Source organism: Pseudomonadota bacterium, assembly GCA_036339585.1.
GTDB lineage: Bacteria > Pseudomonadota > Alphaproteobacteria > UBA8366 > UBA8366 > UBA8366.
Genome location: JAYZAS010000007.1, coordinates 1 through 56,614 on the forward strand (window position 1 = coordinate 1; position 56,614 = coordinate 56,614).

The 56,614-nt window shown below is 45.1% G+C and carries 71 protein-coding genes and 1 tRNA gene (1 of these 72 cut by a window edge); 59 read left to right on the top strand and 13 right to left on the bottom strand.

What is annotated here, in order from left to right:
- From tuf to VX941_06935, 38 genes are all read left to right on the top strand, one after another.
- A partial coding sequence (gene tuf / locus VX941_06750) for an elongation factor Tu (GenBank protein MEE2933107.1) occupies positions 1–229 on the top strand: 229 nt, incomplete at its 5' end.
- Between the two features lie 29 nt (positions 230–258).
- Positions 259–567, top strand: a complete 309-nt coding sequence (gene rpsJ, locus VX941_06755; protein MEE2933108.1) for a 30S ribosomal protein S10 — start codon at positions 259–261, stop codon at positions 565–567.
- A gap of 28 nt (positions 568–595) precedes the next feature.
- Entirely contained in the window at positions 596–1,393 is a 798-nt protein-coding gene (gene rplC / locus VX941_06760; GenBank protein MEE2933109.1) for a 50S ribosomal protein L3, read from the top strand.
- 6 nt (positions 1,394–1,399) lie between these two features.
- On the top strand, positions 1,400–2,020 hold the full coding sequence (gene rplD / locus VX941_06765) for a 50S ribosomal protein L4 (GenBank protein ID MEE2933110.1): 621 nt from the start codon (positions 1,400–1,402) through the stop codon (positions 2,018–2,020).
- Positions 2,021–2,034: 14 nt separating this feature from the next.
- Complete coding sequence (locus VX941_06770; protein MEE2933111.1) at positions 2,035–2,343, top strand: 50S ribosomal protein L23; 309 nt, start codon at positions 2,035–2,037, stop codon at positions 2,341–2,343.
- A gap of 4 nt (positions 2,344–2,347) precedes the next feature.
- Positions 2,348–3,181 carry a 50S ribosomal protein L2 gene (gene rplB / locus VX941_06775; GenBank protein MEE2933112.1) on the top strand — a complete coding sequence of 278 codons (834 nt, stop codon included), beginning with the start codon at positions 2,348–2,350 and terminating at the stop codon, positions 3,179–3,181.
- Positions 3,182–3,198: 17 nt separating this feature from the next.
- The gene (gene rpsS, locus VX941_06780) at positions 3,199–3,477 is read left to right on the top strand and encodes a 30S ribosomal protein S19 (protein ID MEE2933113.1); all 279 of its coding nucleotides are present in this window, start codon (positions 3,199–3,201) and stop codon (positions 3,475–3,477) included.
- A gap of 18 nt (positions 3,478–3,495) precedes the next feature.
- Complete coding sequence (rplV, locus tag VX941_06785) at positions 3,496–3,876, top strand: 50S ribosomal protein L22 (GenBank protein ID MEE2933114.1); 381 nt, start codon at positions 3,496–3,498, stop codon at positions 3,874–3,876.
- Positions 3,876–4,550: a 30S ribosomal protein S3 gene (gene rpsC / locus VX941_06790; GenBank protein ID MEE2933115.1), complete on the top strand. Its 675-nt coding sequence runs from the start codon at positions 3,876–3,878 to the stop codon at positions 4,548–4,550. The genes rplV and rpsC overlap by 1 nt, the downstream gene beginning before the upstream one ends.
- A gap of 24 nt (positions 4,551–4,574) precedes the next feature.
- Positions 4,575–4,988 carry a 50S ribosomal protein L16 gene (rplP, locus tag VX941_06795; GenBank protein ID MEE2933116.1) on the top strand — a complete coding sequence of 138 codons (414 nt, stop codon included), beginning with the start codon at positions 4,575–4,577 and terminating at the stop codon, positions 4,986–4,988.
- Between the two features lie 11 nt (positions 4,989–4,999).
- A complete protein-coding gene (gene rpmC, locus VX941_06800; GenBank protein ID MEE2933117.1) occupies positions 5,000–5,203 on the top strand; it encodes a 50S ribosomal protein L29 in 204 nt (67 codons plus the stop codon).
- A 3-nt stretch (positions 5,204–5,206) separates the two neighbouring features.
- Positions 5,207–5,443, top strand: a complete 237-nt coding sequence (gene rpsQ / locus VX941_06805) for a 30S ribosomal protein S17 (protein MEE2933118.1) — start codon at positions 5,207–5,209, stop codon at positions 5,441–5,443.
- Between the two features lie 26 nt (positions 5,444–5,469).
- Positions 5,470–5,838: a 50S ribosomal protein L14 gene (gene rplN / locus VX941_06810; GenBank protein MEE2933119.1), complete on the top strand. Its 369-nt coding sequence runs from the start codon at positions 5,470–5,472 to the stop codon at positions 5,836–5,838.
- Positions 5,838–6,155 (top strand): 50S ribosomal protein L24, encoded by a 318-nt coding sequence (gene rplX / locus VX941_06815; GenBank protein ID MEE2933120.1) that lies wholly within the window; start codon positions 5,838–5,840, stop codon positions 6,153–6,155. Before rplN ends, rplX begins: the two co-directional genes overlap by 1 nt.
- A gap of 9 nt (positions 6,156–6,164) precedes the next feature.
- Positions 6,165–6,767 (top strand): 50S ribosomal protein L5, encoded by a 603-nt coding sequence (gene rplE, locus VX941_06820; protein ID MEE2933121.1) that lies wholly within the window; start codon positions 6,165–6,167, stop codon positions 6,765–6,767.
- A 7-nt stretch (positions 6,768–6,774) separates the two neighbouring features.
- Complete coding sequence (gene rpsN, locus VX941_06825) at positions 6,775–7,080, top strand: 30S ribosomal protein S14 (protein MEE2933122.1); 306 nt, start codon at positions 6,775–6,777, stop codon at positions 7,078–7,080.
- 13 nt (positions 7,081–7,093) lie between these two features.
- A complete protein-coding gene (gene rpsH, locus VX941_06830) occupies positions 7,094–7,492 on the top strand; it encodes a 30S ribosomal protein S8 (GenBank protein ID MEE2933123.1) in 399 nt (132 codons plus the stop codon).
- 24 nt (positions 7,493–7,516) lie between these two features.
- Positions 7,517–8,056, top strand: coding sequence for a 50S ribosomal protein L6 (rplF, locus tag VX941_06835; GenBank protein ID MEE2933124.1), 540 nt, complete (start codon positions 7,517–7,519; stop codon positions 8,054–8,056).
- Positions 8,057–8,068: 12 nt separating this feature from the next.
- Positions 8,069–8,431 carry a 50S ribosomal protein L18 gene (rplR, locus tag VX941_06840; GenBank protein MEE2933125.1) on the top strand — a complete coding sequence of 121 codons (363 nt, stop codon included), beginning with the start codon at positions 8,069–8,071 and terminating at the stop codon, positions 8,429–8,431.
- A 13-nt stretch (positions 8,432–8,444) separates the two neighbouring features.
- The gene (gene rpsE, locus VX941_06845; GenBank protein MEE2933126.1) at positions 8,445–9,038 is read left to right on the top strand and encodes a 30S ribosomal protein S5; all 594 of its coding nucleotides are present in this window, start codon (positions 8,445–8,447) and stop codon (positions 9,036–9,038) included.
- Positions 9,031–9,219, top strand: a complete 189-nt coding sequence (gene rpmD, locus VX941_06850; GenBank protein MEE2933127.1) for a 50S ribosomal protein L30 — start codon at positions 9,031–9,033, stop codon at positions 9,217–9,219. Before rpsE ends, rpmD begins: the two co-directional genes overlap by 8 nt.
- A gap of 34 nt (positions 9,220–9,253) precedes the next feature.
- Positions 9,254–9,826, top strand: coding sequence for a 50S ribosomal protein L15 (gene rplO, locus VX941_06855; GenBank protein ID MEE2933128.1), 573 nt, complete (start codon positions 9,254–9,256; stop codon positions 9,824–9,826).
- 50 nt (positions 9,827–9,876) lie between these two features.
- Entirely contained in the window at positions 9,877–11,220 is a 1,344-nt protein-coding gene (secY, locus tag VX941_06860; GenBank protein MEE2933129.1) for a preprotein translocase subunit SecY, read from the top strand.
- On the top strand, positions 11,217–11,804 hold the full coding sequence (locus VX941_06865) for an adenylate kinase (protein ID MEE2933130.1): 588 nt from the start codon (positions 11,217–11,219) through the stop codon (positions 11,802–11,804). Before secY ends, VX941_06865 begins: the two co-directional genes overlap by 4 nt.
- Positions 11,805–12,014: 210 nt before the next feature.
- Positions 12,015–12,386 (top strand): 30S ribosomal protein S13, encoded by a 372-nt coding sequence (rpsM, locus tag VX941_06870; protein MEE2933131.1) that lies wholly within the window; start codon positions 12,015–12,017, stop codon positions 12,384–12,386.
- Positions 12,387–12,392: 6 nt separating this feature from the next.
- Positions 12,393–12,788 (top strand): 30S ribosomal protein S11, encoded by a 396-nt coding sequence (gene rpsK, locus VX941_06875; protein MEE2933132.1) that lies wholly within the window; start codon positions 12,393–12,395, stop codon positions 12,786–12,788.
- Positions 12,789–12,887: 99 nt separating this feature from the next.
- Entirely contained in the window at positions 12,888–13,904 is a 1,017-nt protein-coding gene (locus VX941_06880; GenBank protein MEE2933133.1) for a DNA-directed RNA polymerase subunit alpha, read from the top strand.
- Between the two features lie 37 nt (positions 13,905–13,941).
- Positions 13,942–14,367, top strand: coding sequence for a 50S ribosomal protein L17 (gene rplQ, locus VX941_06885; protein ID MEE2933134.1), 426 nt, complete (start codon positions 13,942–13,944; stop codon positions 14,365–14,367).
- A gap of 99 nt (positions 14,368–14,466) precedes the next feature.
- Positions 14,467–15,885, top strand: a complete 1,419-nt coding sequence (locus VX941_06890; GenBank protein MEE2933135.1) for a Do family serine endopeptidase — start codon at positions 14,467–14,469, stop codon at positions 15,883–15,885.
- 324 nt (positions 15,886–16,209) lie between these two features.
- Entirely contained in the window at positions 16,210–16,371 is a 162-nt protein-coding gene (locus VX941_06895; GenBank protein ID MEE2933136.1) for a hypothetical protein, read from the top strand.
- Between the two features lie 16 nt (positions 16,372–16,387).
- Positions 16,388–16,726 (top strand): P-II family nitrogen regulator, encoded by a 339-nt coding sequence (locus VX941_06900; GenBank protein MEE2933137.1) that lies wholly within the window; start codon positions 16,388–16,390, stop codon positions 16,724–16,726.
- Entirely contained in the window at positions 16,727–17,146 is a 420-nt protein-coding gene (crcB, locus tag VX941_06905; GenBank protein MEE2933138.1) for a fluoride efflux transporter CrcB, read from the top strand.
- Between the two features lie 7 nt (positions 17,147–17,153).
- On the top strand, positions 17,154–18,116 hold the full coding sequence (locus VX941_06910; protein ID MEE2933139.1) for an RluA family pseudouridine synthase: 963 nt from the start codon (positions 17,154–17,156) through the stop codon (positions 18,114–18,116).
- A 5-nt stretch (positions 18,117–18,121) separates the two neighbouring features.
- Positions 18,122–18,817 (top strand): HAD-IA family hydrolase, encoded by a 696-nt coding sequence (locus VX941_06915; GenBank protein MEE2933140.1) that lies wholly within the window; start codon positions 18,122–18,124, stop codon positions 18,815–18,817.
- A gap of 79 nt (positions 18,818–18,896) precedes the next feature.
- The gene (locus VX941_06920; protein MEE2933141.1) at positions 18,897–19,601 is read left to right on the top strand and encodes an ATP12 family protein; all 705 of its coding nucleotides are present in this window, start codon (positions 18,897–18,899) and stop codon (positions 19,599–19,601) included.
- Complete coding sequence (locus tag VX941_06925; GenBank protein ID MEE2933142.1) at positions 19,598–21,130, top strand: acyl-CoA carboxylase subunit beta; 1,533 nt, start codon at positions 19,598–19,600, stop codon at positions 21,128–21,130. The genes VX941_06920 and VX941_06925 overlap by 4 nt, the downstream gene beginning before the upstream one ends.
- Positions 21,131–21,241: 111 nt before the next feature.
- Complete coding sequence (locus tag VX941_06930) at positions 21,242–22,279, top strand: threonine aldolase family protein (GenBank protein MEE2933143.1); 1,038 nt, start codon at positions 21,242–21,244, stop codon at positions 22,277–22,279.
- Positions 22,280–22,283: 4 nt separating this feature from the next.
- A complete protein-coding gene (locus tag VX941_06935) occupies positions 22,284–24,257 on the top strand; it encodes an acetyl/propionyl/methylcrotonyl-CoA carboxylase subunit alpha (protein MEE2933144.1) in 1,974 nt (657 codons plus the stop codon).
- Positions 24,258–24,371: 114 nt separating this feature from the next.
- On the opposite strand, the gene VX941_06940 is transcribed toward VX941_06935, so the two are convergent.
- Positions 24,372–25,271: an alpha/beta hydrolase gene (locus VX941_06940; protein MEE2933145.1), complete on the bottom strand. Its 900-nt coding sequence runs from the start codon at positions 25,269–25,271 to the stop codon at positions 24,372–24,374.
- Entirely contained in the window at positions 25,258–25,896 is a 639-nt protein-coding gene (gene lipB / locus VX941_06945) for a lipoyl(octanoyl) transferase LipB (GenBank protein ID MEE2933146.1), read from the bottom strand. Before lipB ends, VX941_06940 begins: the two co-directional genes overlap by 14 nt.
- A 67-nt stretch (positions 25,897–25,963) precedes the next feature.
- Between lipB and VX941_06950 the strand changes: the two genes are divergently transcribed.
- From VX941_06950 to VX941_06990, 9 genes are all read left to right on the top strand, one after another.
- Positions 25,964–26,050 (top strand) — tRNA-Leu (locus VX941_06950).
- Between the two features lie 353 nt (positions 26,051–26,403).
- Positions 26,404–26,775: a magnesium transporter gene (locus tag VX941_06955; protein ID MEE2933147.1), complete on the top strand. Its 372-nt coding sequence runs from the start codon at positions 26,404–26,406 to the stop codon at positions 26,773–26,775.
- A 191-nt stretch (positions 26,776–26,966) separates the two neighbouring features.
- Positions 26,967–27,632, top strand: a complete 666-nt coding sequence (locus VX941_06960) for an SDR family oxidoreductase (GenBank protein MEE2933148.1) — start codon at positions 26,967–26,969, stop codon at positions 27,630–27,632.
- Positions 27,633–27,673: 41 nt separating this feature from the next.
- Positions 27,674–28,282, top strand: coding sequence for a 2-hydroxychromene-2-carboxylate isomerase (locus VX941_06965; protein ID MEE2933149.1), 609 nt, complete (start codon positions 27,674–27,676; stop codon positions 28,280–28,282).
- Between the two features lie 6 nt (positions 28,283–28,288).
- On the top strand, positions 28,289–29,245 hold the full coding sequence (locus VX941_06970; protein ID MEE2933150.1) for a glycosyltransferase: 957 nt from the start codon (positions 28,289–28,291) through the stop codon (positions 29,243–29,245).
- Positions 29,220–31,193 (top strand): asparagine synthase (glutamine-hydrolyzing), encoded by a 1,974-nt coding sequence (gene asnB / locus VX941_06975; protein MEE2933151.1) that lies wholly within the window; start codon positions 29,220–29,222, stop codon positions 31,191–31,193. The genes VX941_06970 and asnB overlap by 26 nt, the downstream gene beginning before the upstream one ends.
- Before the next feature lie 218 nt (positions 31,194–31,411).
- The gene (locus tag VX941_06980) at positions 31,412–31,612 is read left to right on the top strand and encodes a hypothetical protein (GenBank protein ID MEE2933152.1); all 201 of its coding nucleotides are present in this window, start codon (positions 31,412–31,414) and stop codon (positions 31,610–31,612) included.
- Positions 31,612–32,526, top strand: a complete 915-nt coding sequence (locus tag VX941_06985; protein MEE2933153.1) for a hydroxymethylglutaryl-CoA lyase — start codon at positions 31,612–31,614, stop codon at positions 32,524–32,526. Before VX941_06980 ends, VX941_06985 begins: the two co-directional genes overlap by 1 nt.
- Positions 32,523–32,954, top strand: coding sequence for a DUF1489 domain-containing protein (locus VX941_06990; GenBank protein ID MEE2933154.1), 432 nt, complete (start codon positions 32,523–32,525; stop codon positions 32,952–32,954). Before VX941_06985 ends, VX941_06990 begins: the two co-directional genes overlap by 4 nt.
- 134 nt (positions 32,955–33,088) lie before the next feature.
- Here the strand turns inward: VX941_06990 and hisI are convergent, their stop codons facing one another.
- Positions 33,089–33,580 (bottom strand): phosphoribosyl-AMP cyclohydrolase, encoded by a 492-nt coding sequence (gene hisI / locus VX941_06995; GenBank protein ID MEE2933155.1) that lies wholly within the window; start codon positions 33,578–33,580, stop codon positions 33,089–33,091.
- 102 nt (positions 33,581–33,682) lie between these two features.
- Between hisI and cysS the strand changes: the two genes are divergently transcribed.
- Positions 33,683–35,065: a cysteine--tRNA ligase gene (gene cysS / locus VX941_07000; GenBank protein ID MEE2933156.1), complete on the top strand. Its 1,383-nt coding sequence runs from the start codon at positions 33,683–33,685 to the stop codon at positions 35,063–35,065.
- Positions 35,066–35,069: 4 nt separating this feature from the next.
- On the opposite strand, the gene VX941_07005 is transcribed toward cysS, so the two are convergent.
- Positions 35,070–35,789 carry an SDR family oxidoreductase gene (locus tag VX941_07005; protein ID MEE2933157.1) on the bottom strand — a complete coding sequence of 240 codons (720 nt, stop codon included), beginning with the start codon at positions 35,787–35,789 and terminating at the stop codon, positions 35,070–35,072.
- Between the two features lie 92 nt (positions 35,790–35,881).
- Here VX941_07005 and VX941_07010 point away from each other — a divergent pair, with 92 nt between their 5' ends.
- Together VX941_07010 and VX941_07015 are read left to right on the top strand one after the other, a co-directional pair.
- The gene (locus tag VX941_07010; GenBank protein MEE2933158.1) at positions 35,882–36,640 is read left to right on the top strand and encodes an aldolase/citrate lyase family protein; all 759 of its coding nucleotides are present in this window, start codon (positions 35,882–35,884) and stop codon (positions 36,638–36,640) included.
- A gap of 16 nt (positions 36,641–36,656) precedes the next feature.
- Positions 36,657–37,631 (top strand): hydroxyacid dehydrogenase, encoded by a 975-nt coding sequence (locus VX941_07015; GenBank protein ID MEE2933159.1) that lies wholly within the window; start codon positions 36,657–36,659, stop codon positions 37,629–37,631.
- Between the two features lie 63 nt (positions 37,632–37,694).
- Here the strand turns inward: VX941_07015 and VX941_07020 are convergent, their stop codons facing one another.
- A complete protein-coding gene (locus VX941_07020; GenBank protein MEE2933160.1) occupies positions 37,695–38,666 on the bottom strand; it encodes a Gfo/Idh/MocA family oxidoreductase in 972 nt (323 codons plus the stop codon).
- 159 nt (positions 38,667–38,825) lie between these two features.
- On the opposite strand from VX941_07020, the gene VX941_07025 reads away from it, so the two are divergent.
- From VX941_07025 to VX941_07055, 7 genes are all read left to right on the top strand, one after another.
- Positions 38,826–39,263 carry a cupin domain-containing protein gene (locus tag VX941_07025; protein ID MEE2933161.1) on the top strand — a complete coding sequence of 146 codons (438 nt, stop codon included), beginning with the start codon at positions 38,826–38,828 and terminating at the stop codon, positions 39,261–39,263.
- A gap of 356 nt (positions 39,264–39,619) precedes the next feature.
- Complete coding sequence (locus VX941_07030; protein ID MEE2933162.1) at positions 39,620–40,606, top strand: tripartite tricarboxylate transporter substrate-binding protein; 987 nt, start codon at positions 39,620–39,622, stop codon at positions 40,604–40,606.
- A 303-nt stretch (positions 40,607–40,909) separates the two neighbouring features.
- Entirely contained in the window at positions 40,910–42,229 is a 1,320-nt protein-coding gene (locus tag VX941_07035) for an amidohydrolase family protein (protein ID MEE2933163.1), read from the top strand.
- Between the two features lie 174 nt (positions 42,230–42,403).
- The gene (locus VX941_07040) at positions 42,404–43,261 is read left to right on the top strand and encodes a phytanoyl-CoA dioxygenase family protein (protein MEE2933164.1); all 858 of its coding nucleotides are present in this window, start codon (positions 42,404–42,406) and stop codon (positions 43,259–43,261) included.
- 389 nt (positions 43,262–43,650) lie between these two features.
- On the top strand, positions 43,651–44,526 hold the full coding sequence (locus VX941_07045) for a TauD/TfdA family dioxygenase (GenBank protein MEE2933165.1): 876 nt from the start codon (positions 43,651–43,653) through the stop codon (positions 44,524–44,526).
- Between the two features lie 15 nt (positions 44,527–44,541).
- On the top strand, positions 44,542–45,450 hold the full coding sequence (locus tag VX941_07050; GenBank protein ID MEE2933166.1) for an NAD(P)-dependent oxidoreductase: 909 nt from the start codon (positions 44,542–44,544) through the stop codon (positions 45,448–45,450).
- Positions 45,451–45,468: 18 nt separating this feature from the next.
- Entirely contained in the window at positions 45,469–46,857 is a 1,389-nt protein-coding gene (locus tag VX941_07055) for an SLC13 family permease (protein MEE2933167.1), read from the top strand.
- Between the two features lie 503 nt (positions 46,858–47,360).
- Here VX941_07055 and cobA read toward each other — a convergent pair.
- Positions 47,361–48,134, bottom strand: a complete 774-nt coding sequence (cobA, locus tag VX941_07060; protein ID MEE2933168.1) for a uroporphyrinogen-III C-methyltransferase — start codon at positions 48,132–48,134, stop codon at positions 47,361–47,363.
- 45 nt (positions 48,135–48,179) lie between these two features.
- Here cobA and VX941_07065 point away from each other — a divergent pair, with 45 nt between their 5' ends.
- Complete coding sequence (locus VX941_07065) at positions 48,180–49,274, top strand: cobalt-precorrin-5B (C(1))-methyltransferase (GenBank protein MEE2933169.1); 1,095 nt, start codon at positions 48,180–48,182, stop codon at positions 49,272–49,274.
- Entirely contained in the window at positions 49,274–50,017 is a 744-nt protein-coding gene (locus VX941_07070; GenBank protein ID MEE2933170.1) for a cobalt-precorrin-6A reductase, read from the top strand. Before VX941_07065 ends, VX941_07070 begins: the two co-directional genes overlap by 1 nt.
- Here VX941_07070 and cobM read toward each other — a convergent pair.
- The 7 genes in view from cobM to VX941_07105 are tightly spaced (at most 34 nt apart) and all read right to left on the bottom strand, a layout consistent with a single transcriptional unit that may run on beyond the window.
- Positions 50,014–50,775: a precorrin-4 C(11)-methyltransferase gene (gene cobM, locus VX941_07075; GenBank protein MEE2933171.1), complete on the bottom strand. Its 762-nt coding sequence runs from the start codon at positions 50,773–50,775 to the stop codon at positions 50,014–50,016. The genes VX941_07070 and cobM overlap by 4 nt on opposite strands.
- Positions 50,772–52,598 carry a precorrin-3B C(17)-methyltransferase gene (gene cobJ / locus VX941_07080; protein ID MEE2933172.1) on the bottom strand — a complete coding sequence of 609 codons (1,827 nt, stop codon included), beginning with the start codon at positions 52,596–52,598 and terminating at the stop codon, positions 50,772–50,774. The genes cobM and cobJ overlap by 4 nt, the downstream gene beginning before the upstream one ends.
- Positions 52,595–53,293, bottom strand: a complete 699-nt coding sequence (gene cobI, locus VX941_07085) for a precorrin-2 C(20)-methyltransferase (GenBank protein MEE2933173.1) — start codon at positions 53,291–53,293, stop codon at positions 52,595–52,597. The genes cobJ and cobI overlap by 4 nt, the downstream gene beginning before the upstream one ends.
- Positions 53,290–54,516, bottom strand: coding sequence for a precorrin-6y C5,15-methyltransferase (decarboxylating) subunit CbiE (gene cbiE, locus VX941_07090; protein ID MEE2933174.1), 1,227 nt, complete (start codon positions 54,514–54,516; stop codon positions 53,290–53,292). Before cbiE ends, cobI begins: the two co-directional genes overlap by 4 nt.
- On the bottom strand, positions 54,513–55,121 hold the full coding sequence (locus VX941_07095; GenBank protein ID MEE2933175.1) for a precorrin-8X methylmutase: 609 nt from the start codon (positions 55,119–55,121) through the stop codon (positions 54,513–54,515). Before VX941_07095 ends, cbiE begins: the two co-directional genes overlap by 4 nt.
- Positions 55,122–55,155: 34 nt before the next feature.
- Positions 55,156–55,845, bottom strand: a complete 690-nt coding sequence (gene pdeM / locus VX941_07100) for a ligase-associated DNA damage response endonuclease PdeM (protein MEE2933176.1) — start codon at positions 55,843–55,845, stop codon at positions 55,156–55,158.
- Positions 55,842–56,614 carry the final stretch of a ligase-associated DNA damage response DEXH box helicase gene (locus VX941_07105; protein ID MEE2933177.1) on the bottom strand. It continues 1,702 nt past the right edge of the window, so only the last 773 of its 2,475 coding nucleotides appear in the window; its start codon lies off the right edge, out of view; the stop codon is at positions 55,842–55,844. Before VX941_07105 ends, pdeM begins: the two co-directional genes overlap by 4 nt.

The window sequence follows — 56,614 nt, forward strand, 5'->3', positions numbered from 1 at the left end:
GCATACGCCATTTTTCTCAAATTATAGGCCGCAATTTTATTTCCGAACTACAGATGTCACGGGTACGGTGGAGCTTCCAGAAGGAACAGAAATGGTAATGCCTGGGGACAATATTTCTATGGGTGTAAACTTAATTGCGCCAATTGCTATGGATGAGGGTTTGCGTTTTGCAATTCGCGAAGGCGGCAAAACTGTTGGCGCTGGTGTTGTAACCAGTATTACTGAATAACTGTTTTACAACGCAGTGAGGGCGAATTTATGGACAGTCAAAATATCCGCATCCGATTGAAAGCTTTTGACCATCGAGTTCTCGATCAGTCGACTCAAGAGATTGTGAATACCGCCAAACGAACCGGGGCGGGTGTGCGAGGCCCCATACCGTTGCCTACGCGCATAGAAAAATTAACAGTGTTGCGTTCGCCTCACATTGATAAGAAAAGCAGGGAGCAGTTTGAGGTGCGGACCCACAAGCGGCTTCTTGATATCGTCGACCCGACACCGCAAACAGTCGATGCCTTGATGAAGCTCGATTTAGCATCAGGTGTTGATGTGCAGATCAAGCTTTAATTAAAGTTTGATCGCGAGGGAGAAAAAGATGCGTACTGGATTGTTAGCAAAGAAAATGGGTATGTCTAGGGTATTCATGGACAATGGCACCCATGTGCCCGTTACTGTTCTTAGGGTAGATGATTGTCGTGTCGTCGCTATTCGGAAGGCTGATGTAGAGGGCTATGATGCAGTTCAATTGGGTAGTGGTGCGGCCAAATCAAAGAACACAACGAACGCATTGCGGGGACATTTTGCCAAGGCAAAGGTAGAACCCAAACAAAAATTGACTGAGTTTCGTGTTAGTGGCGATGCAATGCTCGACGTGGGAGCTGAATTGACTGCGTCGCATTTTGTGAGCGGTCAATATGTAGATGTAGTCGGCGAAAGTATTGGTAAAGGTTTTGCTGGCGCCATGAAGCGACATGGGTTCGGTGGCCTGCGTGCTAGTCATGGAGTTTCGATCTCGCATCGCTCTCACGGGTCAACTGGGCAATGCCAAGATCCGGGGAAGGTTTTTAAAGGCAAGAAAATGGCTGGTCATATGGGGGCTTCACAGGTAACAAGCCAAAACCTGAAAGTTGTAGAGACTGATCCTGAGAATGGGTTGATAATGATTAAAGGGGCTGTGCCCGGGTCCAAAGGAGCCTGGGTTAAAGTACAGGATGCAGTCAAAAAAAGTTTGCCGGAAGAGGCTCCGTTTCCCGCTGGTTTGAGAGATACGGGACTATCTTCGGAAGATAATGAGGCAAACGATGTGCTGGATGCCGTTCAGTCTTCCGGTGCCGACAATATCCCATCTGAAAAGGCTACCAGCGCGGACAGCCAGAAACCGGGAAAGGGCTGACGGCAGATGAAAGCGAAGATCATCACCTTAGATAATAAAGCCGTAGGAGATATCGAACTCAAAGACGATATCTTTGGTGCGGATGTTCGGCAAGATATACTCTCGCGGATGGTGAATTATCAGCGCGCTAAAAAGCGGGCGGGGACGCATAAAGTAAAGACCCGGGGAGAAATACGAGGAACGACGGCGAAGCCTTTCAATCAGAAGGGCAGTGGTCGAGCCCGGCAAGGTTCGGTAAAAGTCACCCAAATGCGCAGCGGTGCAACAGTGTTTGGTCCTGTTATTCGTTCTCATAGCCATAAGCTGACCAAAAAAGTGCGTAGGTTAGCGCTGCGTTCTGCATTGTCAGCCAAGCAGGCTACAGGTGCACTCGTGATACTTGACAGCGCTGAACTTAAGCAAGGTAAAACGAAAGAACTTGTAGGTAGATTTGAAAAGCTTGGATGGGGGCGCGTACTGATCGTTGGTGGCTCGTCGGTGGATAAGAACTTTTACCTCGCTGCTCGTAATATACCAAATGTCGATGTTGTGCTAAGCGAAGGAGCTAATGTTTACGATATATTACGGCGGGATACTCTAGTTTTAACGAAGGATGCCGTGAAAATGCTGGAGGCACGCTTGTCATGACTTGGAAGCATTATATTGGCGAAAAAAGGGTTACCAAGGAGCGGCAGTATGAACTTATCCGCACCCCTGTAATCACGGAAAAGGCAACTTTAGGAGGTGAACATGGACAAGTCACTTTTAAAGTGCCAATGAGTGCCACGAAGCCTGAAATTAAGGCTGCGGTGGAAGCTCTATTCAATGTGAAGGTTAAGGCGGTTAATACATTGCGCCAAAAGGGTAAAATAAAGCTCTTTCGAGGTCGGGCGGGGCGACGCAATGACACCAAGAAAGCCATCATTTGCCTTGAAGATGGTCACTCAATAGACGTGACGACAGGGGTTTGAGAAAATGGCATTGAAAAGCTTTAATCCTATAACGCCAGGCATGCGGGAATTGGTTCTTGTAAATCGTTCTGATCTTTATAAAGGTGAGCCGGTGAAAGAGCTAACGCAAGGTCTGCCGAAAAAAGGTGGGCGTAACAATAAAGGCCGTGTAACGGCAAGGCGTCGCGGTGGTGGACACAAGAGAAGATATAGAGTTATAGATTTCAAGCGAAATAAGCTGGATGTTGCAGCTACGGTAGAGCGTATTGAATACGATCCGAACCGCACTGCATTTATAGCGTTGATTAAATATAATGATGGAGAGAAAGCTTACATTTTAGCCCCGCAACGCGTTAGCCCGGGAGACAGCGTGATGTCCGGTGCTGGGGCAGATATAAAGCCCGGCAATGCGTTGCCTTTAAATTCGATCCCTGTAGGGACCATAATCCACAATGTGGAAATGAAGCCCGGCAAAGGTGGGCAGATTGCCCGGTCTGCTGGTACATACGTGCAGCTAGTAGGCCGGGATCAAGGTTACGCCCAAATCAAGCTGAGTTCTGGTGAATTGAGAATGGTTCGTGGCGAGTGTAAGGCCACTGTCGGTGCGGTATCAAACCCTGATCAAGCGAATATTTCACTTGGAAAAGCAGGTCGCAAACGTTGGCTTGGGAAGCGCCCGCAAGTGCGCGGCGTTGCCATGAACCCGGTTGACCACCCCCATGGAGGTGGCGAAGGGCGAACCTCGGGTGGTCGCCACCCGGTCACACCTTGGGGTAAGCCAACCAAGGGTAAGAGAACAAGGAACAAGAAGAAGCCAAGTGGTAAGCTTATTATTCGACGTCGTGGCCAAAGGCGATAGCTAGGGGAGTTTAGAAAGTGGCACGTTCAGTTTGGAAAGGACCGTTTGTTGATGGCTATTTGCTGAAAAAAGCCGAGGTTGTGCGCGGGTCGGGTCGTAATGATGTAATTAAAACATGGTCAAGGCGCTCAACTATACTGCCCCAATTTGTTGGTCTTACTTTTGGTGTTCACAATGGCACGAAATTTATACCGGTCTTAGTTACGGAAAATATGATTGGGCATAAATTCGGTGAATTTTCTCCGACCCGGACGTATTTTGGGCACACGGCTGATAAAAAAGCAAAACGATCATAAGTGTAGCAGGCAGAAATTATGGGCAAATCAAAGTCAAAACGACGACAAGCGGATGATGAAGCTAGAGCTTATGGCAAGTTGCTGCGCGGTAGCCCGCAAAAGTTGAACTTGGTCGCTCAAACGATACGTGGCAAGGCGGCTAACAAGGCACTTGCTGAATTGACGTTTTCACGCAGACGAATTGCTGGTGAGGTTAGAAGTGTACTAGAATCTGCTATCGCTAATGCAGAAAATAATCATCAATTAGATGTCGATAGGCTCTATATAAAAGAGGCAACGGTAGGCAAATCCCTTGTTATGAAACGGTTCCGTCCTCGTGCCCGAGGGCGAGTTGGGCGTATACAGAAACCTTTCAGTAATCTTACAGTCATTGTTAAAGAGCGCGAGGAGTCGGAGTAATGGGTCAGAAAGTAAACCCAATTGGGCTAAGGCTCGGTATAAATAGGACGTGGGACTCTAGGTGGTACGCAGATGGTGAATATGGAGAATTGCTCCATCAGGATCTTGAGTTGCGTAAATACCTTTTCAAAAGGCTGAATCAAGCCGGTGTTTCTAAGGTAGTTATCGAGCGTCCGGCTAAGAAAGCGAGAATTACAATTCATACAGCAAGGCCTGGGGTGGTGATAGGTAAGAAGGGTGCTGATATTGAAGTGTTACGTCAAGATGTCGCAAAAATGACTCAAGGGGATGTGGCCTTAAATATTATAGAAATTAGAAAGCCGGAAATTGATGCCAAGCTTGTGGCTGATAACATAGCCCAGCAATTAGTTCGTCGGGTTGCCTTTCGTCGTGCCATGAAACGTGCGGTTCAGTCAGCTATGCGTCTTGGTGCTGAAGGCATCCGTATAAATTGCGCTGGCCGTTTAGGCGGAGCAGAGATTGCGCGGACCGAATGGTACCGTGAAGGCAGGGTTCCATTGCATACCCTTCGCGCCGATGTAGATTATGGAACGTCAACTGCGCAGACAACATATGGGGCCTGCGGCGTCAAAGTCTGGATTTTCAAGGGCGAGATTTTAGCCCACGACCCTATGGCACAAGATAAGCTTTTACAGGAACAGCAGGTTCGGTAGAGCCTTTGTTCAGGAGATTAAGTAATGCTCAGCCCAAAACGGACAAAATTCCGTAAACAACAAAAAGGTCGGCTCAAGGGATTGGCTAAAGGGGGTTTTAGCCTAAATTTCGGGAGTTATGGCTTAAAAGCTACTACCCCAGGTCGTGTGACAGCTCGCCAAATAGAGGCTGCAAGGCGTACGATTACTAGGCATATCAAAAGGGCGGGTCGCGTTTGGATACGGATATTCCCGGATGTTCCTGTTAGTCAGAAGCCTGCCGAAGTTCGTATGGGTAAAGGTAAGGGGACGCCGGAGTATTGGATGTGTCGAGTGAAGCCGGGTCGAGTGATGTTTGAGCTGGATGGTGTTGAAATGGATATAGCGCGAAGAGCATTTGAACTAGCGGCCGCAAAACTGCCGGTTAAAACTCGGTTTGTTTCGCGTCTTGGTAGCTAAGGAGCGTTGCAATGAAGGCAGCTGATGTGAAACAAAAATCTAATGACGAATTAGCAGAACAGTTGATAGATTTGCGCAAGGAATCCTTTAATCTGCGGTTTCAGCGGGCAAGTGGGCAATTAGAAAATACCGGCCGCGTACGGCAAGTTCGGCGAGATATTGCTCGTATAAAGACCGTGATAAAAGAGCGGTCAATGAGTGGCAAGGGAGAGTAGGCGATGTCAAAACGGATTTTGCAGGGACGAGTTCTGAAAGATGCTAAAGATAAGTCCGTGGTAGTTCGAGTCGAGCGGAAAGTGAAACACCCGCTCTATCAAAAATTTATCCGACGGTCGAAAAAATACATGGCGCATGATGCGGGCAATCTCTGTAAAGCCGGAGATTTCGTGCGCATTCAAGAGTGTCGACCAATTTCCAAGCGGAAGAATTGGGAAGTATTAACCGAATCTGCATGAATTCATGAGTAGGGGAGCGCTGGACCATGATCCAGATGCAAACAAATCTTGATGTGGCCGATAATTCAGGCGCGCGACGTGTTCAATGTATTAAAGTACTTGGGGGGTCGAAGCGCAAGACGGCGGGCGTCGGCGATGTGATAGTTGTATCCGTCAAGGAGGCTATTCCGCGTGGTCGTGTAAAAAAGGGAGAAGTTCTTAAGGCGGTTGTTGTGCGTACTGCTAAAGAGGTTCGAAGAGATGATGGGAGCGCTATAAGATTTGACCGCAATGCTGCAGTGTTAATCAATAATCAGAATGAACCAATCGGCACCCGTATATTTGGACCCGTAACTAGGGAACTGCGGGCGCGTCAGTTTATGAAGATCATATCATTGGCGCCGGAGGTTTTGTAATGGCAGCGAAGATTAGAAAAGGTGATAAAGTAGTAGTTCTTTCAGGCCGCGACAAAGGTAAATCTGGGGAAGTTGTTAAACTTGTCCTAAAAGAAAAACGAGCATTCGTGCAAGGAATAAATGTTGTAAAGCGCCACACAAAACCCAGTCAGACCAATCCTGGCGGCATCGTCGACAAAGAGCTTCCAATTCATTTGTCTAATTTGGCAATCATTGATCCAAAAGATGACAAACCAACCCGTGTGGGATTTAAAAGGCTAGAAGACGGTCGTAAAGTCCGGTTCGCTAAACGCTCCGGCGAAGTGATTGATAGTTAAGGTGTTGTGATGGCTGAAAAAAATTATATACCTCGTTTGAAACAGCTTTATCGGGAAAAATTGCGTCAACAGATGACGAGTGCCTTCGGCTATGCGAATCCCATGGAAATTCCAAGGCTAGAGAAGATAGTTGTAAATATGGGTGTTGGTAGTGCAGTCTCTGACTCAAAAAAAATCGGCGCTGCCTGTGATGATTTGGCAGCAATCACGGGTCAGAAACCACAAATCACAAAAGCGAAGCAGTCAATTGCAAATTTCAAGCTGCGCGAAGGGGTTTCGATAGGAGCTAAGGTTACACTGCGTCGCGACCGTATGTATGAGTTTCTGGACCGGTTAGTGAACGTGGCGTTGCCGAGAGTCCGGGATTTCCGTGGTTTGTCAGCAAAAAGTTTCGATGGCAACGGAAATTATTCGATGGGATTGAAAGAGCAAATTGTTTTTCCAGAGATCGACTATGATAGGGTAGATACGATCCGTGGAATGAATGTTGTTATTTGTACTACTGCAAATACAGATAATGAGGCGCGTGAATTGTTGCGCGGTTTTAATTTACCATTTCCGAAAAATGACAAACAGAAAAATGCCAGCGATGTTGGCACAAATGGGGAATAGTCTAGCTATGGCTAAAAAAAGTGCAATTGAGAAAAATAGGCGCCGGCGTAGAATTGTTGCCAAGTTTTCGGCAAAAAGAAATACGCTGCGCGCCATCGCTAATGATCAAAAATTACCTGCTGAAGAGCGGTTTGAAGCTCGGTTAAAACTCTCTCAGTTGCCCAGAAATTCGGCGCCAACCCGCATCCGGAATAGGTGCGAAATGACGGGTCGGCCGAGAGGGGTATACCGAAAATATAAAATGTCCCGTATTTCATTGCGGGATCTCGCGTCTACCGGGCGTATCCCCGGTATGGTCAAGTCAAGCTGGTAGGAGGCACGCATCAATGACGATGAGCGATCCCTTAGGTGATATGCTTACGCGTATCCGAAATGGACAGCGTAACAGTGCTGCAACCGTTATCTGTCCCGCATCGAAGCTGCGAGCTAATGTCCTGGATGCGCTCAAGCGCGAAGGATATATTCGCGGTTTTAGTTGGGCCGAGTTGAGAACTGGTATTCAGGAGCTTACAATTGAACTGAAATACTATGAAGGCGAGCCTGTTATCAAGGAAATCTCAAGAATTTCAACTCCAGGCCGACGTATTTATTCTCGGATTAAGGATTTACGTCGGGTTTATAATGGGCTCGGGATTTCTATTTTATCCACGCCTTATGGTGTTTTATCAGATGCGGAAGCGCGCGAAAAAAACGTAGGTGGTGAAGTATTGTGTCAGGTTTTTTAGGTGCAGCGGTGGTGGGAGTGAGTTATGTCTCGTGTAGGTAAAAATCCAGTTGCAGTGCCCGAGGGCGTTGACGTAACCATCAGTGGTGCCATGTTAGTGGCCAAAGGGAAGCTTGGTGAGGTGATGATTCCTTTGCATGAGGCTGTAGCGCTAAAGGTCGAGAAAGATTATGTTACGGTGGTACCGCAGGACAACTCAAAGTTAGCACGGTCACTATGGGGAACTATTCGTAGCCTAGTTAATAGTGCTGTGACTGGTGTATCGGTCGGTTTTACCAAAAAACTAGAAATCAATGGTGTTGGTTACCGAGCCCAATTGAAAGGCAAGTTGTTGAACTTGCAGCTAGGGCATAGTCACGACATTGATTTTCCTATTCCAGACGGTATCGACATTAAGATTGAGGGAGATCGTCAAAATATTATAGCCGTCAGTGGCGTGGACAAGCAAAAGGTAGGACAGGTAACCAGCAAAATACGAGGTTTTCGGAAACCCGAGCCCTACAAGGGTAAAGGAATAAAATACGTTGACGAATACATATTGCGTAAAGAAGGCAAGAAAAAATAGAAGGCAGTTTATATGTTGAGTTCTAGGAAACTATTTGAAAGACGAAGACGACGAAACCGTTATAACCTTAAGCGCAGCGCTAGAGGTAAAGCCCGGTTATCGGTCTTCAGGTCGAAAATGCATATTTATGCCCAAGTTATCGACGACAGCACGGGCCGCACAGTTGCAGCGGCATCCAGTGTGGAAAAAGAGCTTCGTTCTAAGGTAAAGAATGGCGGCAATAAGAAAGCTGCATGTGAAGTCGGGTCGCTGATTGCGCAAAGAGCGAAAGATGCGGGTATATTGAATGTGGTTTTTGATAGGGGTGGTTATGCCTATCACGGACGAGTTGAAGCATTAGCTAAGGCGGCCCGTGACGGCGGGCTGGCCTTTTAGGGGGAATAGGAGTATGGCGCGGGAACCGCAAGGTAGAGGTCGTGGGCGTGGACGAGGTCGTGGGCGGGACGAACAACGGGACCAGCCAGACCTGATTGAAAAATTGGTAGGGATCAATCGTGTTGCAAAGGTGGTAAAAGGCGGTCGCAGATTTGGTTTCTCTGCGGTGGTAGTGGTCGGTGACGGCAAAGGACGGGTTGGCCATGGCGTTGGAAAGGCTCGTGAAGTTCCCGAGGCCATCCGAAAAGCTACAGAAAGTGCTCGTAAGCGTCTTATCAGAGTTCTCCTACGTGAAGGCAGAACCTTACACCATGATGTACGTGGGCGTTTTGGGGCAGGTAGAGTGGTTGTGCGCAACGCTCCTCCTGGAACAGGTATCATCGCTGGAGGCCCAATGCGAGCAGTGTTTGAAGCTCTCGGCATGCAAGATGTAGTTGCAAAATCGGTTGGGACCTCTAACAATCAAAATATGATCAAGGCTACTTTTGATGCTTTGTCAAAATGTTCCTCTCCTCGTCTTGTTGCTAGTAAACGTGGAAAAAAGGTAGGAGAGATCGTGGGACGGCGCAACGATAGAGATATGGTGAAGGACATGAGCAATGGCTAGTAAGATTGTTCGTATTACTCAAGTCGGGAGCCCTATTAGGCGCAAGGCAGATCAGCGGCAAACCCTTAAGGGGCTCGGGCTTAACAAAATGCATAAGACTAGAGAGCTTGAAGATACGCCATCGGTGCGCGGCATGATCGCGAAAGTAAAACATTTGGTACGGGTTGATGACGCTGGCTAATGCCAGTTTTTTGATCTTTGGAGGGGTCGGTGCAATGCGGCTTAATGAAATTGCTGACAATCGCGGTGCTAAGCATAACCGCAAACGCGTGGGTAGAGGCGAAGGGTCTGGCACAGGCAAGACGTCAGGGAAGGGGCAAAAGGGACAAAAGTCCCGAAGTGGTGTAGCCATTAAAGGGTTTGAAGGAGGCCAAATGCCATTGTACCGGCGGCTTCCAAAGCGCGGGTTTACCAATATTTTTCGAAAACAGTTCGTTGAGTTGAACATCGGTCAACTTCAAGCTGCTGTAGACGCAGGAAAGTTATCTGCGGATAAAATTATTGATGGAGAGGCGTTGTTGTCGGCTGGGGTTATACGTCGATTAAAAGATGGTGTTCGATTGTTAGGAAACGGCAAACTCAGTGCTAAGCTAAAGTTAAATGTTGCAGGCGCAACACGTCCTGCGATCGCAGCTGTTGAGAAAAACGGAGGTGAAGTTACTTTTACGGTTGGTGCGATAGAGCAAGATCATTCGCCAAGTATCCGAAAAAAAAGTAGTGTTTCAAAGAAAAAAGCTGGCAAACTAGAAAAACCTAATGATCAGGACTCTGTGTCGGACAAAGGATAATGAGAAACTATTCGATTTGTGGGTCAGCTTTATAGACTGAAAGAACAGATATGGCATCAGCCGCGGAACAATTAGCCTCGAATTTTAACTTTGGCGCCTTTAATAAGGCAACAGAGCTTAAAAAGCGTATATGGTTTACGCTTGGTGCGTTGGTAATCTATCGGCTCGGTACTTATATTCCTTTGCCTGGAATTGATCCACAGGTTATCCGAGATATTTTTGATCAGGGCGCTGGGGGCATCACAGATATGATGGACCTCTTTACGGGGGGTGCGCTCGGTCGTATGAGTATTTTTGCACTTAACATCATGCCCTATATTTCGGCCGCTATTATTATGCAGCTTTTACAATCGACAGTGCCTAAGTTCGAAGCTATGAAAAAAGAAGGCGAGCCTGGGCGTAAAAAACTTAATCAATACACCCGTTATGGCACAGTTTTCTTGGCTACTTTTCAAGCTTATGGCCTTTCTGTGGGTGTGGAGGGGATCGCTTCCGCATCTGGTGCCGCAGTACTTGCACCCGGGTTCTTTTTTCGGGCCACGACTGTAATATCCTTAGTTGGTGGTACGATTTTTTTAATGTGGCTAGGGGAACAGGTTACTCAGCGCGGCGTGGGTAATGGTATTTCATTAATTATCTTTGCAGGCATTGTTGCTGAGCTGCCATCTGCTCTTGTTGCTACGATGGATCTTGGGCGAAGGGGAGTGCTATCGGCGCCAATTATCATTGGTATTCTGGTTCTCGCTGTGGTGGTCATCACGGTAATAGTCTTCATTGAGAGGGCACAGCGCCGCATAGTTGTTCAATATCCGAAGCGTCAAGTAGGTCAAAAAATGTTTGGGGGTGAATCGTCGCATATTCCCCTCAAAGTTAATACTCCAGGAGTTATACCTCCTATTTTCGCCAGCTCTATTTTACTGCTTCCCTTGTCAATATTTCAATTCGCAGGTAATTCAGGTCCGGACTGGCTTAATACCATGATTGCGTGGCTGGGGCGGGGGCAGCCTGGGTTCATTGGTTTGTATATATTGTTTATAGTTTTCTTTACTTTTTTCTATACTGCAATCGTTTTTAATCCGCAGGAGACTGCCGATAATTTACGTCAACACGGTGGGTTTGTGCCCGGAATACGGCCTGGTAAAAATACTGCTGAATACCTTGATCATGTGCTCACCCGATTGACTGTTCTGGGTGCGATATACCTTGTAATTGTTTGTATAATTCCTGAATGGTTGATCTCACAATTCAACGTTCCATTTTATTTTGGTGGAACAAGCCTTTTAATAGTTGTCAGCGTTACTATGGATACTGTTGGGCAGGTACATTCACATATGTTAGCTCACCAGTACGAAGGTTTAATCAAAAAGTCGCGGTTGCGAGGGCGGCGAGGATGAACATAATACTGCTTGGTCCGCCTGGTTCTGGTAAGGGTACCCAAGCAAAACGATTAGAAGAGTGTTTCGGATTCTTACAGATTTCTACTGGTGAAATCCTTAGGGAAGCAGTCATCTCTGGCAATGAGTTGGGAAAAAAAATTAAAGGCACCATGGACGCGGGGGAATTAATTCCTGACGAACTTGTTTTGGAGGTTATTAGAGACAGATTAGCCGAGCCGGATTGTAAGAGAGGTATCGTGTTCGATGGTTTTCCTCGCACGGTTGCGCAGGCAGAGGCTTTGGAAGACATTAAAAAATCTAAAGGTGAAACGATAGATATTGTGATAATGCTAGATGTTGATGATGAGGCTCTAATGACGCGCATTGAAGAAAGAGCAACTAGGGCCGGGATAGATGAGGCGCGTTCGGATGATACGGTTGAGATACTTAAACATCGATTGCAAGCATATCGTGTTTGGACTGCGCCGATTATACCGTTTTATGCTGACCGCGGTATTTTGGAACGTGTTGATGGAAGGAAGGACATAAAAGAGGTTGGTAGGACAGTAAATAAAATAGTGAATTCGCTCAAGAGTAATTGAGAGTGATTGACAGGAAAGGATCATTTCCTATAATCCCGCGGCCCCAAGTTTTGTAAATCGGTGCGGGTGTAATTTTACGGGAAACAGGATTTTTGCCGGGAACTGGTGGTATGACCATTAACTTTTGTATCTTGTGACTTTTAAATAGGTGTGTGTACTTAAATCAGTTTCGATGACAATGTTTAAGATGGGATTTATGAGGATCAGACAGTGGCGCGAATAGCAGGTGTAAATATACCGACTCAAAAACGGGTCGAAGTCGCTTTGACGTATATCTTTGGTATTGGTCGGCAGAAGGCCGGAGAGATTTGCGCAAAGTGTAACATTGCTTCTCAGACACGGGTAAATGAGTTAAGTGAACAAGAAGTCATAGGCATAAGAGAGGTCATTGACAAGGATTACGTGGTTGAAGGAGACCTCAGGCGAGAAACAGCAATGAACATTAAACGGTTAATGGACTTGGGAACTTTCCGTGGCTTACGTCATCGTAAAGGTCTGCCGGTTCGTGGCCAACGTACTCACACCAATGCAAGGACTCGAAAAGGTCCCGCCCGCGCAATAGCGGGTAAAAAGAAGGCGTAATATAATATGGCGAAAACAGCAGTAGCAAAACGGGTTCGAAAGCGCGAACGCAAAAATATAACGTCGGGCATTGCTCACGTTAACGCTACTTTCAATAATACCATGATCACCATTGCTGACGTGCAAGGCAATACCATAGCTTGGTCTTCGGCAGGGGGCATGGGTTTTCGTGGCTCGCGGAAATCAACTCCGTATGCTGCCCAAGTGGCCGCCGAAGATTGTGGTAAGAAGGCGATAGAACACGGCATGAAGACATTGGAAGTTCGCGTCAAAGGTCCTGGATCAGGAAGAGAGTCCGCCCTTCGCGCCCTGCAAACTGTTGGATTTAATATTACAGCTATAAAGGATGTAACCCCGGTGCCGCATAATGGTTGTCGGCCACCTAAGCGCAGACGAGTATAGCAAACTAATAGATTAAGCGACATCCAGATTTAGGCATGTCATGTCTGGGCTGGTGTTTATTTTATTTGAATAAATTACGAGACTTGAGAGGGTACCAACGTGATCCAGAAGAATTGGCAAGCACTGATTAAACCGAACAAGCTCAATATAGAGGCTGGTGTTGACACGTCCCGCGTAGCAACTGTGGAGGCAGAGCCTTTAGAACGGGGTTTTGGCTTAACACTTGGAAATGCGTTGCGGCGAGTGCTTCTGTCATCGCTACAGGGAGCAGCGGTTACATCGATCCAAATTGAGGGCGTTCTGCATGAATTTTCATCAATCCAAGGTGTTCAAGAAGACGTCACCGACATAGTGCTAAATGTAAAGGCATTGGCACTTCAGCTCCATAGCGAGGGGCCAAAAAGAATGACCCTTTCTGCCAAGGGTCCTGGTCCAGTGACAGCTGCTCAAATTGATACAGGACACGATATAGAGGTTATGAATTCTGACCTAGTAATTTGTACACTTGATCGTGACGCAAGTATTAATATGGAGCTTGTAGTTGAGACCGGCAAAGGCTACGTCGCAGCAGCAATGAATAGGCCTGCTGATGCGCCAATAGGCCTGATACCTGTTGACTCCATCTTTAGTCCTGTAAGAAAAGTGTCTTACAAAGTTGAAAATAGTCGTGTTGGGCAAGTTACGGACTATGATAAGCTACTGATGCAGTTAGAAACAAATGGTACTGTTACGCCAGACGATGCTGTGGCGCTTGCAGCCAGAATATTGCAAGACCAGTTGCAACTCTTCATTAATTTTGAAGAACCTGCTGCTAAAGTGGAAGAGGAGGTTCCGTCTGAGCTTCCATATAACAAACACCTTCTCCGAAAAGTGGATGAGCTTGAGTTGTCAGTGCGTTCGGCTAATTGCTTAAAAAATGATAATATCGTTTACATAGGCGATCTTGTTCAGAAGTCTGAAGCTGAAATGCTTCGCACTCCAAACTTTGGACGTAAATCACTCAATGAGATTAAAGAGGTGCTTACACAGATGGGCTTGCATCTTGGTATGGAGGTAGTTGATTGGCCACCAGACGATATAGAAGATATGGCAAAAAAACTCGAGGAGCCCTTTTAATCAGTTTAGTTCTGAGAGGGGTATAGGAGCACATTCAATGCGACACCGTATGAAAGGGCGTAAGCTGAACCGTAAATCACAGCATCGCCGTGCGCTTTTTGCTAACTTGGCCGTTGCTCTTTTAAAGCATGAACAAATCAAGACTACTCTGCCCAAAGCTAAAGAGCTTAGTCCCTTAGTGGATAAGTTGATCACGCTCGGGAAAAAGGGGCGATTGCATGATAGAAGACGTGCTTTTGCGATGCTTGGTGATGATATGACTACAGCTAAACTTTTTGAGACACTGGCCCCTCGGTATAAGGACCGGTTTGGGGGCTACACGCGCGTGCTTAAAGCTGGATTTCGGTATGGGGACTCGGCAGCAATGGCGGTAATAGAGTTAGTTGATCGCGACCCTGAGGTAAAGGGGATGAACTCTGGGCCGCGATCTGACGATGAATCGGAGACAAGTGAGGAGGGTTGAAATAACTCATGACACTTTTTCACAATGTAAAGCCGACTATTGTATAGTCGGCTTTTTTTAATATTTTATTCTAGATCAATAAGAGGTCTGCATAGTTTTATGAGTCGATCGCCAGCTAAATGTTACTTTTTTCTACTATCAGTGATGATTGGAGGCGTTATCTCTGACTCACTAGCCGAACCTATTCCTGTGCCTTCTTCTAGGAAACAAATCTCGCTCTCATTCGCTCCGGTAGTACGGGAGGTTGCCCCCGCAGTTGTAAACATCTACGCCAAGCTAATGCGCAAGCAGCGAACAAGATCACTGTTTGATGATCCCTTTTTTAGACGTTTCTTCGGTGAAGGTGTTCCTTTCGGGGAAAACCGGAAAAGGCTAGAGAAGTCACTTGGCTCTGGTGTAATTGTCAGAAATGATGGGATTGTCGTAACGAACTATCATGTAATAAAGAATGCTCAGGAAATTAAAATAATTCTCTCTGACCGACGCGAATTTGATGCAAAAGTAATACTCAAAGATAGCAAGACAGATCTTGCAGTTCTTAGTATTGAAATTGAAAGTGAAGATTTGCCAACTGTCTCATTTGGTAATGCCGATGCCCTGCAAGTCGGTGATTTAGTAATAGCAATCGGTAATCCCTTTGGTGTTGGGCAAACTGTTACAAGTGGTATTGTTTCGGCATTGGCAAGAACCAATGTTGGTATATCGGACTTTCGTTCTTTTATACAAACAGATGCTGCTATTAATCCGGGAAATTCAGGTGGCGCATTAGTAGATTTAAACGGGCAGTTAATTGGTATTAACACAGCAATTTTTTCTCGTGAAGGTGGCGGGTCAGTAGGAATAGGATTTGCTGTACCCAGTAATATGGTTCGTGCTGTTGTTGAAACCGCAATGTCTGGAAAGCCTCTAGTTAGGCCCTGGTTATCTTTTATTGGCACTGCTGTTACCGCTGATATGGCGGAGGCCTTAGGCCTTGCGAGGCCAACAGGTGTTCTGGTGGAAACCACTTATCCAAAAGGGCCCGCAGAACGCGCAGGAATTAAACGCGGAGACGTTATCACCCATATTGAGGATTTCGCTGTCGAGGATGAATTTGCATTACGATTTCGGCTTGCTGCACGGCCAATCGGGAAATCGGCAGAACTCCGTTTTTTGCGGAAGGGAAAAGCCAGAAAAGCTAAATTTATATTAATAGCTCCTCCGGAGATTCCTCCGCGGAATACAACTATAGTTCAGGGCTTAAATCCTTTCGCGGGCTTGAAAGTAGTAAATCTGTCACCTGCGGTAACTGAAAAACTCGGCATCAGGACATTTTCCCAAGGTGTAATGATAAGTGCAATCTTGCGTGCATCCCCGGCCATTCAGGTTGGATTTTTACCGGGTGATATTATTCTCAAAGTGAATGGGCAGGTTATCAAACGCGTCAAGGATTTAGGGAAGATACTTAATGTAGCGGACTCACCGTGGAATATTAGCATAAAGCGTGGGAAAAAGACCCATAGTTTTCGCCTAAGATAACGGTCTAAATAAGAGCTCTTCCATTTGCAAGATAACTACGTCTGTCGCAGGTATTAAAATTCTGATCCCCGCAAACGTGATCCGCAGGGCTTTTTCTGCGAAGTTCTTATTTGCCTGCTGGTCGGCATCATACCTAACAACCGATCCTTTTGCAGGCGCATTACTTAGCAAAGGCGGGACCATCTGTTGGGCAGCGTATCGTGGGCCATTATCTCTGATCCCACCGCATGATAAATCAGCGTGAGGCACTGAGTTCTAGTTTCTGGTCGAGCAGAGATTGTGGTAAAAAGTAATTATAAAATATCCATGTAACAGAGTGTATCCATGTCTCAAGGTAGAATAAAATATGCTCTTATTTTATTGAGTGCAATTATAACCTTTTTTATTATTAAATTTACAACTATTCTAGTCGGGCTTAGGGTTGGAAAAGAGGCTGAGACTGAAGGTCTTGACCTCGCCGAACATGGCGAGCGCGGCTATAATTAGGCGAGAGGGAAAACGTATGAAACATGTAATAGCGATCATCAAGCCTTTCAAACTTGATGCTGTGCGGGAGGCTCTATCAGCTTTGGGCATCGAGGGTATGACCGTATCTGAAGTAAAGGGTTTCGGGAGGCAAAAAGGACAGACGGAAATATATCGTGGTGCTGAGTATGCTGTTAACTTTGTTCCAAAGGTTAAGCTGGAGATTGCAGTCGACGACAGCCTTGCTAATCAACTTATCGATACAATCCGCGAAACCGCACAAACTGGCAATATAGGCGATGGAAAGATATTTGTTTCCGATGTAGCTAGCGCCGTTCGTATCCGAACTGGAGAAACCGGCGTAGACGCATTGTAAATGTCTAATATACGGCGAGTTCATCGGACCAAGATATCGCTCAATCTTGCAATCGCTGCAGCTGTTGGGGGCGCATTGGGAGCAGTGTTTAGGCATTTGGTTGTTCAACAAACTGAAAACGTTTTTGGCACAGAAAGTCCTTGGGGCACCTTTATGGTGAACACTATAGGTTCGTTTATTCTTGGTGTCGCAATTGAGATATTTGCATTGATATGGACGCCCGGGCAAGCATTCCAGGTAATGATAACAGTAGGCCTCTGTGGCTCCCTAACCACATTTTCCGCATTTTCTATGGATTTAGTGATACTCTTTGAACAGGGGCTTTTTACAAAAGCAGGGATATATTTGTTGGCGTCAATCATATCGGGGGTCATGGCCTTTTTGGCTGGTATGGCTTTGATCCGAGTTATCAATACGTGAGAAAACGATGTCTCGGGTAGATCATCGAACAGTATCAGAAAACGATAATGGGATAAGACTCGATCGCTGGTTTCTTCGTCACTATCCTGGCCTATCTCATGGAAAGTTGCAGCAGTTTCTCAGAACGGGCCAAGTACGCCTAGATAGGAAACGCGCAAAAAGCGGCCAGCGTCTGAAGACCGGACAGATCGTTCGCGTACCACCTATCCACGAATCAGCCGCGGACAATCGTAAAAAAGGAAGTAGTATTAGCACATCTGATCAAGCATTTATAAGAGGCTTGGTGTTAGCCGAGGATCCTTTATTTTTTGCACTTAATAAGCCCGCTGGTATCGCAGTTCAGGGCGGTAAAGGGAATAGGCGTAATCTCGATGTGTTACTGCCCGGCTTGGTTGGATCTAATGAGGAACGCCCACGCCTAGTGCATAGGCTGGATAAAGATACCAGTGGTGTATTGTTGATAGCTCGCTCTGCAATGGCGGCAGCAAGAATCAGCAAGTGTTTTCGTCACCGAGAAGCAAAAAAGCAATACTGGGCACTCGTCGCTGGTGTGCCGAACCCACCCCGAGGAGAGATTTGTTCATCAATTAAAAAGGTTTTCAGCGGAAAAATTGAGCGTGTTCAGCCTACTAAGAAACTTGGCCGAACGGCGCTGACACATTATCAAACTATCGAGACAATGGGTCGTCTTGCCTCGTGGGTGATACTTTACCCCATAACAGGGCGCACCCATCAATTACGTGTTCATATGGCAGAAATAGGAAACCCTATATTGGGAGATGGAAAATACGGAGGGAAAAAGGCATTTTTGAACACCATTACATCTCAGATGAATTTGCATGCTAGAGAAATCAAGATACCGCATCCCGACGGAGGAGGTATTATAAGAGTTCAAGCCCCACTGCCTCCTCACATGATTCGGTGCTGGAAATTTTTTGGACTAAATACCGATACCGTATTCGAGACGTAACCCTTTTGGAAATTAAAAATTTGTTCATTCCGCAGAAACATCTAATAGTTTTTGATTGTGATGGTACCCTTATCGATAGTGGCCATAATATCGTTACTGCTATGTGTAAGGCATGGCTTTCAAACGGATTAAAGCCGCCACCAACAAATGCCATTCGTCGGATTGTCGGTCTAAAATTAGTTGAGGCTATTTATCAACTGATGCCGCCAGAATGTGACATTGAGCCTGCTATTCTAGAAAAATCTTACATTAAATCTTTTACCGAATCTCTCAATCGATTAGACTACACGGAACCATTGTATCCTGGAATTCGTCAATGTTTGGAGTCACTTACGGCCCAAGGTTTTCAACTTGGAATAGCTACTGGCAAATCTCGACGTGGTTTGCTTCGAACGTTAAAACAGCATTCTTTAGGCGTTTTCTTCCAGGTGTTAAAAACTGCCGATGATGGACCAGGAAAACCCAGTCCAGATATACTTCTAGATGCTATGGCCGAGATTGGTGTAGAGCCCGAGAATACGGCAATGATTGGCGATACGACTTACGATATAAAAATGGCAACGAATGCTGCAGTGAAACCGATTGGTGTCGATTGGGGTTACCACGATCCTAGTGAACTTAAGAAAGCCGGTGCAAGAATTATTATTAAGGATTGCAGTAGCTTGCCCGACATTTTAAGGGAGATTTGGGATAGTGACTGATGTCGGTTGAGGGGCGTCACTCCGAGCATTAGATAACTGATCTAGCTGGTAGGTTACTCTGAAAAACTCTTTAAAAAACATCACGGTTGTATACCGCAATGGACGGTTCGCTGTAACCTTAGACGGTTCAGCACTAATCACACCCGAGAAAAATCAACTTATTTTGCCAACCAAAAGGCTAGCCTCAGTGATAGCAAAGGAATGGGATAAACAGGAAAAAAAAATTGATACTTTGCTAATGCCAAACACCTGTATGGCATGTACAGCCATTGATAGAGTTTCGCCCGATAAAGAGCCTATAGTAGCTAAGTTACTTGATTATGCTAACACCGATTTGCTTTGTTACCGCGCATCCGGCCCGAATACTCTCCGGGCAAGGCAGGAAGAACTCTGGCAGCCCCTCTTGCATTGGATTGAAAAAAATTTTGCAGCTCCACTGGTTGTCACAGAAGGCGTAATTCCAGTGGCCCAGCCACCGAATAGCTTGAGCCGACTCAAAAATGTGCTTTTGCAATACAATGCCTTTGAATTAGTAGGCCTTGTCAACTTAACCCAAGCGAGTGGTTCTTTGGTTCTCGCTTTGGGAATGGTAGAATGTGAGATAGGGCCTGAATTTTGTATAAAAGCATGCCAAATTGATGATCAATACCAAATCGATTGCTGGGGGGAAGAGAGTGAACTAATGGACCGACTTGATGACCAGGCAAGAGATATTAAGACCTCGGCAAAATTTCTTTCACTTTTAAAAACCGATGGTTGTGGTGATACAGAGGTTTCACGATGAATGACGTAGTTAAACGTATCAAGAAACGACGCGAGGCTTCAATGCTCGGTGGTGGCCAAAAGCGTGTTGACTCGCAGCATTCAAAAGGAAAGCTTACTGCACGTGAGCGCATTGATGCACTGCTTGACGAAGGAAGCCTTGAAGAATGGGATATGTTTGTTGAGCACAGTTGTCATGACTTTGGCATGGGCAGTAAGAGAGTGCCCGGCGATGGAGTGATCACCGGTCATGGAAAAATCAATGGTCGGCCTGTATTTTTTTACAGTCAGGACTTCACGGTTTTTGGCGGCTCATTATCTAGTGCTCATGCTGGTAAAATTTGCAAGGTAATGGATCAGGCAATGAAGGTAGGCGCCCCAGTGATTGGTATAAGTGACTCCGGCGGAGCCCGCATTCAAGAGGGTGTCGCATCATTAGCAGGGTATGCGGATGTTTTTCAACGAAACGTCTTAGCGTCTGGTGTAATTCCACAAATTTCTGTGATTATGGGGCCGTGTGCGGGTGGTGCAGTTTATTCACCAGCGATAACTGACTTTATTTTTATGATTAAGAATAGTTCACACATGTTCGTTACTGGTCCCGATGTTGTCAAAACGGTTACCCACGAAGAAGTTTCAGCTGAAAAATTAGGAGGGGCATTGACGCATACCTCTGCGTCAGGCGTTGCCGATCTTGCGTTTGGGAACGATATTGAAGCTCTGGTTCAGGTTCGCCGGTTTTTCGACTTTATTCCCCTTTCAAATCGAGAAAAGCCACCAGTTCGGCTAACGAATGACCCTCTTGATCGTTTAGAAAGCTCATTGGACACATTGGTTCCCCGCGATCCTAATCGGCCATATGACATGTTTGAATTGATTTATAAAATTGTTGATGAGCATGATTTTTTTGAAGTTCAGCCTGATTATGCCGGTAATATTATCATAGGGTTTGCGCGCTTAGGTGGTGTGCCCGTAGGTATTGTAGCGAATCAGCCTATGGTATTGGCTGGTTGTCTTGATATTGACTCTTCAAGAAAAGCGGCCCGCTTCGTACGTTTTTGTGATTGCTTCGCAATACCGATTATAACACTCGTTGATGTTCCCGGTTTTCTTCCGGGGACAATCCAGGAATACGGAGGTATCATAAAACATGGTGCTAAACTATTGTTTGCATATGCTGAGGCTACTGTTCCCAAGCTTACGGTAATCACACGCAAAGCCTATGGTGGGGCATATGATGTGATGAGTTCTAAGCATTTAGGTGGCGACCTAAATTACGCCTGGCCAAGTGCAGAAATAGCCGTAATGGGGCCAGAGGGAGCAGTAGAAATTATTTTTCGTGAAGAGATAGGAGACCCGGATAAACTCGCGCAAAGGACACGAAGTTATCGTAAAAAATTCGCAAACCCACTTGTTGCTAGTCAGCTTGGTTTCATTGACGACATCATTCCACCTCATAGTACCCGTGCGCGGCTTTGTCGTGGTTTAGAATTACTAGGAAATAAAAAATTAGATAATCCTTCAAAAAAACATGACAATATACCACTTTAGTCTCGTTATACCTGTTTTGGAATTCAAGTTCGGAAAGACAATCTGAAATGCCTGGTCTTTGAAATATCATAATTTAACGAGATTATTTTAAGAAACCGCTTAGGGGAAAGCATGGAAAAAATTAATGTAGATTTGCATAGCGACACACAAACACGGCCCTCGCCGGGTATGAGGGAGGCTATGGCAAAAGCACCGGTTGGGGATGAACAACGCGGGGAAGATCCCAGTGTCAACAAACTGTGTGAAATGGCCGCTGAGTTAACGGGTAAAGAATCAGCCGTATTTATGCCATCGGGCACGATGTGCAACCAAGCGTCAGTATTGGTTCATTGTCAGCCCGGAGATGAAATCATCGCTGACAAGACCTCTCATCTTATAAACTCCGAGTCCGGCGGAGCAGCAGCGCTTGCTGGTGTTCAGATTAAGTCTATCAATGGTAAACGAGGTATATTCACCGCGACGCAGGCCGAGGACGCGGTCAATATGAAGAAACGAAATATTCCCTGTACCCGTATGATAGAGATTGAGCAGACATCAAATGCTGGTGGCGGTTCAATTTGGCCGTTAGAGCAAATTCGCGAGATTGCGGAGATTGCAAGGAAGTTTGGTTTGGTCATGCATATGGATGGTGCCCGTCTGCTAAATGCTGCGGTCGCAAGTAATATCACGGCCGCCGATTTTGCAAAACCCTTTGATTCTCTGTGGGTTGATTTAAGCAAAGGTTTAGGTTGTCCTGTAGGAGCTGTGCTGTGTGGTTCAAGTGACTTTATAGAAAAGGCTTGGAGTTGGAAGATGCGTCTCGGTGGCGCGATGCGTCAATCGGGCATAGTAGCTGCGGCTGGGGTTTATGCACTTGAGAATAATGTGGCTCGGCTTGCTGACGATCATACGCTTGCTAAACGATTTGCCGATAAAATATCTGGCATTGCGGGAATTGAGTTATGGCCTGTAGAAACCAATCTTGTCTTCTTTAGCGTTAAAGAAACCGGGCTGACTGCAAGGATATTTCATGAGAGGCTGCTAGAGAGAGGTGTACGCATAGGTATAAAAAATCAATATGAAATGAGAGCTGTGACACATCTCGATGTCGACTCGGCGGAAATAGCTCAGGCGGCTGATGCTGTAGCCCAAGTTGCAGCAGCAGCTTAGGGCGGTGTTTAATAAAATACTCATTGCTAATAGAGGTGAGATTGCTTGTCGCGTTATTAAAACGGCTAAGGCTATGGGGATCTCAACAGTTGCTATTTTTTCCGAGCAAGATGCGATGGCACTACATGTAGCTATGGCCGATGAAGCTGTATGTATTGGTCCGGCCCCTGCAAGCGAAAGTTACCTAAAAATAGATAACATAGTTGCGATAGCGAAAGAAACTTGCTCTGACGCGGTTCATCCCGGATATGGTTTTTTATCGGAGCAGTCAGAATTCGCTGCTGCCCTTGAGAAGGCGGGTATTACCTTCATAGGTCCCTCCAAAGATGCTATCGGCGCGATGGGGGATAAGATCTGTTCTAAAAAGATAGCGGAAGATGCGGGTGTCTCTACCGTGCCCGGTTACCTCGGAGTTGTTAAAGGTAATACAGAGGCCTTAAAAATTGCGGAAGATATAGGATACCCCCTTATGATAAAGGCATCGGCTGGTGGCGGAGGTAAAGGAATGCGCGTTGCATACAATGCTGCTGAATTAAGTGAGGGATTTCAATTGGCAGCGAATGAAGCGCTTGCGAGTTTTGGAGACGATCGAATTTTTTTGGAAAAATATATAGAAAGACCACGGCATATCGAAATACAGATTTTAGGTGATAAACACGGTAACGTCATTCATCTTGGAGAACGTGAGTGTTCCATACAGCGAAGGCACCAGAAAATTATCGAAGAGGCACCCTCTGCATTCCTGGCTTCGGATACTCGAGATGAGATGGGGGCGCAAGCCATAGCGCTAGCTAAGGCAGTCCAATACTCATCCGCTGGAACGGTTGAATTTATAGTTGATCGAGAGAGTAATTTTTATTTTCTCGAAATGAATACTCGGCTTCAAGTTGAACACCCTGTAACAGAATTTGTTACTGGAATTGATTTGGTTGAACAGATGATTAGGATTGCCGCGGGGGAGAAACTTTCTTTGGGTCAGGAGGATGTTAATTGTGATGGCTGGGCAATAGAGGCACGCGTATATGCTGAGGATCCTACTCGAAATTTTCTGCCTTCAACTGGTCGTTTAACTCAATATAAAGAACCTGTGAGGTCAGCCTCCCTTAGAGTTGATAGTGGTGTTGTTGAGGGTAGCGAGATTTCTATCTTTTATGACCCTCTTATATCAAAAATAATAACCTATGGTGGTAACCGACAAGAGGCTATAGAAAAATTAAGAAAGGCTCTTTCAGTTTACTTAGTTCGGGGAATTGCCCACAACATTCAATTCTTGACGGCGGTAATCTCAAATGATCGTTTTGCGGAAGCAGATTTTTCAACTGATTTCCTTTCAGAAGAATTTCCTGAAGGTTTTACTTCTGAAAAAGCTGTTGGATCGAAAATGGTTGTATTTATTGCGGCAGCTGCTTTTGTTAGAGCGAAGCAAGATAGTCGCATGAATCACCTGAGGTCGAGTTCCTATATTATTCAAAGCACCGATCTTGAAAGCGAAAAAATATCCGTTAAAGCCGAGGTTTCCTGGGATAGCTGTAACGCTACGATCACGGTGGGCGGGAGCGTTCTGTCCTTGCATTCCGATTGGACTCCAGGGTCAGCGATCTTTCAAAGCAACATCGATGGTATTGATCATAACTTTATCCTTCAGGAAAATAAAATCGGCATGAGCCTTACATCGGGTATTTATCGCGCTGATCTTATCATTCTGACGCCTAGTCAATCCCGACTTTATGGTTATATGCCAGCGAATGAGGCGCCCGATCTAACGAAATATCTCCTAGCGCCAATGCCAGGTCTTCTTGTAAGGTTGTCAGTCAAAGTTGGGGACGTTGTAAAGGATGGAGATGAATTGGCCGTAGTAGAAGCCATGAAAATGGAAAATGTGCTACGCTCCGATCGCGATGGAATAATTGCAAAGGTAAACTTTGTGCCTGGAGATAATCTTGAGGTGGATCAAGTTATTTTGGAATATGGCGAATGATGGTTCTTTCAAAATTTCAAAGTGTAAAACGAGAGCAGGATGGTCAATACGGCTTAAAAAATCTACGGACCTAAAGGGAAGAGAATTCTCTTTTGTGATACTGGAGCTCCCTTTTTAAGGATTTTTTTTGAGTAAAATGCTGGCAGCGGTGCTGGCCATTCCCTTATTCGAGTGACCCACTCCGGCTACTGTCTTTAGTTTCCAGTTGAATTGAAGGTTGTTCCTTAGCGCCGCTTCTTGACCGATCTGGAAGTAAAATTTACCCCTCGCTAAGCGGTGAGGGCCTTGATCCTTGGCTTCCCGTGTTTGGCGAAGATTCTTTGTTTGGCGGGTATCGCGATCGCCGAGGAGAATGGTTAAATCTGTCGCGAAAAGTGGCTTCAAATTACTGCTGTTTGCTGGGCTGTCTCCCATACCGTATGGAAAATCTATGGTAAATAACGGCAACGTATACCATCCAGCATTTGCTGCGACGGCCCTCGCTACCTTGGAACCGCCCTTGAATGTTAAATAACGGTGGACAAATTGCCCGCCAGCAGAGTGACCGTAGAGTAAGAATTTTTTCTGCACTGAACCAGTTAGAAATTTGGCACGATCAAAAATGCGATCGACTATACTGAATGTCCATTCCTTTTCGGGCTTTTCGTCGCCCGTGGCAATATCGTATATGCCTCCAGAATGATATGATAGGCTTCCAGGAAAGTCGAATTTATCAAATTCTGGGGCAAGAATAAGGGCATTATACTGATCAGCATAAGCTTTCCATGGTCGCCAGAAACGCAACACCTTGCGGCTATTGCCATGCATTATGATTACGATGGGATCGGTCTTTGTAAAGGATGTCGGACAATGATAGTAAACTGAGATATCTCGGTTTTTATTATCTCTAATCCGGTCTTCATAGGTAAAATATCCGGATCCAGGCTTGATTTCGCCAGCTAAGGAGGAGGCACATAAAAAAAACAGATAAAGGCCAGATAATATTATGATGCAGCAATATTTAACCGAATACATTTTCAAAACACTCCATTAATGCCATATCAAGATCCTCTAACGTGACTGGCAGCCCAAGATCAACTAAGGAGGTAACCCCATATTTCTGACGCTCAATACCGCAGGGGCGTATAACCGAAAAGTGATCCAAATCGGGGTCAACATTAATAGCAATCCCATGAAAACTTATCCAATGACGAATACGGATACCTATTGCAGCTATTTTATTTTCACTATTCCCAGACCCGCGTACCCAAATACCAATACGATCTGCTCGTCGTTCGGCATTGATGTTAAACTGCGACAAGGCAAGAATTATCCACTCTTCTAAATTACGAATAAACTGGCGAACATCTGCACCACGAACACGCAAATCTAACATTGCATAAACTACACGCTGACCGGGTCCGTGATATGTATATTGTCCGCCCCGACCGCTGTCGAAGACTGGGAAACGATTTGTGTCAAAGAGGTCATCTGACCTTGCACTAGTGCCCGCAGTGATCAAAGGGGGGTGTTCTAAAAGCCAAATTAATTCAGGCTTAGTACCTTCCCGGATATCAGCGACGCGATTTTCCATCAGAGCTATGGCCTCATGGTATTTTACCGGATGGTCACTTATCTTCCATTCAACGTGTTTCAAAATTGTTTTCCTGATAATGTGCGTAAAATTACTTTTCTTATCTCGTTAATAATATAATACTACGACATATGCGGTCGTGGCGGAACTGGTAGACGCGCAGCGTTGAGGTCGCTGTGGGAGAAATCCCGTGGAAGTTCGAGTCTTCTCGACCGCACCACCACTTCGGAATAGACAAAGTCCGTTAGATATAGTGGTGCATTTGTTCTTGTCTGCTATAAACCTTACAGCCATTAAAATACCAGAAGTATGGCAGTTATCTTCAATGTTTGTGTTCTCTAGTTTATAGATTATGTAGCTCCTGTACCATAATCTTGACCTGTAGATGGGCTAAAGCATGAAAATAAATTCAGGCTTTGAAGTCATAAAATATATGGGTTCACAATACCTAAGACCCTAGATTAGTGTGGTACAAAGCTGAGGATGCTTTTACTGCTAATGGAGGCTTCATGAGAACTACCGGCCCTTAAAACATCCGGTGCTCCTACTCCGCTTTACGGCGTTGATGACACGTTGGTACGTGACCAAGCAGCTGCATTGGGTAGCAACGCAGGTACTCAAGCATTAATGGTGGCCGTCCGTGCTATTGCAACCAAAGAGTTGACAGTAAATAATGGAACTAGGACAATTGGGGAGGAGATACTGTTTGGCGGTATTAACGGCATACTTCTCCCTGCAATACTATTTTTTATTGTCGGTTTGTGGTTTTCTGACTTGAGTTTGGGTGTAGTGTTTGGGTTGGCAATAATCATCAACATGGTTGTTGCCGGACTCATCGGTGTCGGAGTGCCCGTAGCACTATACCGGGGAGGTATTGGTCCAGCGTTAGCATCATGCGTTCTAGTAACAGCAATTACAGATATTATTGGGTTTTTTGCTTCCTAGGCCTTGCTGCTTGGTTAATATTTTAAGTGCTTTGAATAGTTGATCCCTTCTACCAATCTGCATTTTGATTTTCTTGGAGAAGTTGAAATATATTTGTCGGTGTGAGTGAATATCATCATTCAAACGCCTAATAACAAAATTAAGCCAGCAAATATTCTTCTTCTAACAAAATAAAAATTTGAGGACATAATATGCCAACAGTAATGATAACGGGTGCTAGCAGAGGTATTGGTCGTGAATTTGTCAAACAGTATCTTAAGGCAGGTTGGGATGTAATAGCTACATGCCGTAACCCAGAGGGTGCCGGCTACCGAAATGGAGAAGCTCTACAGCTGGATATTGCTGATCCAACAAATCTTAAAAATCTCTCGGAGCAGCTGTCGGGAAAAGCAATAGACCTCTTAATTAATAACGCTGGCGTTAACCTCGCAAAAAATACAGATATTGGCACTTTCGACTATGACTCTTGGGCTGAAACTTTTTTGGTAAACGTTCTAGCACCGCTCCGAGTTGCAGAGCTTTTTATACCGAACATTAAAATTTCGGAACGAAGGCAGATCGTATTCCTTTCAAGTATAATGGCAAGTCTCGAACAAAATACTGGTGGAATGCCGGTCTATCGTTCTTCTAAGGCAGCCCTTAACCAGGCTGTGGTAACTATTACTCCTCAGCTTCGTCTCAAAGGTATCACAACATTACTAATACATCCCGGTTGGGTTAAGACTGACATGGGAGGGCCAAATGCAGCTATTGATGTTCAAACTAGCGTTTCCGGTATGAGGGAGACATTCGACTCGTTGACACTTGACCGTACAGGGTCTTATGTCAATTACGACGGGAAAATAATTCCGTGGTGATTTTTGCGGATGAATTGAAACACCTTAATAGATAGGATTAGATGCGAAAATTGAAGCCAATTGAATTTTATTTCGAGTTTGCCAGTCCATATGGTTACTTTGCCAGTGTTACAGTAGATAGTATTGCTGAAAAATACGGGCGTACGGTCTTATGGCGCCCAATAATGTTAGGCGTCGCTTTAAATGCTACTGGTAGCAAGCCAAATGTATTAGTGCCTATGAAAGGTGAGTATTTTAAACGCGATATTGAACGTTGTGCCAAGGTGATAAATTTGCCTTTTTCTTTGCCCGAAAAAATACCCATGAATTCGCTATCGGCTAGTCGTGCTTTTTATTGGCTAAATGAACAAGACCCCAGCAAAGCAAAGGACTTAGCAGCCGCTATCTATTATGAACATTGGGGTCTAGGTAATGACATGAGCGATCTTGACGACGTGGCGCGGGTTGCTGAAGCGATTGAGGTAGATGGAGAACAATTAAAGGCTGGTTGCCAAAGTCAGATAATAAAAGACAAACTGAGAGAGATTACTATGGCGTCGGTTGACGCTGGTGTATTTGGATCACCTTTTATCATTGCTGACGATGAACAATTTTGGGGGCACGACCGTCTCAATCTGCTGGAAAAATGGCTCGATGCTGGTCATTGGTAGGCACACATGTCGAATAACAGTAACATTCCTAACGGTGTTTCTTTTATAATTCCGGTTTACAATAAGGCGGAGCATCTTCCCAGTGTCATCCAGCAAATAAAGTTACAACAGGGCAATTTTCCAAAACAGTATATTTTCTTGGATGATGGTTCCACCGATGGTTCGCTGAATATTGTAAAGTCAAAAACGGCAGATTGGGAAAATGTGATTATTAAAACTCAACCTAATTCGGGTTCAGCGGCTGCTACCAATGCTGCGATCAAATTGGCTAACCAGCCGTATCTTAAGTTTGTAGATGCCGATGATCTTTTGACTGAAGATGCCACAATGGCTCTACTCAATGCTCTAAAGGCCAGTGATGCTTGTTTAATTTTTGGAGGCGTAAGGCAGTTCGCATCAGCATGTCAATTAAATTTGCAGGGTCCTTCAAAAGATGCAACCGTAGACAGGATAGACGCTCCTCTCAGATTGGCGCTAAAAAACTCTCTATTCAATCCGTCACAATTTCTAGTTCGAACAGATGCTGTTCGTGCAGTGGGGGGGTGTGACGAACGGGTAATCCATTCACAAGAGTACGGATTAACGCTGAGGTTGGCCCGGAGGTGGCCATTTCTCAGGCTTAACGACGTTGTAACTTGGTTGCCAAAACAATCGGAAGGGCGTTTGTCTACAAATGAAGGTCGACAATTGCAGCGTGTAACAAGAGCAGTCGCGCACTTTCTTTATGAAAATCCTGACTTGCCCCTTTCCATAAAAAGTTTTGCTTGTAAGCGGCTCGCTGGTCGGTCTTTAAAATATGTCCGACGCCGTAGTGCAGGAACTGATGCAAGCCGATGGTATTTAAGATACCTTGCAGCTCGGCTCAATCTGGTTAAAAATCATGCTGAGTTTGCTGCCGAGTGTGTCTCGGCCTTCGAGAGTGCTGAAAAATCACCGGTTGGCGAACAAGCCCCTAATTATTAAAAAGTTTGATGAAAACATGTGTGGCTTTGCTGGTGTAATTGACATAAAGCATGCGTTTGAAGCGCCGATGTTAGAAGATTGCGCCCGTGATATGGCGTCTCGTATCGCTGCCCGGGGCCCCGATGATGAGGGGGTCTTCCTTGATAAAAAGGCTGGATTCGCAGTTGGTTTCCGTCGTTTATCGATTATTGACCTGAGCGATCATGGGCATCAGCCAATGATATCGCAAGACGGACGCTACGCTGTGGCTTTCAATGGTGAAATTTATAATTTCAGTGAGATACGTGAGACTCTTGAAGCGGAAGGCGTTACAAGTTGGCGTGGAAGTTCAGACACCGAAGTGCTACTTGCTGCAATTTGTTATTACGGTTTAGACAAAGCGGTCCATCTTTTTGATGGGATGTTTGCTTTCGCACTTTGGGATATCAAGAAAAGTCGCTTGCATCTTGTACGCGATCGTTTAGGCGAAAAGCCGTTGTATTATGGTTGGTGTGGCAGTCACTTTCTATTTGGTTCTGAGTTGAAGGCTTTTACGGCGCACGTTGCATGGCAGCCAGAGATTGAAGAACGAGCTCTTGCCGCGTTCCTACGTTATTCATACGTTCCTGAACCATTCTCAATATATCGTGGTATATTCAAACTGCGTCCAGGTCATCATTTACGACTTGACGTAGCAAACATGGTTCCCTCTATTTTACCAAAACCAAGTCCGTATTGGTGTCCCAGAGAAGGTTTTGAGGCGAGCCAAGTCAAAAATCAGTTCATTGAGGAAGATGAAGCATTAGATAGATTAGAAAAATTATTAACCGATTCGATAAAACGTCGGCTTACTGCTGATGTTCCTCTAGGGGTTTTACTTTCCGGTGGGATCGACTCCTCTATTATCACAGCGTTAGCGCAAAAAGAGACAGATGGAACAATAAAAACATTTACTCTTGGCTTTGAAGATCCGTCCTTCAGTGAAGTAACGCATGCCGCTAATGTAGCCAAAGTGCTAGGCACTGATCATACAAATCTGATTTTTAGTGAGAGCTCCATTTTACAAATGGTCGGAAAAGCGTCGGAATGTTATGATGAACCCTTTGGCGACATAAGCCAAATACCAACGATGCTTTTGGCGGACATGACCCGCCCACATGTCAAGGTCGTATTATCTGGAGATGGCGGTGATGAGCTCTTTGCAGGTTATCCAAGATATGAGGCTATATTGGACCGGTATCGAGGAAATAATCGTGGAAGACGCATAAGTTTCTCGTTGGTGTCATCGATCCTGCCTACAGGCCTTCTCAATAGGGTAAAAAGTTTCACCGGTCGCCCCTATCGGTTAGGGGATAAGATTTTTCGAATGATAGAGGAGGGTACCGCCGATACGCCCGAGGCAATGCAGGCCCTTTTTATGTCTCGGTGGAGAATGGTTGACTCAATTAGTAATTTAAATGAACTTGGTTACTTCGGTGAATCAAACTATTGGCCAAGCACTGGGGATGACTTGAGCCGGTTGACGTACGCTGACTCTCAAAGTTATCTACCAGGAGACTTATTAGTCAAGATCGATCGAGCAAGCATGTGCGTAGGACTTGAAGTGCGTGCTCCTTTCTTGAACCATGACTTTGTAAGCTACGCATGGTCGTTACCATCAGATTTTAAAAGGCGGGACGGTTCGGGGAAATATCTCCTCCGGCGATTGTTGAGTAAGTACGTCTCGCCCGAGCTATACGAGAGGCCAAAGCAAGGGTTTGAGCCTCCGATGGCTTGTTGGCTTCGCGGGCCCTTACGTGAGTGGGCAGAATCTCTTTTGAGTGAGCAGAGCCTCGCCCAAGATGGATGGCTTGAGCTGGAGCCGATAAGGAATATCTGGACAGAGCATCTGGCAGGGTTTCGCGACTGGCATTTTGAGCTTTGGAATGTTCTGATGTTCCAGGCTTGGCGTGGTACTTGGCATTTGTAATTCGAGCTGGTTTGCGGATCAAGGGGTTTACATGCACTGTGATTAGACCAAGAGCTGACGAATTGAGACCTGCTATTCAAAGTAGGAGAGACTCTAACAGTGAAGAATTCATAGAAAATGTTTGCTAGAATGGTGCTCTCGGCTGGGCTTGTAGATTTAGTTGTTGATTTTGTTTGTTTATATTGCTCTGGATAATTTGATGGACAAGCTACTAAATAATGGGCCAGCTAGTATTATTGGAAAAATTATTAACGAATTATTTACGCTACTCAATTCATAATCGTATCGCTGTGGAACAATCTTTAATAGCATTTGCAAAAGCACACGCAATGAGAAGTGTGGGCAATAATGCTATAGCGTTTGTCGAGGCCAGAAAACGTCGATGGGCATCGGCGGTAGTTCTACTGAGGGAAATTTGATGGCATTACCCGGAAAGGTCAAAATCGTTGAAGTGGGTCCGCGTGATGGGCTGCAGAATGAGAAAAAGATCGTGCCTCTTGAGGTGAAGGTAGAGTTTATAGAGCGCTTGGGGGAAGCGGGAGTTGGGGCTATGGAAGCGGGGAGCTTTGTTTCACCAAAATGGATCCCCCAAATGGCTAACACTAACGACGTATTTGCCCGTGTTTCGAGAAGACCGGGTGTCAAATATTCGGCTCTAATACCCAATATGAGGGGGTTTGACCAAGCGTTAGCGGCCAAGGTGGATGAAGTTGCAATTTTTGCTGCCGCTACCGAGAGTTTCTCACAAAAAAATATTAATTGTTCTATTGCAGAAAGTTTGAACAGGTTCAAGCCGGTGGCAGCGGCGGCAATGTCGGCGGGCATTCCACTACGGGGTTATATATCTTGTGGCCTCGGATGTCCTTACGAAGGTGAGGTTTCGGCAAAAGCGGTGGCTAACGTAGCGGCTATTTTAGAGGACATGGGGTGCTATGAAATTTCATTAAGCGATACAATTGGCACAGGCACCCCTATAAAAGCGCAATCGATGGTTGAGGCAACTTTAGAACGGGTCGCGCTTAGTAAGATCGCAATTCATTTTCACGATACGTATGGTCAGGCTTTGGCAAACATCCTTGCCTGTCTTGAAATGGGTGTATCGGTGATCGATAGTTCTATTGCTGGGCTTGGTGGTTGTCCTTACGCGAAAGGGGCCAGTGGGAATGTAGCAACTGAGGACGTCATTTACATGTTAGAGGGTATGGGTATTGAAACCGGCATAGATCTTAACAAGCTTCTTGCTGTGGGACAGTTTATCAGTGAATATCTTGAGCGTCCCTCTGCTTCAAAGGTTGCGACAGTTTTTTATCAGGATAGGCAGGCCAGTAGGTGAGTATTTTACATCTCAAAAAACTTTGTGTGGGCATCCGTGATATCGAACATTTACGGATGATGCAGTTGGGCCGCTTAATAAAAGGACGAGATGGCGAAGCCAAGCTATGGCACCGGACAAGGAATGCGCCACGGCGCATGGGTGAATTACTTAACGGAGGTTCACTATATTGGGTGATAGGTGGTTTTATTTGTGCTCGCCAGATGCTTAAAGGAAATGACTCATACGTAGATGAAAATGGTATCCGACGATGCTTACTGTTGTTAGATGGAGACGTTATCCCGACAATGCCAAAGCGGCATCGCCCCTTTCAAGGTTGGCGTTACTTGGAAGCGAAGGATGCACCGCCAGACTCAAATGAAGAGGAGCAATCAGATAATATGCCCTTTGAGATGGCCCAAGAGCTCAGAGAGTTGGGTTTGTTGTAGGCATGCAGTAGAGGAGAATAACCCCATAATTTAAATGTAATGTCACTCAAATTGAACATCTAATTGCAGAAAACCTCACCGAATAAAATTGGCATGTAATTTACGTATCATCATTATTTGACCTTAATAAAAACCTACAATTTGGTTGGGTTTGGAGCGTTGCCGTATACGTCCTGCGGATCAAAGACCTTATTTAACTCTTCGAATTTCAGTATGATTGGTGATTCGGGAATAGTCCCAGTGGGAACTGAACGATAAAAACAAGAACGGTAACCTACATGACAGCTTGCTCCATTTCCTGCAACTTCGACCCGAAGCCATATGGCATCCTGATCATCGTCAATTCGCATTTCTACTACCTTTTGCACTAATCCGCTGGTTGCACCTTTATGCCACAGGACCTGCCTGCTCCGGCTCCAATAGAAAGCTTCACCAGTTCTTATTGTGTTGGTAAGGGCTTCAGCATTCATATACCCGTGCATAAGCAATTCGCCACTTTTTGCATCCGTAGTAATAACCGGGATGACGCCATTGTCATCAAATTTGGGCGCTAAACGTTTTCCTTCCTCTACTTGCTCAACTGAGGTTCGAGGTGCAAAATGTTTGTGTATCATGTCTTTTGCCATGGTTTTATTATCCTAAATACTCATTAGTAATTGAGTGTGCTGTGATATATAACCACTTGCTCATTGCGGCAAGCATTCAATCCTTAAGGTTTATTGGCTCAGATGTCTTTAACTGTCTTCAATTCCTATTCTGGCGTTCGTGAAGTCTTCCTTCCGAATGATCCAAAACGTGTAACGGTCTATGCTTGCGGGCCCACTGTTTATAATAACGCTCACATTGGTAATGCTCGTCCCGCAGTGGTTTTTGATATTTTAGTGCGTTTGCTGCGACATCTCTATGGCAGTAAACACGTACTCTATGCTCGGAACATCACAGATGTAGATGATAAAATCAATGCTGCGGCACAAAAAGAAGGTGTCCCAATTAGCATTATCACCGAACGATATACCAAGATATATCACCGCGATGTAGAAGCTCTCGGAGTTTTGCCACCAGATTTGGAACCTCGAGCAACCGATCATATAGAAGATATGAAGCTTATGATTGAAAGGCTGATTGCGAAAGGGCATGCCTATGCAAGAGATGGACATGTTCTCTTTGATGTGCGCTCGTATTCGGAATATGGAGCGTTATCTAAATGCAACCAGGATGAGATTGTTGCTGGTGCAAGAGTGGAGGTTGCCCCGTATAAAAAAAATCCATCTGATTTTGTCCTTTGGAAACCATCAGTAGATGGGCAAGCGGGCTGGGACAGTATTTGGGGATTTGGACGTCCCGGCTGGCATCTGGAATGTTCTGCAATGATTGAAAGACATCTTGGTGAAACCATTGACATCCATGCGGGAGGTCGAGACCTGTTATTCCCGCATCATGAGAATGAAATTGCGCAAAGTGTCTGTGCGCATGATGGGAAGACATTTGCACGTTATTGGATGCATAATGGCTTCGTTAATATTGATCATGAAAAGATGTCAAAGTCTTCTGGTAATGTTACATTGGTATCTGACCTTCTTGATGAGGCACCTGGTGAAGCAATTCGATACGCACTGCTTTCTGCTCATTATCGACAACCGTTAGGTTGGTCGAGTGCTAGTCTTGTTTTGGCTAGGCGTAACCTTGATAGGATCTACGAAGCATTGAGGTTACTCAAAGATGTACATCTTGAGGCACCTCCCATGCCAGCACCTTCGGTTATCGCAGCTCTTGAGGATGATTTAAACACTCCCAAAGCCATGGTGGAAATGGCAGCACTAGTGCGGTTGGCAAATACTGCACAGGACGAGAACGCACGCAGAGAAGCAAAGTCTAGCCTGATTGGGTCGGGAGCCTTGTTGGGTATATTAGAACACGATCCGATTAAATGGTTTGCTCAAGGCCTTGAGGTAGATTCAAATGAGATCGATGAATTGATTGAGGCTCGTAACGCTGCGCGTAAAGCTAAGGATTATGAGAAAGCCGATCAAATTCGCAATGATTTGAATGAGCGCGGTGTCGTAATTGAGGATAATAATCTGGGTACTACATGGCGGCTAGCGAAAAAATAAACCACTAAATACCCGGCGCACCTATTGTCATCCCCCCACAAACATGAATTGTCTGTCCTGTAATATAACCAGCCTCATCAGCCACAAGGAATTTCACTGCATGGGCTATATCTTCCGGTATGCCAAGGCGTCCAACTGGCATCGAATCAACTAATTCTTGATATTTTTTGGTTCCCGGCGGATGGTTTCGTAGAAAGAGTTCCGTTTGAATAGGCCCGGGAGAAACCGTGTTGACAGTTATTCCTGCTGGCCCGAGTTCTAAAGCCCAACCCCTACTGAAGCTCACCAACCCGGCCTTTGCAGCTCCATAGGCCGTGCGATCTTCCTTACCCATCATGGCGCGTGAGGCCATGTGTACGATACGCCCAAATTTTCGCCTCTTCATGCCGGGTATGACGGCTTGGCTGCACAAGAGTGCGCCCCTCAGATTTACATTTATCTGTTTGTCAAAATCCTTGAGAGTAGTGTCTTGAGCACTAGCGGGTAGTGAGTAGCCGGCATTGTTAACCAGTATGTCTACTTGGTGCTCTGCTACTATCTCCGCCAAGGCTTTAACAGCAGCCGTGTCATTCTCTAAATCAATCTTGTAGTATAATCCCGGAAAGTTTTTCTCCGGGTCACTACGGGCGATTCCAATGACAGTCTTGCCATCAAGACTTAGGTTATTGGCTATCGAAAGCCCTATTCCTTTACTGGCACCTGTGACGATTGCAGTACGTCCCATCTATCCCTCGCCTGTATATCATGGCATTAGCTATTCGGGTTAAGTTATATTTTGTATATTCAGGGTTAGCAGTATCACAAAAGGGTGAATCCGTGGAAATTGAAAAGAATAGGTTCAAACGTGCAATACAAAATGGCGAAGTACAAATAGGCCTTTGGACAGGCCTTGCAAACCACATGTCAATGGAAATCCTGAAAGACTCGGGATTTGAGTGGATCCTTATCGATATGGAGCATTATCCAAATGAGATCCCTTTGCTCGCAGGACAACTACAAGCACTCGAAGGCGGCAGTGCCACACCAATTGTAAGGCCGCCTTGGAATGATCCGGTGTGGATTAAAAGAATTTTGGATCAAGGTGTCTTTAGTTTGCTCTTTCCTATGATCCAGACAGCAGAAGAAGCTGAATTAGCTGTATCAGCAACTCGTTACCCACCAAAAGGTATTCGTGGTGTTTCCTATAATCACCGAGGCAACCGATTTGGGCGTGTGAGTAATTACCTCGAAAAAATTGAAGATGAGCTATGCATTCTTATTCAAATTGAGACTCGAAAGGCATTGACGAATGTCGAAGATATCGCTGCCGTTGATGGCGTTGACGGTGTTTTCTTCGGTCCAGCCGATTTGTCGTGTGATATGGGATTCCCAGGGCAGCTTGGTCACCCGGATGTTTGCAAAGCTATTCTGGACGGCCATGAAGTAGTTAAAAAAACCGGAAAACCTACGGGAATTCTCACCGGGATTGAGAACGATGCGAAAATGTTTATAGATGCTGGTATGAACTTTGTTGCGGTCGGTTCTGATTTGGCGTTATTGGCTCGTGGCTCTGAGGCGCTGCGTAGAAAGTTTTAGTGAGGCGAGTGTTGCGGTGAAAAAAGTTCTTGTATTGGGGAAAATTCACGAAAGTGGAATAGCAATGCTTCGTGACGTGCGTGAGATAGTAGTTAAGGAGTTGGCTGAACACTCTAAGGACATATTTGACGAACTGTCAGACGCAGACGCGATTATTGTACGCATGACAAAAATTACTCGTGAGATCGTAGAATCTGCACCACACCTAAAAATAGTTGCCCGCCACGGTGTTGGTTATGAGGCGGTGGATATAAATGCGCTTACAGAGTTCGGCGTGCCGTTGACCATTACTGGTGATGTAAATTCGGTGGCAGTCGCCGAACATACATTAGCGCTTATGCTATCATTAGCGAAACAAACAGTGATCTACGATAAGGCCGTTCGTATGGGGAACTTTGGTATACGTGATGGTTTTGATAGCACGGAGCTTCTGGCGAAAACTATTTTATTAATAGGTTTCGGGCGTATTGGAAAAGCAACTGCGGTTCGGGCACGTGGCTTTGGCATGAGGGTTTTGGTAGCAGATCCTTTTGTCAGCCGTGAGGATGTAGAGGTACAGGGTTACAATTATGTGACTAATTTTCACGATGCCTTAGGTGGGACAGATTATGTTTGTATTCACGTACCCAAAAAGCTCGAAACAGAAAATCTGATTTCTACAGAAGAGTTTAAAATGATGAAGGAAACCGCATATGTAATTAATGTCTCGCGTGGGGGTATTGTTAATGAGCCTGCACTATTTTGTGCTTTAAAAGAAGGCTTGATAGCAGGCGCGGCATTGGATGTATTTGAGCTTGAACCACCAAACTTGGAAAATCCACTCCTAAAGCTTAACAATGTTGTTGTCAGCCCACATTGTGGCGCATTTACGAAGGAATGCGCAAAGAGGATGGCGATGGCATGTGCGCGGGCAGTTCTCGGTGCTTTTGAGGGCAGGTTTGATCCTCAGTTGGTTGTAAATAAGGAGACATTGCCGAATAAAATGCAATAGACTGAAGAAAATATTCCCCCTAGTAACAGTGTTTAAAGCACTACGAAAATCAGAAAATTAATTTTAATTGAATTTGATAACTTCTCCAGTTGCGGCAGCCCTTACAGTGTTTTCAAGAATTTCTACTCCATGAATAACATCTGTTATGGGTACAGGAAAATCCTTACCCGTTCGCACTAAGTCTGCGAAAGCCTCAAGCTCAGCTTTTTCAATATCAACATATTCGAATTCGGTTATTTCTGGGGTTTTCCGTAATTTGCAGGTTGCCAAGGTACTCTCCCCGCGCATTTCTGCCCAACCTTTAGAGCCGGCAACATGGAATCGCCAATAATTTGCGGTTACGGCAATGCAGGTAAGATTTCCAGTTACGCCATTTTTGAAACGAAAATTTATGCTTGTACAGTCATCTCTGTCACTATCAAGAACGCGAGTTTCAGAAGAGGCATGTAAGGTTTTCACATGTCCCGCCGCCATTAACATTAGATCAAGTACATGTACACCTTTTCCGCACATAACCCCAGCTGGGTTTTCTTCTCTAGTAGACCTCCATCCCGCTTTTTGATCATAACCGGCATGTCCAGAATGAGCTCCCTCTACATGCAATAGAGTTCCTAGTTCGCCCTTATCAATCATCTCTTTAATTTTAATGAGAGCAGGCTGAAAGCGCCGATTAAAGGCAACAGCCAGTTTTATCCCGGCTTTTTCGCAAGCTTCGACAGCAGATACGGCGCTCTCTTTCGTCAGAGTAAATGGTTTTTCGCAGAAAACATGTTTGCCTGCAGAGGCAGCCTGTTCCACGTGTTTACCGTGCACGGAATGCCCAGTTGCAATGATGACAGCGTCAATGGCATCGTTGCGCAATGTTGCCTCATAATCATTGGAAATAGGGATACCAGTTTTCTCTGCAAATTCGGTATATTTTGAGGGGTCACGGGTTATCATTTGAACAATTTGGATCTTATCGCTTTTATTGTGAACCGCATTGATTAATGTTTGGCCCCAATTTCCAAGTCCGTAAATGGCTGTTTTCAGCATTATAGCACTCCACCTGTTGTTTTAATGGGTGTCTTTTGCACTAGGTAATATCCCCAGTACTCTTGCCCTGTAATGAAGCGATAGTGTACTCGTTAAACCAAACCAGTTAAATTAAGACTGTGTCAACCGATAAAAATATTTTGGGAGGAGAAGGAACTTATGGCGAGTGAAACTAAAACTGAAGGTGCCCAAAAGGCTGGCCTCGGGGTTGTAGCGTGGAAAATGGACGAAGTCGAAAAGGTTGCAGCAGGTACGGGGTATTCAACCGCTCATGGCGGAGTTATAGAAGGCGAGCGGATGCTTGTTGGATATATCCATAAGCCTCGAGGAACTGGCTCTCGCATGCATAGCCACCCAAATGAGCAATTCAATTTTGTTTTACAGGGGACGCTCATGGGTGAGATTGACGGTATTCCGTTTAAAGCACCAAAAGGAACATTAGTGCACGTTCCTGCCGATGCTCCACACCAGATGATAGCAGACCCTGATGATGACGATGTAATCTTTCTAGCGTTGAAGGATCTATCACATGGAATTATCGGCATGGCTATCGATGGCAAAATGAGTGGTCCTCATTTTGAAAAGGGGTTTGAATAAAAAAACAGTAAGAAAGAGTTAAGACTAGGTCTCCCTTGAGGGCAAAGTGTTGGGATAAGAAAGGTAAAAAACAAGTAGAGATGCGATGAGACTGGCAAGGCTGTTTCTAGTGCCGCGAAGAAGGCTGCCAAAGACAGTTAGGGGTCGTTCGCTCCTGAAGATCAACAAACTCTGAGTGAAATTTGTTAATATGATTAGGTATTAAGTATGCATTTGATCTTCAGACTTTTCGCGATAATGTGACAAAGTGCACAGACGGTGAGCGGGAGGATATTTATTAACAGAGCCATTTTTTTTACATTTTTCGTTGTTAGGCGTGGTTTATTTGGTTCAAGTTAGCATTAGGGAGGAGTGCAATGTTTAAGATGTCCCAAAAAACTTTCGTTTGCGGTGCTGCAAGCCTCACGGTATTTGCGTTGGCATCAGCTTCAGCCTCGGCGTGGAAGCCGTCGAAGGAAGTTGAATTAATAGCTCATGAAAAAACCTCAACTTCAACTTACGGCTTTGCATCGGCCGTTCTGGCTGCGATCAAAGAGGACAAATTACTACCAAAGGGTGTCAGCTTGCGCTCTATAAGTGGTGTGCGTGAGGGAACGGCTCGGGCTCTTGTAGGGGTTAAAAACAAAGGGAACCCCTATATGGTGCAAGTACTTTCACCATCACAAATTAATAATCCGATTTTATCAAAATCTAAGGTCGATTATAAATTATTTCGGGGCGTGGCGATTATGGTAGTTGCGCCGCTAAATCTCACCGTTCCTAGTAAATCGCCATACAAATCGATGAAAGACATTGTCGCAGACGCGAAAAAACGCCCGGGCAAAGTAATTCATGGAGGCGGTGCCTATGGAAACGTGGCTTCGTTGGTGGGTGAAATGTGGGCGCGTAAGGCAGGATTCGAACAAACATATGTGGCCTACAAAAGGCAGGGAATGCTTGAATTATTGGGTGGGCACATTGCTTATAGCATGCATAATCCAGTTCAAATTGACAAATTTGTTAAAGCTGGGAAACTGCGCATCATTGCTGCTTCCAAAAAGTTGGGTACGTATCCGAAAGTTCCTACTTTCAAGGAAAGTGGGTATAATTTTCCAGTTTTGGAACAGTATCGAGGCTGGTGGTTGTCAGGAGGTGTTCCGGATGACGTAATTAATTTTTATATCAGTATTATGAATAAAGTTAGAAAGTCCGCTGTTTTTAAAAAGTATGAGAAAAGATACAACATGACATCAACATGGGTGACAGGGAAGGCGCTGGATAGAATGTTGGCTGAGGAATACAAAAGTTACTATAAACTAAACACCGAGCTTAAGTTGATCGGTAAGCAAAAAAACAGTAACTGAAAAAGCCTTTTTAATAAAAAATACCATCATTTTCTTTCAATGGTAATATTATTCTATAAATATTAATAATAATAAATTATTCTTTTTAAATTTCAAATATACTTTATCTTTTACATTTAAATATTTAAGATCGTATTTTATTTTTTGTGTTTTCTGTATTGGGTATTTTAAACCGAAGTGAATTGTACAGCTTTTTTTTTACTAATCGGACTGGCAGCATAAATAACCGTTTATATTTGCCACAGCATTAGTTTTTGTACACATCAGGATAAAATCTAACCGAAACAATGGAGGAATGTAAATATGTCCGTTAAGGCAATCAAGGCTGGTCGCATTATCGATTGCACTGGGGCCAATCCGATCGAGAATGGCGTTGTTGTTATCGATGATAAGGAAATTAGCGCTGTAGGGCCTGAAAAAAGTGTAGAGATTCCTGCTGGCGCTAATATTATTGATGCATCCGGCAAAACGGTCATGCCTGGTATGATGGATATTCACCTTCATGTAGGTATGTTCAACAACCGTACATTTAAAAACTATCGCGTCGCCCAGTGGGAGGTAACGCCGCAACAACAGCAAATGTACATGTTGTTTCATGCCCAGCTTTGCTTTGAAATGGGGTTTACTACGTTGCGCGATATGGGCCTGATATCTTCACGCGGTTTGATGACACAAGAAACTTGCGCCGTTCGTGACATAATCAATGCAGGTTGTTTGGACGGTCCGCGCATGAAGGTCTCTGGATTTACTATTATGACTTGTTCGCATTTGGAACTCATTCTTCCTAAAGCAGCCTTGCGTCATGATGCCTCCACTGGTGATGGACCATGGGAGCTCCGTCGCCAGGCCCGTCTAGCTGTGCGTCAGGGCGCTGACGTTATTAAAGCGTGTCACTCCGGTGGCGGCGGCACGGACGATGAAGAGCCTGATGTACGCAACATGACATACGAAGAGCTTGAGGCCATAGTTGATGAGGCTCATGCACTCCTTAAGCCGTGTGCGTGTCATTGTTTCACGCCTGAAAGCCAAAAAAATGCAGTAAAAGCTGGCGTTGATACGATAGAACATATGGTGTTTCATACTGATGAAACACTTGAATTGATCAAAAGCGCTGGAAAGCCAATGGTACCGACACTGCTTCACCGCACGGATCACGCTATTGATATTCGTCGTGATATTGGAACCCCGCAGTTCACACTCGATAAGATGAAGCAAATACAGCCGTACTGCTATGAGACGTTTCAAAAAGCGCATAAGCTTGGAATAGATATAGCTATGGGTACCGATATGGGTTTTGAGCCAGGGTTCGGAACCAACGCTCAAGAATTAGAGGTTTATGTGGACCTTGGGATGAGCCCGATGGATGCATTACTTACTGCTACTCGTAATGCAGCGAATGCCATTGGCGTTGGCAACCAACTTGGCACGCTAGAAAAAGGCAAACTGGCTGATGTGCTAGTCGTTGATGGAAACCCTCTTGAAAATATCAAAGTATTGCAAGATCGTGAGAAGATGCAGATGGTGATGAAAGAAGGCACTATTTATATTGACCGTCGTCCTGGTTTACCACGTAAGGAGATTATGACTGCTGAACCAGATAGCTGGGCAAAAATTGATGCATAGTTACAGGGACACACATTACCGATTTCGATTGAAGTGACTTCGGGCCGTTGTTTGGTCATTGCCTATGTGATTTTTAAAATTCTTTTTCGAATAAGATCATAATTTTATTTATATTTTGTAGTTACGGATTGATTAACTGGAATAATATTCTTCCAAACACCAACGGGTATTGACATGTCAGGATTGACGGCAGAACAGATTAGTCAGTTTCGCGCAGATGGGTTCTACTATCCACTGGATGCTTTAAGTGAGACAGAGGTCAGCCAGTTTCGCGAAGGTCTGGCGATGACTGAGGAGCACATTGGAGTTCCCCTCGCAGATGCAGATGGAAAATTCCGGCATAATCTGCACACTTTATGCCGTTGGACTGATGATTTGATAAGGCATCCTGCAATTTTGGATGTGATAGAGAGTTTAATGGGGCCAAACATTATCCTTTATACCTGCCGTGCATTTATTAAGCCGCCTAAATCGCTTGGTATCACAGCATGGCATCAGGATTCTACTTATTTTGGTCTTAGACCTTTTGATCACGTGACTGCATGGGTAGCCCTATCGGACGTAGACTCAGAGAGTGGTCCGGCAGAATTTGCTCGCGGCAGTCATATTCGTGGACAGCTGTTGCAAGAAAGCAATGTAGTAGAGAATAGTGTTAATACTGCGGGTCAAATGACTGTCGAATGGTTTGACAAATCTGATACTGATTGTGCTATTTTGAAAGCGGGTCAATTTTCCTTGCATCATACTTGTACGTTACATCAATCGGCACCAAACAAGTCAAATCGTCCGCGCATTGGCTTGGCGTTAAGCTATATTTCTACGCGAACGAGTAATACTGGATCGTTCCGAATGCCAGCAACTCTTGTTCGTGGATCAGATGAATACGGAAACTTCGACTTACAGCCCCGTCCGGTAGTAGATTTTGGTCCTGAGGAAACACGTCGGCATGCCGCATCTCATGCAGTATTTCTTGAAAATTTTCATGAGCAACGTAAGCGTCATGAAGCAGGCTTGGCAGCAAACATGGCATAGCAAAAATCTAGGGAAACTAGATTTCAATGGCCATCAAATAATTGTCTGTAAATTTAGCATCCAGAGACCCAGATATAAGCACTTATCGGGCTGGATTAAATCGTCGTCCGCGGTATTCCGCTTAAGATAAAGGGGACCATATGTAGGATAAAGCTAAGCTATATCTTCAGGGTAAAAGTTCTCAAGGTTGGAATTGTTGTTTATTATAGCGAGAGACACCGGTTAAGGATACATATTATTCTTTCGCTATTCATCGGCTCGCAAGTTTACCCCGCCAAAGGCGACGTAGCGTCAACCTTATATCCGCAGTCGCAGTCATGCTACTCACGATATCGAGTTAAGGGGGAGATAAAATGTAAAAGGCGAATAAGAAAAGTATAGCTTTTCAAATTCGGACAGCCGCCAATAGCTTTGTTCATGAAGTTCAAGGATTGGACGTTAAAGAAATATCGGATATTCAATTCGACCAGCTTGAAAGATGGTTTGATCACGGGGACGCATTATTTATGCGAAATCAGGACTTGCAAACATCCGACCTCGTGACTTTCTCGCGGAGATTTGGCGAGTTACAGGGTCATGTTCGCCATGAATACGCAATGCTTGGCTATCCTGAGGTCTATGTCTTATCCAATATAAAGGAAGGCAATAAAACTATTGGATCTGCCTATGCTGGCGATGATTGGCATTTAGACCTGTGCTTTATGCGAGAGCCGGCAAGAATGGCCATTTTATACGCGATAGAAATTCCACATGATGATGATGGTTATTTATTAGGTTATACTCTCTTTGCTAGCGTTTCTGATGCCTATGACACCTTAGATAAAGATTCGCGGAATAGACTAGAGAACAAAATATGCTCGATGCAATATAATCGTCGCCAAGAAGAAAAACGTATCCAACGTCTACACGATCATCCACGGTTGCCAATGACGGATGAGCAAAAGGCTAAAACGCCGGATATTTGGCAGCCGATTTTCAGAACACACCCAAATACTGGTCGGAAAACAATCTATGCCAATAAAGTAAATACCTTCCGTATTGAAGGCCTCTCAGACAAAGTTTCCCTGCCTATCATCCAAAGTCTCCAAAAGCATGTCACCCAACCCGAAAAAGTATACCGCCATAAATGGCAGGTGGGTGATCTCTTGATGTGGGATATCGCAAGTGCTCATCACATGGCAATCGGTGATTACAAACTACCACAGCGTCGCAACCTAATTCGGACTTTCATCAAGGGTGGTCCAGTTTTTTTAAGGCATGGATAAAAAGAAAGGAATGTGATGGTGAACATCAAAAAAGTTGGCTTTGTCGGGATCGGTAATATGGGTAATCCTATGGCTCGTCATCTAGTGAATGCTGGTTTTGACCTTACAGTCATGGATAAGAGAGCGGATGTGGTAGAGACTTTTGTAAAGGCCCATCATTGTAATAGCACTGAAAATTTGGTGGAGCTTGGCCAATCCGTTGACGCTGTTATAACGATGTTGCCGACAAGTGATATTGTGCGTGCCGTAATTCTTGGTGATAGTAATGAAAAAGGTATTGCTGATGGCATGAGTGAAGGAAAACTTGTCATCGATATGAGCACATCGAACCCGGCTGATACTCTGGCATTAAATGAGGTATTGATAACGCGGGGTATTGGATTGATAGATGCCCCCGTCGCTGGAGGTGTTGTTTTTGCAAATAACGGTTCTTTGCTTATCACCGTAGGTGGATCGCAAAAAAATAAAAATCGTGCTATGTCGCTTTTAGAAGCGATGGGCTCGGAGATTAGTGATTGTGGAATATTAGGTGGGGCTCATACTATGAAAGCTCTCAATAATTTTGTGAATGCTGCAGCATTGATAACTGGGATTGAGGCCATGTCAGTAGCGCTTAAATTTGGACTAGAGCCGGGGGTTGCAATTAGTGCACTCAAAAGTGCGTGTACCGGACGAAACAATCCTATCGAGAAAAAAATTGAAGGGCATATTTTGAGTGGGAAGTACGCAACAGGGATGCCAATCGGGCTAATCGCTAAAGATATAAAAATTGCGGTTGAAAGTGCCGAAGCACTGGGTGCTTTTGCACCAATTGCAAAAGAAACATTGCGGCTCTGGGAGCAGGCAAGAGATAAAATTGGTTTTGATCCTGATCAATCAGAAGTGGGAAGATTATGGGAGTCCAAAACTGGAATTAAATTCTAAAATGGGTGGGGCTTAAAAGTGCCCGTATCTTTTAAAAAACCAACAAATATATTAATTAGTATCGCACTAGCGATCGCAGCGTATATCGTCTACTGGCCCTACGCCATTGATGATGACCCTTCACACTATCATGCAGCTGCACTTTTGGTTGTGGCAATTACCTTTTGGAGCACACATAAATTACCGGAACACGTGACTGCTCTTATTCTGATGTTGGGAGCGGTCCTTTTATCAGTTGCGCCCCCCTCCACAGCATTTTCTGGCTTTGGATCAGGGGGCACTTGGTTGATATTCGGAGGCCTTATCATAGGAGCGGCTATCTCCAATACTGCGCTGGATAAGCGTATCGTGGACACTATTCTTCAGCGGATTAAGCTTGGTTATGGCGGGACGATTGCAGCCTTAATGTCATTAAGTTTTGTACTTGCAATCATTATACCTTCGACTATTCCACGGATACTTTTGCTGATGCCCATTGCATTGACGTTAGCAAGGCGCATGGGATTTCAGATGGGTAGTCGAGGGGCAAATGGCATCGCAATGACAGTGGGAGTTGGTAGTTTTCTTCCGAGTTGGTGTTTATTACCCGCTAATCTTCCGGTTGTTGTGCATACCGCTGCTATTGAAACGATATACGGAGTAGCACCTAATTATGGGGAGCATTTTTTGATCCATTTTCCTGTGATGGGTCTTCTGCGAGGTGCGGTGTGTGGTATTGTCTTGTATTTTCTTTTCAAGTCAGACGCTAAGATCATACAACATAAAGTATCGATAAAACCACTTGGCGCGCAGGGCCTCCGGCTGTTATGGTTGTTGGCAATTACATTGGGGTTTTGGGTAACCGACTTTTGGCATGGTATTGCGCCTGGTTGGATAGCATTAGCCGCTGCGATTATTATTCTTATGCCGTGTTCAGGTATGCTCGATGAGGACGCATTTCGTCATAAAATAAATTTTGGCCCTGTATTCTACATCGCCGGCATCTTAAGCCTTGGTGCAATATTATCTAATTCCGGTCTTGATGCATGGCTTTCCAGTTATGTGATAGAACTGCTTCAGTTTGAAAAGGAGCGGAATGCCATTAACTTTGTGCTTATCTTAGGGATTGGACTTTTCTCCTCCATGGCAATGACAGCACCGGGTGCGCCGGCACTTACGGTCCCACTGGCCGAAGCTCTTGCAGATGCTACAGGAATACCTCTGCTGACGGTGCTTATGGCAGAATTGACTGGGCAGTCCCTAGTGTTACTTCCGTACGCTGCTCCGCCTGCCGCGATTGCGATAATCATTGGTGGCGTACGGATTGTTGATGCTGTTAAAAGTATGTTTTTTACAACAATGGCTACAATAATTTTTCTGACACCTTTTCAATATTTTTATTGGGTGACCATTGGCTTGTTTGAATAGGTCAGTTGAGTTTAATGTGTGTCGTATTCTCATCTATGCATGCAACTCAATAATAGATTTAGTGTAGTTTAGGTGGAACAATCATTGTAAAGAGTTAAAACTGAAGTCAGCGGTTCTGCATGCAGGGACACTCAAGCTAGGCCTAATCATCCGGCCATGAAGGGTAACGAAATCGCTCTTTCCAAGCTCTACATTGGACGTTGCAAAAAAGAATCGTGGTGTAGAACGCAGTTGAGTCGTCAATTGACCAACCACTCAAAGATTGGGACAAAGTATCTAAGGCAGATTATCTGGAAAGTATTCAAAAAATTTAATCATTAGGATTTTGGAAATCATTAAGAGTAATTAAGCTTTAAATTTACGACGCTAAAGTGAGGTTTTTTTTTGGGCCATTCAACATTATTAAAACTATTACCTTGATAGAGGGGCTTGCAATGGTTGATGAGTTCACCGGAGGGGGCCAATAAATACTAATTACCATATCTTTGTTAACACCGTTTAGCTTAAATCTGAAGCCAATCGAGTTCTTCGTAAAAATTAACAGTTTCACCGACAACAACAAGGGCTGGGGTAAGGATCATTTTGCTGTCGCGTGCCGCATCTTGTAGTGTTGTTACTACTACCTTTTGGTCTGGCAGGGTGGCCCTACTGACAAACGCCACTGGCTCTTTTCGAGAGCGGCCAGCATCCATGAGAAGTTTCGAAATCTCGGCTATATTTTTCAGTGACATATAAAATACTAAAACCTGTGACCCTTCCGCAACCGCTTGCCAATCTACAGAGGTTGAGGTGATTGTATTTGCATTGTGACCGGTCAAAAACGTAACAACTCTGCTTTTAGCGCGATGAGTGAGTGGTATTCCAGCGTAGGCTAATCCACCAATGCCAGAGCTGATACCAGGAACAATACGGAACGGAATCTTTGCTCTCACTAAAGCTTGCGCTTCCTCGCCACCCCGACCGAATACAAATGGATCTCCCCCTTTCAACCGCAAAACACGTTTCCCTTCACCTGCTAATTGCACGAGTCGGTTCGAAATATCCTCTTGGATATGAGACGGTTTACCCCCACGTTTTCCTGCGTAAATTAATTCAGCATGATTGGGTGCACCTTTTAGTATAACCTTGGTAACAAGGGCATCGTAAACAATGGTATCTGCATGGCAAAGAGCGTGCCATGCTAGAACGCTTATAAGACCCGGATCTCCCGGGCCGGCCCCCGCCAGCCACACGGTGCCGGGGTCGAATGGTGGAAGTTTGAAAGGAAAGTCGGTCATAGCTCTAAACTAGTTTCGTTATAGTTTCGGTTGTAGGAAAATTATATGGAAGACATTCTGATAAAAAATAAAAACACCTTGAAGAGGGGTTGGACCACGGGAGCATGCGCACTGGCCGCCACACAGGCTGCATATACAGCACTTTTAACTGGTACGTTTCCAGATCCGGTAAAAATTTCGTTGCCTCAAGGAGAAACTCCATCATTCCCACTTGCACTCGAAAACCATGTCGGCGGAGTAGCGAAAGCAGGTATTATTAAGGATGCAGGTGATGATCCGGATGTAACTCATGGTGTTTTGGTGATCGCAGCTGTGCGCTTAATAAAAGACAATGAAGTAAAGTTCGTAGGTGGACAAGGTATTGGTAGAGTAAGTTTGCCCGGATTACCATTACCTGTCGGGGAGCCTGCTATCAACCCTAAACCGCGCGAAATGATTTGCTCTGCAATACGTAAGCTTGCGGATCAGTATTCTCATGCCGGTGGAGTAGAAGTTGAAATTGCCATTCCGGGAGGAGAGGTGCTTGCGGAAAAGACATGGAATTCTAGGCTCGGCATTACGGGAGGCTTGTCGATTTTAGGCACCACTGGAGTAGTAAGACCATTTTCTTGTTCAGCTTGGATACACTCAATTCATCGAGGCATTGATGTTGCACGCGCTAACGGGTTGCAACATATAGCTGGATCTACCGGTAAGACCTCAGAGTCGGCTATTAAGGAGATCTATAGCCTTCCAGTGTACGCTCTTGTCGATATGGGTGATTTTGTGGGTGGTATGTTAAAATATCTTCGCCATAATCCGGTTGCCCGAGTAACAATCGCTGGTGGATTTGCTAAAATAACAAAGCTTGCCCAAGGATTTCTGGACTTACATTCTGGCCGTAGCCAAGTAGATTTTGAGTGGCTAGCGAGTTCGGCCGATGCATTGGGGGCCAGTTCAGAGCTAATTGATAAAGTCCGAAATGCAAGAAGCGCGGGACGTGTGCTACAGCTGTCACAACGGTATAATATTTCAATTGGTAATTGGGTTGCTAATCGTGCTGCAGAGACAGCACTCCGTGTTCTAGAAGATAGTCGCATTAAATTAGACGTCCGTGTCTTTGATCGGGGGGGGGCCTTGGTAGGGCAATCCAATGTATAGTGTATAAAGTATTAATTCTTGGTGGCACGTCGGAAGGGGGCGCATTAGCTAAAAAACTTAGTGAAGACCCAATTTTAATTCCGATTACTTCGCTTGCTGGACGCACCCGTGGGCCAAAGGTTGTGCAAGGGCTTCTGCGCCAAGGAGGTTTTGGTGGTGTTGAAGGATTGGTGAGATATCTTATATCAGAAGAAATTTTTGCGGTGTTTGATGCGACCCATCCCTTTGCCAGTCAAATAACTAAGAATGCTATTTCTGCATGTAAAAGCGCAAAAGTACCCCTAGTGAGGCTTACCCGAGAACCATGGGTAGCTGAAACTGGTGATGATTGGGACAACGTTGAAAGTATAGCGCAAGCTGCAGATTCTATACCGGTTGGTGCACGAGTATTCGTCACCACTGGGCGGCAAGAGCTTGAGCCATATTTCAAACGTAATGATATATGGACATTAGTCCGGGTCATCGACATGCCAACAAAACAACTTGAGTTAAGCAAAGGTAAGTTTATAGCGGGGAGAGGGCCATTCTCGGTAGGGGAAGAAATCGATTTGATGCGGGCTTATCGGGTTGACCTGTTGGTATCAAAAAATAGCGGCGGGCAATCCAGCTATGGGAAAATTATAGCTGCTCGTCGGCTTGGTCTGCCGGTGATAATGGTTAGTCCGCCAAAATTAAATTTGGAAATTGTCATTTGCTATTCGCTCAGAGAAGCCTCTGAATGGTTAAGAGGGCAAATCAATTAGGACTTTTTTGGACGCAAAATATGAGCGTGGTGAGGATTATAAAGTGCGCTGTCATTGAAATTTTTAGTATCAAGTACAGGGCCAATAAGGATTAAGGCTGTGCGGGTGATTTTGGCGGCTCGTGCTTGTTTGGCCAGTGTGGCAAGTGTGCCGCGCAATATTTTCTGCTTTGGCCAACTTGCTTGGTAGACTATGGCAGCCGGGCAGTCAGCCCCATAAAAAGGTTCGAGTTCGGTTCGAATTTTTTTTAAGTTTCTGATTGAAAGGTGTATTGCCAAAGTTGCCTTTGTGCGCCCGAAATTTGCTAGTGTTTCATTTGATGGCATTTCGCTGGACTGCATGGCGGTGCGCGTCAAGATCAGGGACTGGCTGATCCCAGGAAGAGTGAGCTCTGTTTCTAAAGCTGCTGCGGCAGCTGCATATGCTGGAACCCCAGGTGTTACATCAAATGGGATACCACGTTCACTTAATTGTCGCATTTGTTCTCCAATCGCCCCATATAATGAAGGATCCCCGGAATGTATTCGAGCAACGCTGAGATCACGGTCATAGGCATTGGCCATTATTTCTATTATTTCGTCTAACGTCATTGAGGCGGTATCAAAAACCTCCGCATTAGCCGGTGCATTACTTATAAGAGCTTTCGGCACTAAAGACCCCGCATATAAGCAGATAGGTGACTGCATAATATATTTCTTTCCGCGCACTGTTATGAGGTCTGGGTCGCCAGGCCCGGCGCCTATGAAATGTACTTTCATGATTTAGATAAATTTTCCTTAAATTTTGTTACATAGCCACGAGGCGTATATACCCGTTCTGGGCCGCATCCATTGTCCAATCTACATGTTTGATTGGACCCGATTAGTATGACCGTAAACATATCTATTTTACTGGGGTCGATCATTTTGAGCGTTGAGATATGGATTGTTTCTTCTGGTCGTCCCAATTGCCGTGCAATAACTAACGGAGTATCTAAAGATCGATATTTCGATAGTATCTTGATCGCACTTTTTAAAAGAGATCTACGCTTATTTGAAGCTGGATTGTAAAGTGCAATTACAAAGTCAGAAGATGCCGCTGCTTTTAACCGTTTTTTAATTTGGCAACTTGGTGTAAGTAAATTAGAAAGCGAAATAGCGCAAAAATCATTCCCAAGCGGTGCTCCAATACGACCTGCTGCTGCTTGCAGAGCCGAAATGCCTGGAGAGACCCTTATATCTACCCATCGCCACTCGGGTTTCGCAATTTTATGTATTGTCTCAAAAACTAAAGCACCCATGGCATAGATGCCTGGATCACCAGATGAAACTAGCGAGACTATCCTGCCCTCTGCAGCGAGATCGAGAGCTGCTTGGACACGTTCTATCTCTTTCCCCAACGGAAACCCATGAAGAGTTTTAGTTTTCATTGTGGGGCTTAATTGATCCAAATACCCACCGTAACCTACGATGTCAGTTGATTGAGCCAGCAGTGTTTCTGCCTCCAATGTTCGCCAACCTGTGCCACCAGGTCCTAAACCAACAATCGCAAGCTGGCCTCTCGCTCTGCCTAGACCCGTTGCATCAATAGGGTTGATCGACCTTGCTATTGCACATGTCGCTCTGTCAGATTTTTGTTTTTCTATAAATAGGTCACTTTTCGAACCAGCAGCGGTCAGTGCCGCTGCTTCCGCAACCCCGTGACAACCTACTGCCTGGAAGACTGTGTCTGAAGGATTACGGATACGTCCTTTTTCAGATTCAAGTCGTGTGGCGTTAAAGAAACGAACCGGACGATCCAAGGTGGTGCCAAGCTTTAAAATAGCCGGTTCATCACATTTCAAATCCAAGGATACTATTACGGCAATCGCACTCAGGGAAATATTAGCTTCATTGAATGTCCTTTCTATTAGAGATTGAAGCTCTCCAGGATCGCAATTGCGTTCGCAACCAACACCAAGTGCTAATACCTCCTCCGTGAAAATCAATTGATTGGGACCGCCGGACTTTTTTTCGATCCCTGAGATGATTTGCAATGTTCCAGATTTCGACAAAGGAGGATTGGCTGCCGTAATCCAGCGTGGCAAGTTTGCTGGTTGGATTTGAGACCCAGACAGCATTTGTGCAGTGAAGTGCTTTAAATCGTGCTGGTTTTGAAGATGATAGCCGGGTGGGGGGTCGTCAAGAGCGACTCCGAATTGAGCTTCACTAGCAGTAGTAATCGCAATCGTAGAATTAAGAATGTTGGATATTTCTGTTGCTATTCGGTTCCCCCCGCGATGACTGCCAAGTAATGGAACCGCAATACTTCCATCTTGTGCTACAGCGATAACTGGCGGTTCTGATGACTTTTGAACTAATAGTGGTGCTAAAGCACGTATGAGTATTCCGCTTCCGCATAAACCAATAATTGGCTGGGTCCTTTGGAATAATACTTGTAAGTGGGAACTGGTATTTTCAAAAAGCACATCTGCATCGTTAATGCGCCCCAATAATCCGTGTATTTCACTCTCTGGTAATGAGTTTGCCAACTTGCGAGCGACCGGTAAGGCTGAGCCACTTATCACTACAATGGCTGGTCCCTTTTCTAGCCGGCACGTCATATTTCTCCTCGCCTTTTAACAAGTATCATCGAAAAGTATGGCACTTCTAATGGATCAACATTGTCCAAATTCTTTATTTTCTCATTCGGTAGTGTTGACCGTTCGATATAGTATGATTTTTTCTCTAGGTTCATAGTTTCTAGTAAATTTCTTATTCGGGAAAAGTGTCTCCCTATTTTAATAATGGCCGCAGTATCAGCAACCTGTAGGCACGCTTTTAAGGCTGTGTCCGGCAAAGGAGCTGGCAGAATGCTAAGAACGTCATTTCGGGCCGAAAGAGGCTGCCTCAATGATGTAGAACAGGACATTAACGAAGAGATCCCCGGCACCACTTTTATTGAACATTTTTTGGCTAGGCGAAAAAACAAATATTGAAATGAGCCATAGAAAAATGGATCCCCTTCACAAAGGACTGCTACATCTTTTCCCTCTCGCAAACGTTCAAGTAGCGTTTTAGCGGCATGGTCATAAGCTTGCTGGGCCGGTTCGTACTCTCGCTTCATCGGGATAGCTATGGATATTTCCTCTTGTGACTCTTTGATATAATCAGACACTACACCCCTAGCGAAACTCGGTGTGCCTTCAAGGCATGGATAGGCAATAACAGAAGACCGTTCTATGCAGCGAATTGCGCTGATGGTTAACAAATCCGGATCGCCTGGGCCAACCCCTACACCATACAAAATACCCGTCATTGTGTAATAGCCATACGGCCTTTAGTCACACGCCATTGCAGTGTCGGCATGAGTGTTTTCCAACCGGTATGTTTGCCCAATGGGTAGGTTTTCGAAATGGTAATACGCGTCAGGTCACCTCCAAAGTTTTGGTGTAGCTTGATTAACATTACCTCGCTTTCAGTGGTTACAGCGTTAACCACTAATCGACCGCCAATCCTAAGCGCTTGCCAACAGGCTTCGAATACTCCGACGTTGGATAGGCCGCCTCCAATAAAGATTGCGTCCGGAGTTTCAAGTTTTTCCAGGGCTTTGGGTGCTCGACCATTTATTATTTTCAGATCTGGTGTGCCAAGCATGACGGCATTCTTAGCTATAAATCGTAGGCGTTTCTCTTGGCATTCTATTGCGACGGCACGTGACCGTTTGTCGCGCCGCATCCATTCGATGCCAATAGATCCACAACCAGCCCCTACATCCCAAAGAAGTTGTCCTGGTGCCGGCATTAAAGCAGTAATAGAAATCGACCTAATGTCCTCTTTCGTAATTTTACCATCATGAGAAAAAGCATCATCAGCAAGGCACGAGAGTCGCGATTGTTGGGTGTGCAACGGTTCCGCAATACATTCAACCGCAATTGTATGTAATGGATCAAAGTCAATCTCCAGCCAATCATTAGCTTTTCCATGAACAGTGCGTTCCGCCGGGTTTCCCATGCGCTCAAAAACAGTTATATTGCTCTCTCCGAAGCCTCTTTTGACAAGTTTTTTGGCGACCATAGAAGGCGTTGACCCGTTATGGGCAAGAATTAAAAGTTTGGCCTTTGGCTGTATCACAACTTCAAGTAAAGCGTCGTTGCGTCCATGAAGGGTAATAAAGTCAATCTCTTCAAAAACCCAACCAGTACGGGCAGTGGCCAGGCTAAATGCTGATGGTGCAGGTATTACATTGATTTCGTCAATTGACACCCATTTTGTTATTAGGTTTCCCACGCCATAACAAAATGGATCTCCGGTTGCTAAAACACAAACTTGTTGGTCACGATATCGAATAAGATCGTCCATTGAAGAATGTAGAGGTCTTTTCCATGGTAAGAATGTTTTTTTCCCTTTAGGGACCATTGCGAGGTGTCTATGACCGCCGAAAATTATGTCGGCATTATCAACAATTAGGCGAGCAGCGGATGAAAGGGACTCATAACCTTCCTCTCCAATCCCTATAATGGATAACCATTGATTCGTCATTGTGTGTCCAAAATTATTGTATTTACAGCGGCAGCTGCCATGGCGCTGCCCCCTCGCCGACCCTTTAGTGTCATAAATGGAATGCCATGTTCAATAGTAGAAAGAGCCTCCTTTGCCTCCGCGGCTCCCACAAACCCAACTGGAAACCCGAATATAGCAGCTGGCCGTGGTCCCCCTTCTTGCAGAATTTCTAATAACCTAAATAAGGCCGTTGGAGCATTCCCGATCGCAATTATCGAACCGTGCAGGTCGGGTCTCCATGCGTCAACGGCGGCTGCGGATCTGGTCATATTTTTTTTTGGCGGGGTGGTGGGTAAGGTGCAAATGACCTTGTTCTTGTGAGTTAGTTTATCAGTCATTATTCCACTCTTAACCATGCTGCAATCAGCGAAAATAGGTTTCCCTGAGGAAAGTGCTAAGCTAGCTGCTTGCGCTATGTTTTCTGTTGCTCTCAGGTCGTCGGTGATTTCGGGCATACCGCAGGCATGAACTAGCCGCTGTGCTATACGGATTGAGTCTTGGGGAAGACCTGAAAAGTTAGTTTCAGAGGTGAGAATAGCAAAAGAGCGGCGATAAATTGCTTGAGGGTCCTTTAAATAATGCATCCTGTAGTCTAGCTGCCCAAGCAAATGCAATCAATTATCGTTCATAGTTTTTAAGCACAGTTTTTGGGAAAGTGAAAACTTTGCGCTGGCCGAGAATCAAAACCATATAATTATCACTAAACAAAGCTTTGATAGTTGGATGAGAGATGTCAAGCCCTCCCGTATACGTTCCAAAAGCAGGCATTATAAGCCTATCCGTTCCATCTGAGATGAAACAGCGGGCACTCAATTTTTTCCCTTTTATTTTAATTTTTGCTTTTGGGTGGAAGTGGCCAGATATTTCGCCTTTGGTCCCCCCGCCCATGGTAATATGGCGGAACATTAAATTGGCAACACTCGTCTGCGTGGTAATCTTGCCGCCAAGAGTGGGTGTTGGGGTGGGGTCATGATTGCCTGTAATCCAAATCCAATCATATAACCGGGTGAATTGGCGAATAATGTCTTTTTCTTCTGGCCCCAAACGGCTTGATGCCTCGTTATCATGAAAGCTATCGCCTAGGCAAATGACTCGGTCAGGGGCGTAATGTGTTAAAACGCTATTCAATACTGAAAGCGTCTCAATGCTGTCATATGGAGGTAAGAATATCCCCTTGCTAGCAAATGAAGTTCCCTTCGCAAGATGCAAATCAGATACGACAACAGTGTTTTTTTCCGGCCATATTAATGCGCCGGAAATATCAGCTAGCATTCGTTCTCCATTAAATTGGAATTCAGTACTGCTCATGAAGTTTCTTCTGTAGCGAACGCCTCTGATATCAAAGAGGTTTCTGCCTCATCTAAGAGCATATCTTTATGTGAGCCGCCAACTGTCTCCCGCCCAATTTCCAGCAAGATAGGCACTGATAATGGTGATGCGCGTGAGAGTTCCTGATGGACAATCTTGCCTTCAACTCTTTTAAGCATTTTAGCTAAACGCTTGATATCTGTGAGCCCGCGAGCGGCGTCACTTCGTGTCACCTTTAGCATGATGTGGTTTGGTTCATAGCGGCGAAGGGTATCGTATATTAAATCTGAACTCACTGTCATTTGCCTGCCAGTTTTGGATGTTCCAGGATGATTGCGTTCTATTAAGCCTGAGATCGTCGCCACTTCACGGAAAGTTCTGCGGAGAAGTGAAGAGTCAGCCAACCATTCTTCAAGGTCGTCACCTAGCATATCTTCGTCGAATAGTTCGTTTATATCTGTTACTGGATGTATGCTCCAAATCGCAATATTATAATCGGTGCCAACAAAGCCAATTGGTCCAAGCCCCAAACGTTCCATTCGTTTTGTTAGAAGAATACCAAGCGTTTGGTGTGCCTTACGGCCTTCAAAACAGTAAGCTACTAAAAACGCTTTGCCAGATCGTTTGAAAGTTTCAACTAGTAGACCATCTCTCTTTGGCAATACTGACATCTGAGACTGAATGTCAAGCCAATCACGAACCTGATGGGGAAGTTTTGACCAGTTTTGGGGATTCGCTAAGATAGACCGCACTCGATCAGCAAGATGTG

Coding starts and splice junctions, on each gene's coding strand:
- rpsJ (MEE2933108.1), top strand. CDS start 259: ATGGACAGTCAAAATATCCGCATCCGATTGAAAGCTTTTGACCATCGA.
- rplC (MEE2933109.1), top strand. CDS start 596: ATGCGTACTGGATTGTTAGCAAAGAAAATGGGTATGTCTAGGGTATTC.
- rplD (MEE2933110.1), top strand. CDS start 1,400: ATGAAAGCGAAGATCATCACCTTAGATAATAAAGCCGTAGGAGATATC.
- rplB (MEE2933112.1), top strand. CDS start 2,348: ATGGCATTGAAAAGCTTTAATCCTATAACGCCAGGCATGCGGGAATTG.
- rplV (MEE2933114.1), top strand. CDS start 3,496: ATGGGCAAATCAAAGTCAAAACGACGACAAGCGGATGATGAAGCTAGA.
- rpsC (MEE2933115.1), top strand. CDS start 3,876: ATGGGTCAGAAAGTAAACCCAATTGGGCTAAGGCTCGGTATAAATAGG.
- rplP (MEE2933116.1), top strand. CDS start 4,575: ATGCTCAGCCCAAAACGGACAAAATTCCGTAAACAACAAAAAGGTCGG.
- rpmC (MEE2933117.1), top strand. CDS start 5,000: ATGAAGGCAGCTGATGTGAAACAAAAATCTAATGACGAATTAGCAGAA.
- rpsQ (MEE2933118.1), top strand. CDS start 5,207: ATGTCAAAACGGATTTTGCAGGGACGAGTTCTGAAAGATGCTAAAGAT.
- rplN (MEE2933119.1), top strand. CDS start 5,470: ATGATCCAGATGCAAACAAATCTTGATGTGGCCGATAATTCAGGCGCG.
- rplX (MEE2933120.1), top strand. CDS start 5,838: ATGGCAGCGAAGATTAGAAAAGGTGATAAAGTAGTAGTTCTTTCAGGC.
- rplE (MEE2933121.1), top strand. CDS start 6,165: ATGGCTGAAAAAAATTATATACCTCGTTTGAAACAGCTTTATCGGGAA.
- rpsN (MEE2933122.1), top strand. CDS start 6,775: ATGGCTAAAAAAAGTGCAATTGAGAAAAATAGGCGCCGGCGTAGAATT.
- rpsH (MEE2933123.1), top strand. CDS start 7,094: ATGACGATGAGCGATCCCTTAGGTGATATGCTTACGCGTATCCGAAAT.
- rplF (MEE2933124.1), top strand. CDS start 7,517: ATGTCTCGTGTAGGTAAAAATCCAGTTGCAGTGCCCGAGGGCGTTGAC.
- rplR (MEE2933125.1), top strand. CDS start 8,069: ATGTTGAGTTCTAGGAAACTATTTGAAAGACGAAGACGACGAAACCGT.
- rpsE (MEE2933126.1), top strand. CDS start 8,445: ATGGCGCGGGAACCGCAAGGTAGAGGTCGTGGGCGTGGACGAGGTCGT.
- rpmD (MEE2933127.1), top strand. CDS start 9,031: ATGGCTAGTAAGATTGTTCGTATTACTCAAGTCGGGAGCCCTATTAGG.
- rplO (MEE2933128.1), top strand. CDS start 9,254: ATGCGGCTTAATGAAATTGCTGACAATCGCGGTGCTAAGCATAACCGC.
- secY (MEE2933129.1), top strand. CDS start 9,877: ATGGCATCAGCCGCGGAACAATTAGCCTCGAATTTTAACTTTGGCGCC.
- VX941_06865 (MEE2933130.1), top strand. CDS start 11,217: ATGAACATAATACTGCTTGGTCCGCCTGGTTCTGGTAAGGGTACCCAA.
- rpsK (MEE2933132.1), top strand. CDS start 12,393: ATGGCGAAAACAGCAGTAGCAAAACGGGTTCGAAAGCGCGAACGCAAA.
- rplQ (MEE2933134.1), top strand. CDS start 13,942: ATGCGACACCGTATGAAAGGGCGTAAGCTGAACCGTAAATCACAGCAT.
- VX941_06890 (MEE2933135.1), top strand. CDS start 14,467: ATGAGTCGATCGCCAGCTAAATGTTACTTTTTTCTACTATCAGTGATG.
- VX941_06895 (MEE2933136.1), top strand. CDS start 16,210: ATGTCTCAAGGTAGAATAAAATATGCTCTTATTTTATTGAGTGCAATT.
- VX941_06900 (MEE2933137.1), top strand. CDS start 16,388: ATGAAACATGTAATAGCGATCATCAAGCCTTTCAAACTTGATGCTGTG.
- crcB (MEE2933138.1), top strand. CDS start 16,727: ATGTCTAATATACGGCGAGTTCATCGGACCAAGATATCGCTCAATCTT.
- VX941_06910 (MEE2933139.1), top strand. CDS start 17,154: ATGTCTCGGGTAGATCATCGAACAGTATCAGAAAACGATAATGGGATA.
- VX941_06925 (MEE2933142.1), top strand. CDS start 19,598: ATGAATGACGTAGTTAAACGTATCAAGAAACGACGCGAGGCTTCAATG.
- VX941_06930 (MEE2933143.1), top strand. CDS start 21,242: ATGGAAAAAATTAATGTAGATTTGCATAGCGACACACAAACACGGCCC.
- VX941_06940 (MEE2933145.1), bottom strand. CDS start 25,271: ATGTATTCGGTTAAATATTGCTGCATCATAATATTATCTGGCCTTTAT.
- VX941_06960 (MEE2933148.1), top strand. CDS start 26,967: ATGCCAACAGTAATGATAACGGGTGCTAGCAGAGGTATTGGTCGTGAA.
- VX941_06965 (MEE2933149.1), top strand. CDS start 27,674: ATGCGAAAATTGAAGCCAATTGAATTTTATTTCGAGTTTGCCAGTCCA.
- VX941_06970 (MEE2933150.1), top strand. CDS start 28,289: ATGTCGAATAACAGTAACATTCCTAACGGTGTTTCTTTTATAATTCCG.
- VX941_06980 (MEE2933152.1), top strand. CDS start 31,412: ATGGGCCAGCTAGTATTATTGGAAAAATTATTAACGAATTATTTACGC.
- VX941_06985 (MEE2933153.1), top strand. CDS start 31,612: ATGGCATTACCCGGAAAGGTCAAAATCGTTGAAGTGGGTCCGCGTGAT.
- hisI (MEE2933155.1), bottom strand. CDS start 33,580: ATGGCAAAAGACATGATACACAAACATTTTGCACCTCGAACCTCAGTT.
- cysS (MEE2933156.1), top strand. CDS start 33,683: ATGTCTTTAACTGTCTTCAATTCCTATTCTGGCGTTCGTGAAGTCTTC.
- VX941_07005 (MEE2933157.1), bottom strand. CDS start 35,789: ATGGGACGTACTGCAATCGTCACAGGTGCCAGTAAAGGAATAGGGCTT.
- VX941_07020 (MEE2933160.1), bottom strand. CDS start 38,666: ATGCTGAAAACAGCCATTTACGGACTTGGAAATTGGGGCCAAACATTA.
- VX941_07025 (MEE2933161.1), top strand. CDS start 38,826: ATGGCGAGTGAAACTAAAACTGAAGGTGCCCAAAAGGCTGGCCTCGGG.
- VX941_07030 (MEE2933162.1), top strand. CDS start 39,620: ATGTTTAAGATGTCCCAAAAAACTTTCGTTTGCGGTGCTGCAAGCCTC.
- VX941_07035 (MEE2933163.1), top strand. CDS start 40,910: ATGTCCGTTAAGGCAATCAAGGCTGGTCGCATTATCGATTGCACTGGG.
- VX941_07040 (MEE2933164.1), top strand. CDS start 42,404: ATGTCAGGATTGACGGCAGAACAGATTAGTCAGTTTCGCGCAGATGGG.
- VX941_07050 (MEE2933166.1), top strand. CDS start 44,542: ATGGTGAACATCAAAAAAGTTGGCTTTGTCGGGATCGGTAATATGGGT.
- cobA (MEE2933168.1), bottom strand. CDS start 48,134: ATGACCGACTTTCCTTTCAAACTTCCACCATTCGACCCCGGCACCGTG.
- VX941_07065 (MEE2933169.1), top strand. CDS start 48,180: ATGGAAGACATTCTGATAAAAAATAAAAACACCTTGAAGAGGGGTTGG.
- cobM (MEE2933171.1), bottom strand. CDS start 50,775: ATGAAAGTACATTTCATAGGCGCCGGGCCTGGCGACCCAGACCTCATA.
- cobJ (MEE2933172.1), bottom strand. CDS start 52,598: ATGACGTGCCGGCTAGAAAAGGGACCAGCCATTGTAGTGATAAGTGGC.
- cobI (MEE2933173.1), bottom strand. CDS start 53,293: ATGACGGGTATTTTGTATGGTGTAGGGGTTGGCCCAGGCGATCCGGAT.
- cbiE (MEE2933174.1), bottom strand. CDS start 54,516: ATGACGAATCAATGGTTATCCATTATAGGGATTGGAGAGGAAGGTTAT.
- VX941_07095 (MEE2933175.1), bottom strand. CDS start 55,121: ATGCATTATTTAAAGGACCCTCAAGCAATTTATCGCCGCTCTTTTGCT.
- pdeM (MEE2933176.1), bottom strand. CDS start 55,845: ATGAGCAGTACTGAATTCCAATTTAATGGAGAACGAATGCTAGCTGAT.